The organism is Priestia aryabhattai B8W22 (assembly GCF_000956595.1).
Taxonomy (GTDB): Bacteria; Bacillota; Bacilli; order Bacillales; family Bacillaceae_H; genus Priestia; species Priestia aryabhattai.
The window spans coordinates 1-54203 of the sequence record NZ_JYOO01000032.1; the positions used below are offsets into that span (position 1 = coordinate 1).

General features: G+C 38.1%; 65 protein-coding genes and 1 riboswitch. Of the genes, 16 read left to right on the forward strand and 49 right to left on the reverse strand.

Annotation, left to right across the window (positions count from 1 at the left end):
- The 3 genes from N178_RS20630 to ltaS form a co-directional block, all read right to left on the reverse strand.
- On the reverse strand, positions 1 to 1164 hold a 1164-nt coding region (locus N178_RS20630; RefSeq protein ID WP_152640864.1), incomplete at its 3' end, for a toxic anion resistance protein.
- Positions 1165 to 1188: 24 nt separating this feature from the next.
- On the reverse strand, positions 1189 to 1833 hold the full coding sequence (locus N178_RS20635) for a 5-bromo-4-chloroindolyl phosphate hydrolysis family protein (RefSeq protein WP_045294519.1): 645 nt from the start codon (positions 1831 to 1833) through the stop codon (positions 1189 to 1191).
- A 166-nt stretch (positions 1834 to 1999) separates the two neighbouring features.
- Positions 2000 to 3937, reverse strand: coding sequence for a lipoteichoic acid synthase (gene ltaS, locus N178_RS20640; RefSeq protein ID WP_029714994.1), 1938 nt, complete (start codon positions 3935 to 3937; stop codon positions 2000 to 2002).
- 669 nt (positions 3938 to 4606) lie between these two features.
- Here ltaS and N178_RS20645 point away from each other — a divergent pair.
- Positions 4607 to 5059 carry a hypothetical protein gene (locus N178_RS20645; protein WP_013056728.1) on the forward strand — a complete coding sequence of 151 codons (453 nt, stop codon included), beginning with the start codon at positions 4607 to 4609 and terminating at the stop codon, positions 5057 to 5059.
- Here N178_RS20645 and N178_RS20650 read toward each other — a convergent pair.
- Positions 5056 to 5520 carry a glycosyl-4,4'-diaponeurosporenoate acyltransferase CrtO family protein gene (locus N178_RS20650; protein WP_045294613.1) on the reverse strand — a complete coding sequence of 155 codons (465 nt, stop codon included), beginning with the start codon at positions 5518 to 5520 and terminating at the stop codon, positions 5056 to 5058. The two genes, N178_RS20645 and N178_RS20650, sit on opposite strands and share 4 nt — an antisense overlap.
- Positions 5517 to 6620, reverse strand: a complete 1104-nt coding sequence (locus N178_RS20655; RefSeq protein WP_045294526.1) for a glycosyltransferase family 2 protein — start codon at positions 6618 to 6620, stop codon at positions 5517 to 5519. Before N178_RS20655 ends, N178_RS20650 begins: the two co-directional genes overlap by 4 nt.
- A gap of 136 nt (positions 6621 to 6756) precedes the next feature.
- On the opposite strand from N178_RS20655, the gene N178_RS20660 reads away from it, so the two are divergent.
- On the forward strand, positions 6757 to 8268 hold the full coding sequence (locus N178_RS20660) for a phytoene desaturase family protein (RefSeq protein ID WP_045294532.1): 1512 nt from the start codon (positions 6757 to 6759) through the stop codon (positions 8266 to 8268).
- Positions 8269 to 8299: 31 nt separating this feature from the next.
- Here the strand turns inward: N178_RS20660 and N178_RS20665 are convergent, their stop codons facing one another.
- Positions 8300 to 9052 (reverse strand): SDR family NAD(P)-dependent oxidoreductase, encoded by a 753-nt coding sequence (locus tag N178_RS20665; protein ID WP_045294538.1) that lies wholly within the window; start codon positions 9050 to 9052, stop codon positions 8300 to 8302.
- A 220-nt stretch (positions 9053 to 9272) separates the two neighbouring features.
- Between N178_RS20665 and N178_RS20670 the strand changes: the two genes are divergently transcribed.
- Positions 9273 to 10646 (forward strand): MATE family efflux transporter, encoded by a 1374-nt coding sequence (locus N178_RS20670; RefSeq protein ID WP_045294539.1) that lies wholly within the window; start codon positions 9273 to 9275, stop codon positions 10644 to 10646.
- Between the two features lie 86 nt (positions 10647 to 10732).
- On the opposite strand, the gene N178_RS20675 is transcribed toward N178_RS20670, so the two are convergent.
- Positions 10733 to 11011 carry an AbrB/MazE/SpoVT family DNA-binding domain-containing protein gene (locus N178_RS20675; RefSeq protein ID WP_025752053.1) on the reverse strand — a complete coding sequence of 93 codons (279 nt, stop codon included), beginning with the start codon at positions 11009 to 11011 and terminating at the stop codon, positions 10733 to 10735.
- A gap of 374 nt (positions 11012 to 11385) precedes the next feature.
- The gene (locus N178_RS20680) at positions 11386 to 11766 is read right to left on the reverse strand and encodes a replication termination protein (protein WP_013056721.1); all 381 of its coding nucleotides are present in this window, start codon (positions 11764 to 11766) and stop codon (positions 11386 to 11388) included.
- 229 nt (positions 11767 to 11995) lie between these two features.
- Here N178_RS20680 and N178_RS20685 point away from each other — a divergent pair, with 229 nt between their 5' ends.
- Entirely contained in the window at positions 11996 to 12430 is a 435-nt protein-coding gene (locus N178_RS20685) for an Hsp20/alpha crystallin family protein (RefSeq protein ID WP_045294540.1), read from the forward strand.
- Positions 12431 to 12472: 42 nt separating this feature from the next.
- On the opposite strand, the gene N178_RS20690 is transcribed toward N178_RS20685, so the two are convergent.
- Together N178_RS20690 and N178_RS20695 are read right to left on the reverse strand one after the other, a co-directional pair.
- Positions 12473 to 13234: an anti-sigma factor gene (locus tag N178_RS20690; RefSeq protein ID WP_045294541.1), complete on the reverse strand. Its 762-nt coding sequence runs from the start codon at positions 13232 to 13234 to the stop codon at positions 12473 to 12475.
- Complete coding sequence (locus N178_RS20695) at positions 13231 to 13797, reverse strand: RNA polymerase sigma factor (RefSeq protein WP_045294543.1); 567 nt, start codon at positions 13795 to 13797, stop codon at positions 13231 to 13233. The genes N178_RS20690 and N178_RS20695 overlap by 4 nt, the downstream gene beginning before the upstream one ends.
- A 148-nt stretch (positions 13798 to 13945) precedes the next feature.
- On the opposite strand from N178_RS20695, the gene N178_RS20700 reads away from it, so the two are divergent.
- Positions 13946 to 14344, forward strand: coding sequence for a thiol-disulfide oxidoreductase DCC family protein (locus N178_RS20700; protein WP_045294544.1), 399 nt, complete (start codon positions 13946 to 13948; stop codon positions 14342 to 14344).
- 158 nt (positions 14345 to 14502) lie between these two features.
- On the opposite strand, the gene proC is transcribed toward N178_RS20700, so the two are convergent.
- The 4 genes from proC to N178_RS20720 all read right to left on the reverse strand — a co-directional run bounded on the left by proC (position 14503) and on the right by N178_RS20720 (position 17276).
- Positions 14503 to 15306, reverse strand: coding sequence for a pyrroline-5-carboxylate reductase (proC, locus tag N178_RS20705; RefSeq protein WP_045294547.1), 804 nt, complete (start codon positions 15304 to 15306; stop codon positions 14503 to 14505).
- A gap of 3 nt (positions 15307 to 15309) precedes the next feature.
- On the reverse strand, positions 15310 to 15972 hold the full coding sequence (gene bshB2, locus N178_RS20710; protein WP_045294549.1) for a bacillithiol biosynthesis deacetylase BshB2: 663 nt from the start codon (positions 15970 to 15972) through the stop codon (positions 15310 to 15312).
- A gap of 23 nt (positions 15973 to 15995) precedes the next feature.
- Positions 15996 to 16307, reverse strand: coding sequence for a YojF family protein (locus N178_RS20715; RefSeq protein ID WP_152640865.1), 312 nt, complete (start codon positions 16305 to 16307; stop codon positions 15996 to 15998).
- Positions 16308 to 16388: 81 nt separating this feature from the next.
- Positions 16389 to 17276 carry a 5'-3' exonuclease gene (locus N178_RS20720; RefSeq protein ID WP_045294551.1) on the reverse strand — a complete coding sequence of 296 codons (888 nt, stop codon included), beginning with the start codon at positions 17274 to 17276 and terminating at the stop codon, positions 16389 to 16391.
- A 243-nt stretch (positions 17277 to 17519) separates the two neighbouring features.
- Between N178_RS20720 and N178_RS20725 the strand changes: the two genes are divergently transcribed.
- Entirely contained in the window at positions 17520 to 17831 is a 312-nt protein-coding gene (locus N178_RS20725) for a hypothetical protein (protein WP_016763842.1), read from the forward strand.
- Between the two features lie 43 nt (positions 17832 to 17874).
- Here the strand turns inward: N178_RS20725 and N178_RS20730 are convergent, their stop codons facing one another.
- Positions 17875 to 18675, reverse strand: coding sequence for a GIY-YIG nuclease family protein (locus tag N178_RS20730; RefSeq protein ID WP_045294553.1), 801 nt, complete (start codon positions 18673 to 18675; stop codon positions 17875 to 17877).
- Positions 18675 to 19604: a 2-dehydropantoate 2-reductase gene (gene panE, locus N178_RS20735; protein ID WP_045294555.1), complete on the reverse strand. Its 930-nt coding sequence runs from the start codon at positions 19602 to 19604 to the stop codon at positions 18675 to 18677. The genes N178_RS20730 and panE overlap by 1 nt, the downstream gene beginning before the upstream one ends.
- Positions 19605 to 19855: 251 nt before the next feature.
- On the opposite strand from panE, the gene N178_RS20740 reads away from it, so the two are divergent.
- On the forward strand, positions 19856 to 20776 hold the full coding sequence (locus N178_RS20740; protein ID WP_045294557.1) for a CobW family GTP-binding protein: 921 nt from the start codon (positions 19856 to 19858) through the stop codon (positions 20774 to 20776).
- 32 nt (positions 20777 to 20808) lie between these two features.
- On the opposite strand, the gene N178_RS27220 is transcribed toward N178_RS20740, so the two are convergent.
- Positions 20809 to 20967, reverse strand: coding sequence for a hypothetical protein (locus tag N178_RS27220; RefSeq protein ID WP_013056708.1), 159 nt, complete (start codon positions 20965 to 20967; stop codon positions 20809 to 20811).
- A 297-nt stretch (positions 20968 to 21264) separates the two neighbouring features.
- Here N178_RS27220 and N178_RS20745 point away from each other — a divergent pair, with 297 nt between their 5' ends.
- On the forward strand, positions 21265 to 21591 hold the full coding sequence (locus N178_RS20745; RefSeq protein WP_013082852.1) for a MerR family transcriptional regulator: 327 nt from the start codon (positions 21265 to 21267) through the stop codon (positions 21589 to 21591).
- A gap of 91 nt (positions 21592 to 21682) precedes the next feature.
- Here N178_RS20745 and rarD read toward each other — a convergent pair whose 3' ends face one another.
- From rarD to N178_RS20815, 14 genes are all read right to left on the reverse strand, one after another.
- Complete coding sequence (gene rarD, locus N178_RS20750) at positions 21683 to 22609, reverse strand: EamA family transporter RarD (RefSeq protein ID WP_045294558.1); 927 nt, start codon at positions 22607 to 22609, stop codon at positions 21683 to 21685.
- Between the two features lie 135 nt (positions 22610 to 22744).
- On the reverse strand, positions 22745 to 23314 hold the full coding sequence (locus N178_RS20755) for a cob(I)yrinic acid a,c-diamide adenosyltransferase (RefSeq protein WP_025752044.1): 570 nt from the start codon (positions 23312 to 23314) through the stop codon (positions 22745 to 22747).
- Positions 23311 to 23736, reverse strand: a complete 426-nt coding sequence (locus N178_RS20760) for a bifunctional adenosylcobinamide kinase/adenosylcobinamide-phosphate guanylyltransferase (RefSeq protein WP_045294559.1) — start codon at positions 23734 to 23736, stop codon at positions 23311 to 23313. The genes N178_RS20755 and N178_RS20760 overlap by 4 nt, the downstream gene beginning before the upstream one ends.
- A complete protein-coding gene (locus tag N178_RS20765) occupies positions 23688 to 24302 on the reverse strand; it encodes a histidine phosphatase family protein (protein ID WP_045294561.1) in 615 nt (204 codons plus the stop codon). The genes N178_RS20760 and N178_RS20765 overlap by 49 nt, the downstream gene beginning before the upstream one ends.
- Entirely contained in the window at positions 24260 to 25033 is a 774-nt protein-coding gene (gene cobS / locus N178_RS20770; RefSeq protein ID WP_045294563.1) for an adenosylcobinamide-GDP ribazoletransferase, read from the reverse strand. Before cobS ends, N178_RS20765 begins: the two co-directional genes overlap by 43 nt.
- Entirely contained in the window at positions 25030 to 25590 is a 561-nt protein-coding gene (locus N178_RS20775; protein ID WP_045294564.1) for a bifunctional adenosylcobinamide kinase/adenosylcobinamide-phosphate guanylyltransferase, read from the reverse strand. Before N178_RS20775 ends, cobS begins: the two co-directional genes overlap by 4 nt.
- The gene (gene cobD, locus N178_RS20780; RefSeq protein WP_045294565.1) at positions 25587 to 26666 is read right to left on the reverse strand and encodes a threonine-phosphate decarboxylase CobD; all 1080 of its coding nucleotides are present in this window, start codon (positions 26664 to 26666) and stop codon (positions 25587 to 25589) included. Before cobD ends, N178_RS20775 begins: the two co-directional genes overlap by 4 nt.
- Positions 26641 to 27627, reverse strand: coding sequence for an adenosylcobinamide-phosphate synthase CbiB (gene cbiB, locus N178_RS20785; protein ID WP_045294567.1), 987 nt, complete (start codon positions 27625 to 27627; stop codon positions 26641 to 26643). The genes cobD and cbiB overlap by 26 nt, the downstream gene beginning before the upstream one ends.
- 4 nt (positions 27628 to 27631) lie before the next feature.
- Positions 27632 to 28240: an adenosylcobinamide amidohydrolase gene (locus N178_RS20790; protein WP_045294569.1), complete on the reverse strand. Its 609-nt coding sequence runs from the start codon at positions 28238 to 28240 to the stop codon at positions 27632 to 27634.
- Positions 28241 to 28328: 88 nt separating this feature from the next.
- Entirely contained in the window at positions 28329 to 29288 is a 960-nt protein-coding gene (locus N178_RS20795; RefSeq protein WP_045294571.1) for an ABC transporter substrate-binding protein, read from the reverse strand.
- Positions 29289 to 29548: 260 nt separating this feature from the next.
- Positions 29549 to 29681, reverse strand: a riboswitch (cobalamin riboswitch).
- Positions 29682 to 29771: 90 nt separating this feature from the next.
- Positions 29772 to 30086 (reverse strand): thioredoxin family protein, encoded by a 315-nt coding sequence (locus tag N178_RS20800; RefSeq protein ID WP_045294573.1) that lies wholly within the window; start codon positions 30084 to 30086, stop codon positions 29772 to 29774.
- Between the two features lie 188 nt (positions 30087 to 30274).
- Entirely contained in the window at positions 30275 to 30877 is a 603-nt protein-coding gene (locus N178_RS20805) for a YpjP family protein (RefSeq protein ID WP_025752035.1), read from the reverse strand.
- 381 nt (positions 30878 to 31258) lie between these two features.
- Positions 31259 to 32038 (reverse strand): class I SAM-dependent methyltransferase, encoded by a 780-nt coding sequence (locus tag N178_RS20810; protein WP_045294615.1) that lies wholly within the window; start codon positions 32036 to 32038, stop codon positions 31259 to 31261.
- A gap of 134 nt (positions 32039 to 32172) precedes the next feature.
- Positions 32173 to 32610 (reverse strand): BrxA/BrxB family bacilliredoxin, encoded by a 438-nt coding sequence (locus N178_RS20815; RefSeq protein ID WP_013056693.1) that lies wholly within the window; start codon positions 32608 to 32610, stop codon positions 32173 to 32175.
- Positions 32611 to 32851: 241 nt separating this feature from the next.
- On the opposite strand from N178_RS20815, the gene N178_RS20820 reads away from it, so the two are divergent.
- Positions 32852 to 33718: a polysaccharide deacetylase family protein gene (locus N178_RS20820; RefSeq protein ID WP_193377167.1), complete on the forward strand. Its 867-nt coding sequence runs from the start codon at positions 32852 to 32854 to the stop codon at positions 33716 to 33718.
- A gap of 32 nt (positions 33719 to 33750) precedes the next feature.
- Here N178_RS20820 and N178_RS20825 read toward each other — a convergent pair whose 3' ends face one another.
- The 6 genes from N178_RS20825 to N178_RS20850 form a co-directional block, all read right to left on the reverse strand.
- Positions 33751 to 34875, reverse strand: a complete 1125-nt coding sequence (locus N178_RS20825; protein WP_045294577.1) for a conserved virulence factor C family protein — start codon at positions 34873 to 34875, stop codon at positions 33751 to 33753.
- A gap of 63 nt (positions 34876 to 34938) precedes the next feature.
- Entirely contained in the window at positions 34939 to 36837 is a 1899-nt protein-coding gene (locus tag N178_RS20830; protein ID WP_045294579.1) for an ABC-F family ATP-binding cassette domain-containing protein, read from the reverse strand.
- The gene (locus tag N178_RS20835; RefSeq protein ID WP_045294580.1) at positions 36818 to 37471 is read right to left on the reverse strand and encodes an HD domain-containing protein; all 654 of its coding nucleotides are present in this window, start codon (positions 37469 to 37471) and stop codon (positions 36818 to 36820) included. Before N178_RS20835 ends, N178_RS20830 begins: the two co-directional genes overlap by 20 nt.
- A 124-nt stretch (positions 37472 to 37595) precedes the next feature.
- Positions 37596 to 38072 (reverse strand): glutathione peroxidase, encoded by a 477-nt coding sequence (locus N178_RS20840; RefSeq protein ID WP_045294582.1) that lies wholly within the window; start codon positions 38070 to 38072, stop codon positions 37596 to 37598.
- A gap of 61 nt (positions 38073 to 38133) precedes the next feature.
- Positions 38134 to 38652: a hypothetical protein gene (locus N178_RS20845; RefSeq protein WP_045294584.1), complete on the reverse strand. Its 519-nt coding sequence runs from the start codon at positions 38650 to 38652 to the stop codon at positions 38134 to 38136.
- A 278-nt stretch (positions 38653 to 38930) separates the two neighbouring features.
- A complete protein-coding gene (locus tag N178_RS20850) occupies positions 38931 to 40619 on the reverse strand; it encodes a formate--tetrahydrofolate ligase (protein ID WP_045294587.1) in 1689 nt (562 codons plus the stop codon).
- A 351-nt stretch (positions 40620 to 40970) separates the two neighbouring features.
- Between N178_RS20850 and metA the strand changes: the two genes are divergently transcribed.
- Positions 40971 to 41882 carry a homoserine O-acetyltransferase MetA gene (gene metA / locus N178_RS20855; RefSeq protein WP_045294589.1) on the forward strand — a complete coding sequence of 304 codons (912 nt, stop codon included), beginning with the start codon at positions 40971 to 40973 and terminating at the stop codon, positions 41880 to 41882.
- Between the two features lie 257 nt (positions 41883 to 42139).
- Here metA and N178_RS26165 read toward each other — a convergent pair whose 3' ends face one another.
- Together N178_RS26165 and N178_RS20860 are read right to left on the reverse strand one after the other, a co-directional pair.
- Positions 42140 to 42328 (reverse strand): hypothetical protein, encoded by a 189-nt coding sequence (locus N178_RS26165; protein WP_080890228.1) that lies wholly within the window; start codon positions 42326 to 42328, stop codon positions 42140 to 42142.
- Between the two features lie 84 nt (positions 42329 to 42412).
- Positions 42413 to 42823: a hypothetical protein gene (locus N178_RS20860; RefSeq protein WP_045294591.1), complete on the reverse strand. Its 411-nt coding sequence runs from the start codon at positions 42821 to 42823 to the stop codon at positions 42413 to 42415.
- 159 nt (positions 42824 to 42982) lie between these two features.
- On the opposite strand from N178_RS20860, the gene N178_RS20865 reads away from it, so the two are divergent.
- Complete coding sequence (locus N178_RS20865) at positions 42983 to 43714, forward strand: polysaccharide deacetylase family protein (protein ID WP_045294593.1); 732 nt, start codon at positions 42983 to 42985, stop codon at positions 43712 to 43714.
- 465 nt (positions 43715 to 44179) lie between these two features.
- Positions 44180 to 44344: a hypothetical protein gene (locus tag N178_RS27225; RefSeq protein WP_013056680.1), complete on the forward strand. Its 165-nt coding sequence runs from the start codon at positions 44180 to 44182 to the stop codon at positions 44342 to 44344.
- A 124-nt stretch (positions 44345 to 44468) separates the two neighbouring features.
- Here N178_RS27225 and N178_RS20870 read toward each other — a convergent pair whose 3' ends face one another.
- Positions 44469 to 45164: a peptidoglycan-binding protein gene (locus N178_RS20870; RefSeq protein ID WP_045294595.1), complete on the reverse strand. Its 696-nt coding sequence runs from the start codon at positions 45162 to 45164 to the stop codon at positions 44469 to 44471.
- Between the two features lie 135 nt (positions 45165 to 45299).
- Positions 45300 to 46049 (reverse strand): Cof-type HAD-IIB family hydrolase, encoded by a 750-nt coding sequence (locus N178_RS20875; RefSeq protein WP_045294597.1) that lies wholly within the window; start codon positions 46047 to 46049, stop codon positions 45300 to 45302.
- A gap of 245 nt (positions 46050 to 46294) precedes the next feature.
- Between N178_RS20875 and N178_RS20880 the strand changes: the two genes are divergently transcribed.
- A complete protein-coding gene (locus tag N178_RS20880; RefSeq protein WP_045294599.1) occupies positions 46295 to 47137 on the forward strand; it encodes a sulfurtransferase in 843 nt (280 codons plus the stop codon).
- Between the two features lie 75 nt (positions 47138 to 47212).
- On the opposite strand, the gene N178_RS20885 is transcribed toward N178_RS20880, so the two are convergent.
- From N178_RS20885 to N178_RS20895, 4 genes are all read right to left on the reverse strand, one after another.
- Positions 47213 to 47857: a FusB/FusC family EF-G-binding protein gene (locus N178_RS20885; protein WP_045294601.1), complete on the reverse strand. Its 645-nt coding sequence runs from the start codon at positions 47855 to 47857 to the stop codon at positions 47213 to 47215.
- A 135-nt stretch (positions 47858 to 47992) separates the two neighbouring features.
- Complete coding sequence (locus tag N178_RS20890; protein ID WP_285843091.1) at positions 47993 to 48271, reverse strand: CD3324 family protein; 279 nt, start codon at positions 48269 to 48271, stop codon at positions 47993 to 47995.
- Positions 48272 to 48639: 368 nt separating this feature from the next.
- Positions 48640 to 48768 (reverse strand): YuzL family protein, encoded by a 129-nt coding sequence (locus tag N178_RS26170; protein WP_013056674.1) that lies wholly within the window; start codon positions 48766 to 48768, stop codon positions 48640 to 48642.
- A 65-nt stretch (positions 48769 to 48833) separates the two neighbouring features.
- Positions 48834 to 49514, reverse strand: a complete 681-nt coding sequence (locus N178_RS20895; protein ID WP_029714870.1) for a class I SAM-dependent methyltransferase — start codon at positions 49512 to 49514, stop codon at positions 48834 to 48836.
- Between the two features lie 104 nt (positions 49515 to 49618).
- Between N178_RS20895 and N178_RS20900 the strand changes: the two genes are divergently transcribed.
- On the forward strand, positions 49619 to 49843 hold the full coding sequence (locus N178_RS20900; protein WP_013056672.1) for a DUF3892 domain-containing protein: 225 nt from the start codon (positions 49619 to 49621) through the stop codon (positions 49841 to 49843).
- Between the two features lie 12 nt (positions 49844 to 49855).
- Positions 49856 to 50002 (forward strand): hypothetical protein, encoded by a 147-nt coding sequence (locus N178_RS27230; RefSeq protein WP_013056671.1) that lies wholly within the window; start codon positions 49856 to 49858, stop codon positions 50000 to 50002.
- Between the two features lie 303 nt (positions 50003 to 50305).
- Here the strand turns inward: N178_RS27230 and N178_RS20905 are convergent, their stop codons facing one another.
- The 4 genes from N178_RS20905 to N178_RS20920 all read right to left on the reverse strand — a co-directional run bounded on the left by N178_RS20905 (position 50306) and on the right by N178_RS20920 (position 53432).
- A complete protein-coding gene (locus N178_RS20905) occupies positions 50306 to 51181 on the reverse strand; it encodes a helix-turn-helix domain-containing protein (protein WP_014460489.1) in 876 nt (291 codons plus the stop codon).
- Between the two features lie 160 nt (positions 51182 to 51341).
- Positions 51342 to 51530, reverse strand: coding sequence for a hypothetical protein (locus tag N178_RS20910; protein WP_045294603.1), 189 nt, complete (start codon positions 51528 to 51530; stop codon positions 51342 to 51344).
- Between the two features lie 64 nt (positions 51531 to 51594).
- Positions 51595 to 52686 carry a bifunctional diaminohydroxyphosphoribosylaminopyrimidine deaminase/5-amino-6-(5-phosphoribosylamino)uracil reductase RibD gene (gene ribD / locus N178_RS20915; RefSeq protein WP_045294605.1) on the reverse strand — a complete coding sequence of 364 codons (1092 nt, stop codon included), beginning with the start codon at positions 52684 to 52686 and terminating at the stop codon, positions 51595 to 51597.
- Positions 52683 to 53432 carry a GTP cyclohydrolase II gene (locus tag N178_RS20920; protein ID WP_045294607.1) on the reverse strand — a complete coding sequence of 250 codons (750 nt, stop codon included), beginning with the start codon at positions 53430 to 53432 and terminating at the stop codon, positions 52683 to 52685. The genes ribD and N178_RS20920 overlap by 4 nt, the downstream gene beginning before the upstream one ends.
- A 356-nt stretch (positions 53433 to 53788) precedes the next feature.
- On the opposite strand from N178_RS20920, the gene N178_RS20925 reads away from it, so the two are divergent.
- The gene (locus N178_RS20925; protein ID WP_045294609.1) at positions 53789 to 54112 is read left to right on the forward strand and encodes a winged helix-turn-helix transcriptional regulator; all 324 of its coding nucleotides are present in this window, start codon (positions 53789 to 53791) and stop codon (positions 54110 to 54112) included.
- The last annotated feature ends 91 nt before the right edge of the window (positions 54113 to 54203 follow it).

Here is a 54203-nt window from a genome sequence, read left to right on the forward strand (position 1 = left end):
GTACGTAACGACTTTTTTTATTTTTAAATCTAATAATTTGGTTTTTAAATCTTTTTCCATTTGATACAGCTCTGATTCTGCTTCGGTACGCTTCGTACGTCCTTCTTCTTGTATCTTTAGTACTTCTTCTAACGTGGTAATCAAATCGGACTGCGTTTTTTTCAATGTTTCGATATCAACAATCCCCGCCTCGTTTTCACGAGCTACTTCAATCGTATTCTGCTTGAGCAGCTCTGAATTTTTAGTAAGCAAGTCGTTTGTTGTCTTGGATACTTGCTTTTGGGCTTCCATTGCTTTCTTTTGGCGTAATAAAGTGGTTGCGATTACTACTTGATTTTTCCAAAGTGGAATAGCTGTTAAAATAGAGCTCTGAATTTTTTCAACAAGGGTCTGATTGACTTCTTGAATTAATCGAATCTGCGGTGCACTTTGAATGGCAATTTGACGGCTCAGTTTTAAATCATGCACTCGTTTTTCCAGCCTATTAATAAACTGATTCAAATCATTGACCTCCTGAGCCATCAAGTAGTCATTTTTTTGAGAGGCTGTTTGCTGAAGCTGGGGCAGCGTTTCATTCTGCAGCGCCACTAACTTGTATTCTGCCGCTGCAATGTAGACGTTAAGCGCCTCGTAAAATTGTTTATTTTTATCATATAAGCTGTCTAACATTGTAATGTCTCGATACAGCATTTGTTTTGAGCGCTCTAACTTATCTGCAATTTTATCAATTTCAACATTAATGCTTTGATATTTGGTTAATAAATTTTGAATCGGCCTAGAGACTCCTGAAAATAATCGACCAATGACTCCTTTTTTCTTTGCAGAAAAGTCATCAGGATTCACTTGGCGAATCTTACTCATCAAATCTCCTATAACGTCTCCTACTGGTCCCGTATCTTTCGTTTGAACATGCTGTAGTACAGATTGAGAAAACTGAGATAGTTCTGACTGAGCTGCTACCCCGTACTGTAAGATAGCCTGCTGATTTTTATAATCAATTTGATTTGCGATTTTCTGTGCTTTTTCCTGATATTCCGGTGTCAAATCATCGTATGTGCTTCTTTTTGCAGCGCGAGAATCCGGTTGTAACTGCGGGGTAGGCGAAGCAAAAGGATCATCAAGAAGCGCATCTAACGATTTATTTTGATCATATTCTTTCATCATAAAATCCCATCCTTTGCATTTACATTACTTTGTGCGATTAGTAGCTGTCGGTATATACGGCTGCTCTTCTTCAAATGCTTGCTTTAGCACTTTAAGCTCTACATCTAATGTCAGCTTATCTTGTGAAAGAGCATTTGTTAATAAATGCTCATACTTCCCTGATAACCCGCGCAGCATGTCTTCCGCTTCATGAAGACTTTCTTTTACTTCTATGCTTTTCGTTGGTTTTGATAATAAAAACATATACCTTTCAATGACGGTAACCGTTGATTGTAAGTAATTCGTAAAAAAGGGCTGAACATCTTTATATCGTGCGGGCTCTTTTTCTACCATTTCAATGATGCTTTTGCCTACTTTGTATAGTTTAGAAAGTTCTGTCCACATATGAACAGACCGAATTTTAAAACGATAGCTTCCAATGGTTCTTAATTGCTTTCTTGCCTCTTTTACTTGATGACGAACGTATGCAATTTCTTCTCTATACGGATTTTGATAATGACGTCGAGCACTGCTCATAATAAAAAACAGGCTCATCACGATCACGACTCCTATACTAATGCCAAAGGATTGAATCATCGTGGTACTGAATCCAAAATAGCTGACCGGAACGGCTACTGCTCCTGTTACCCAAATGGCAAGAATCTTTTTTATGATTCGAACGACTTTCATCGCTTTCACTCCTATCTTAAATGTGACCGAACTTTTAAACGTATACATATTATACCATTGTCTTCCCGTCTCTTAAAACGATTACTGTTATAATTTATATACGGATAAATCCCTTAAAAGTTTCACAAAACAAAAAAACAGGCAGCTTTTATGGCTGCCTGTTTTTTTATTGATCTTCGCGCTTGTTGTAATCATACTTCGAGCGTTCAATTGGTTTGAACCCTTCTGGTGTATGAAAGCGGAGTAAGTCTCCGTAAACAAGTTTATCTGATAGTTCTAGCTTTTTCTTAACTAGGTCATCATACTTATCATACTGTTTCGCTTCCTTATCTGAAAGCTGCTTGCCCGTTGCGTTGTCATACACTTTCTGATCAACTTTTGTTACCTTCGGTGTAACAAAGTCACCGTTACGGAAAGGTACAACTTGCTGATGTTCTTTTGATAATAAGTCTGTACCAAAGTCAATATAGTCTTTTGTATCAAGACCTAATAAATGCATCACTGTTGGACGAACATCTACGTCTCCACCATACGTATGATTTACGCCGCCTTTAAGGCCTGGTGAAGTAATAAATAATGGTACGCGCTGCAGTTGAGCTTGTTCAAAATCATTGATGTTTTTACCCATTACTTTGCCCATTGCACGCTTATGGTTTTCAGAAATACCGTAGTGGTCACCGTACATCACAACCATCGTATTGTCTGCTAAACCAGAGGCCTGTAAGTCCTCAAAGAATTGCTTGATTGATTCATCTAAATAACGAGCCGTTTGGAAGTATTGGTCAACTGACTTATCTCCCGTATTGTGAGGTCCAATCGTTTGGTCTTCCTTATCTAGTGGATAAGGGAAGTGGTTTGATAACGTAATGAACTTCGCGCTAAATGGCTGCTTTAAGCCTTTTAGGTACGGCATTGATTCTTTAAAGAATGGTTTATCTTTTAAACCATAGTTCAGCGTATCTTCGTCTGACATATTGTAATAAGCTGAATCAAAGAATTTTTCTACACCCATTGATTTATACATTTCATCACGGTTCCAGAACGATTTTCCATTTCCGTGGAACACAGATGTTGTATAGCCTTGCTGATCTAGAATACCAGATAGCGACTGATAGGTGTTATTTGCTTTTGTTGTAAATACAGAACCTTGAGGTAAGCCGAATAATGAGTTCTCCATCATGAATTCAGCATCTGACGTTTTACCTTGCCCTGTTTGATGGAAGAAGTTATCGAAATACATTGTGTTCTGATCTTTTAATAGTGAATTTAAGAATGGCGTTACTTCTTCACCATTTAACTTATAGCCAATCATAAATGACTGAAGTGACTCTAATGAAATATAGATAACGTTTTTGCCTTTTGCTTGACCGAAATATTCTTTGTTCGGCTCAGCATACGTTGCTTTTGCATAGTTCTCTACCTCAGCCACATCACTGCTATCTGCTAGCGCCCGCTGTGCTGAAGATTTTGAGCTCTGGATAATGTCATAGATTGTATAGTTATACGTTCCTAAATATTTTACTAAATAGTTGCGGTCAAATGTTCTTGTTAATAGTTGAGGACGATCCATTTCCGCTAGTGCGATGTTGGCACTTAAGAATAAAATCCCTGATAAAAATACACCTGTCACAGTACGTCGACTAATTGTTGCTGGTAAGTCAACTTTTTTCCATAATACTAAAACTAAAAGAATAAAGAAATCTGTGAAGTATAAAATATCAGTTGGGCTAATTAAAGCCATAGCACTGCCGCCTAATTGACCAAAGTTGTTTGACTGAGTCAATACAGGAACAGTAATAAAATCATTAAAGAAGCGATAGTATACTACATTTGCGTACAGGATGAATGAAAGTAAAAAATTCATTCCAAGCAGTGCTCGTACTTTTCCGCGCCCTTTAAATAGTAATGCAATGGCAAAAAAGAAAATTGCCGAACCAATTGGGTTTATGAAAAGTAAGAACTTTTGCATAAAATTGTCTAGCCCTAAGTTAAATTCGATACGATAAACGGTATACGTTTTAATCCAAAACAACAAAACTGCAATTAGAAATAACGGCAGCTGTTTCGAAAAAATATTTTTACCGTTTGTCATGAGCTGTTTCATATTCCCACCTCTGTCTCTATTGAAATTTAAGCTCACTTTTATTTTTATAGTAAATGTAAAAAGAAATCTCCCTTACAAAAAATGTAAGAGAGCTAATCTGTTCTTTCACATTTTAACTCTTTAAAAAAAATTGTCAACACCGCTACGTATAATTTTCACCAAACGTGAGAAAATAACTACTTTCTTATTCCCAGCTCTATCGGCTTTCAAACACAAATGTATCCTGCGCTTTTTTCTTCTCACTATTTAATACGGACAGCTTCTCTTTAGGTTTCACTATTTTATATTTATTTTTTATTTTGTCCACTATACATATAAATTTAACACTTGCCTTAGTTTTCCTTCTACTTTACAAGAGAATGCATAAAAGCACTTGTGAATATTTGTTAGATCAACACCTTTTATTTTCTTTTCTTTCTACAGTAAACCACATATTTTGAGTTATTTCTTTCTGTAAATATGAAAAAAATGTGTCAGTTTGCATCGAAAATTTTTATTTTTTTACCTTTTTGTTTATAATATAAATTATAAATATTATTTGAAATTTCAGATCTTTTTAATGACTGATCTAGAAAGTGCATTTTTTATATAAAATCGGAATGAGTACGGGCTATGCATACTTGTATACCAAGAAGTTTAAACGTCTTACATTTTTATAAAGGAGAAAAAATGAAAGAATGTATTGTTTTCATTACAAATATTATTAATGTATTGCACGATGGATTAATTTATATTTTTTATTTACTAGGATTTTCTCTTTCAGATAAAGAACTTCACTTCTGGATTATTGGCATTATTGGACTGCTCACGTTTTTAAGCGTTTATATGATCTTTAAATTATTGTCAAAATGGAAATTTAGTATTACAGCTATTTCCTTTATCTATACTCTTACTGTTATGCTTGTCTTAGTTTTTGCCATTGAAATTCAGCAAGGAATTACCACTCGAGGCAATATGGAATTTGATGATGCCATAGCAGGCTTATGGGGGTTTTTAGTCTTTTTTAGTATTTATATCGCCTTTGCTTCTTTTTTTCTTTTATCCAAGAAATTATTGTCTTCAAATAAGGAGAAAAAAATAAAAACCGAGGCCCCTACTCGGAGCCAAAGGCACGTGAATTAATTTTGTTTGATTTTCAAAACGACCTGTTGAATCCGTATTCGATTATATCGTTGAACCAAAATAAACGGTACGTTTGCAATAATGGCATAAATAACCATCCAAACACCTGTAGAAGGAGAGTTCCATATAAAAAAAAGAATAGAAGGAAGTATGCTGATCCAATGAGTTAACTCGGCTCGATTTGTTTCAATTAAAAAAAGCTGTGCATATTCCTTTGTTCTACTCTCCCATTTCTTTTTATAGAACCCTCGTTTAAATAGCTTTCCTGCATCAGGAAGCCACGTTTTCCATCTGTGCACCCCGAATTTTTTATATATTTCCACTGTTTCCCAGCTGTGAACCTTAAACAGCGCAAGATCCTTTTTTAAGTAAAAGGCAGAAATTTTTGTGCATCTGTAGGCGATGAACATGTGAATCACAAACCATGCCATAATATTAATTAAGAGCTGAGCACCTTTCATTTTATCACTTTCTTCTTTTTTTCTTCTTCTATAGATATGCTGCGTTCTTTCCATTTAACTTGCTTTCTCACCGCTGTTTGAATGAAAGACCATACGAATAGACCTAGAAAAAACAGCACATGAATAGGAAATAAGCACAAAGAAAAAAAAGTAAACGAACCTATTTTTCTTAAGCTATTAAATAAGAGACTTACATAGCAAACATAACTGCTAATTGCCAAGCCTGCATGTTGATTCCATAGAGTAGGTAAAAAAAGAACATAATTAATCATGCTAGTAAGCCATAAACTTACTAGAAATAAATAAATGGCTTCCGTTTTCCCCGCACCTGAAGCAAAACTTTTACTCCACCCTCTTATAAGGCTTTTCATACCATTTGGATACATGCGCATGGAAAGAGCTCCTTGTCCACTCATACACGTAATAAATTCACCTTGTTTGTTCATTTTCTCAACCAGCGCCATATTTTCAACCACTTCTTTTTTTATCCCTTCGTGGCCGCCGCTTTGAAAGTAGGAGACTGCGCTGCAAAGCAAGCACTGCCCGAAACCGACGGAAGGACTTTTCCAATTTTTAAAGGGGTGAAAAGCGCCAATCGATGCAAACGTAACATAGTGAAATAAAGCAGAAAGCATTTCATAAGGCCTCTTAACAAGATGATAAGGATGAACCGACAGCACACCCCCTTGCTGTTGATAGTAGAAAAATACTTTTTCAATTCCGTCTTTCTCTACTGTAATATCAGCATCTAAAAATAAAAGCACCGAGCCTTTTGCTTCTCTTGCTCCATTCCAGCATGCCCATGACTTTCCTAGCCATCCAGCTGGAAGTCCCCCCGGGTGCACTACTTTTACGCCGAATGCTTTGGCTACCCGCTCAGTATTATCTGTTGAGTTGTCATCTACAACAATCACTTCAAAGTCAGCGTTCTGTAACTGGAGTGACTGCAATAAAAAGGTAAGGTTTCTTTCTTCATTTCTAGCTGGAATAATAATGGACAAACATGACATATCGTTTCTTACTATTTTTACACGTTTAAATGTAGGGATAGTGATGACAAGTGTACCTGTCAAGGCAAGAGCAACCAGTAAAAAAGACATCCCTTTCTCCTTTCCTTCACGTATGAAAGTTAGCGAACTGGACAAAATAAAAAGTTGTAAACCTATTTTTATTTTGCGTGAAGTCATTTTATACACATTGTTGACAACTCGCTTTTGTTTTATAAGGAGGAAAAAGATGAAAAAGAAAGTAATTGTTGTAGGCGCAGGTTTAGGTGGTCTGTCAGCTGCTATCCGTCTTTCAGCTGATGGATATGATGTAACAGTCGTTGAAAAAAGCGAGCGAATTGGCGGTAAGTTAAATATTCGCAGCGGCAAAGGATTTTCTTTCGATACGGGGCCTTCTATTTTAACAATGCCGTGGGTGCTAGAGCAGCTGTTTGAAAGTGCAGGGCGCAATATCCACGACTACTTAACAATAGAACGAATTGAGCCTCAGTGGAGAACTTTTTTCCAAGATGGAACACAAATTGATTTGACCAGTGACCTTCCCCGCATGCTTCAGCAGCTGCAAGAGCTTGCTCCAGAAGACATTGAAGGTTTTTTTGACTATTTATCTTATGCAAATAAAATGTACGAATCGAACTTAAAAAGTTTTTATAAAAAAAGTTTATCTGGACTGCATGATTTACGAACGATGCACACGGTAAAAGAACTGCTCCAAATGGATCCAATGAGATCTATGGATGCTACTACACGCAAATATTTTTCAAATCAACATCTGCGTCAATTGTTTAATTTTTTAATTATGTACATCGGTTCTTCTCCTTATCATGCACCAGCTGTGTTAACACAGCTTGCTCACGTTCAGCTAGGATTAGGTATTTATTACGTAAAAGGCGGAATGTACAAAATTGCTGAAGCGATGGATAAGCTCCTTCAAGAACTTGGCGTCACTGTGCATCTAAATACGCCAGTAAAAGAAATCACAACAAGCGGAGCAAAGGCAACTGGAATTACACTGGAAAACGGTGAGAATCTATCAGCAGATATTGTCGTATCTAATCTAGAAGCAATTCCAACTTACCGCTATTTATTAAAAAATCATGAGCAAGCAGCTAAGCAAACTCAGCAGCTTGCAAAATTTGAACCTACTGTTTCTGGCCTTGTTCTTTTATTAGGAGTTAACAAACAGTATAAGCAGCTTCAACATCATAATTTCTTCTTCTCAAAGGATCAGAAAGAAGAGTTTTATACAATCTTTAACAAAGGTCAAGTAGCCATGGATCCGACAATTTACATTGGCGTATCGTCTAAATCAGACCCTACGCAAGCTCCTGAAGGAAAAGAAAACCTGTTCGTTCTGACTCATGTACCTCCTTTAAAAGAAGGAGACGACTGGACTGTATTAAAAGACCGCTATCGTGATATCGTATTGAAAAAACTTGAAGCAATGGGTTTGGAAGGATTACGTTCAAGCATTGAGTTTGAATATACGTTTACTCCTAACGATATCCAGGAGCTTTACGGTGCTAACGGCGGATCCATTTATGGCGTAGCGACTGACCGCAAGAAAAATGGAGGTTTTAAAATTCCAGCAAGAAGTCAGCTTCTTTCTAACCTTTATTTTGTAGGCGGCTCTACACACCCTGGAGGCGGCGTGCCAATGGTGACATTATCAGGTCAGCTTACAGCGGACGCAATTAATGAAGATTTTCAGATTCCTCGTATGCAAAAAGATATTGGATAATAAAAAAGTGCAGGAAATTCCTGCACTTTTTTTAAAAGTTCATTTTTGACTGTCCACCGTCTACGTTTAACGTCGCACCCACTATCCATGAAGCTCTGGAAGATGCTAAAAAAACAACGGCGTTTGCCACTTCTTCCGGCTCTCCAAAGCGCCCTGCTGGTATTTCATTTTCAACAAACTGCTTGATCTTATCCGGATTTTCCTCCATTCTCTTTTTCCAATTACCCGTCTCGTGCAAAATACTTCCCGGCGCAACTCCGTTTACACGAATTCCTTTAGAAATCATTTCATCTGCAAATGACTTTGTAAAGCTGATAAGTGCTGCTTTTGCGTTATTGTACGTGACTTTCCCTCCACTTTCCCTTCCAAAAATAGAGGTAACGTTAATGATTGACCCATCTTTTGTCATATGCGCCGCTGCTAGTTTACTCAAATGTACGGCTGAAAAGTAGTTTAGCTCCATCGCTTCTTTGAAAAGGGATAGATCTGTTTCCATTGCCTTACTTCCATTACTTCCTCCAGCGTTATTAATTAAAATATCAATGCTTCCGAAGTCTTTAATGAACTTCTCAATTAATGCAACTCTGTCTGATTCGTTTGTTAGGTCTGCTGTATATGTACGTACGTTTTCTAATTCTGACTGTGCATGCTGTAATGCTTCCTCTCCTCTTGCAGCGATTCCAACGTTTGCTCCTTCTTGAATAAACAAAGCAGCAATAGCTTTCCCAATTCCTTTTGATCCACCGGTAATGAGTACATTTTTACTTTGTAACTGTAAATCCACACGTATCCCTCCACGTTAAATGATAATTACTATACTTTCTATCATAGCCCACTGCGTCTCAAAATTAAAATCATATACTACTTTACCTTTTACTTCCTTTCAAAGGGCTGTGCTTTATGGATACATTCTTTGAATTTATTGTCAGAACTCTTAGCAAAAACAAGCCTTTGCGTGATATAATGCTTTTTGGTGTAAATGTTTTCAAATTGGGGGTTTTTTAATGCAACAAACGTTTTCAACGTCACAGAAAGTTAAGCAGTTCGTTTTTATTTTATTTCCGATATTGGTCACCCAGTTTGGAATGTTTTCAATGACTTTCTTTGATACGATGATGTCAGGAAGAGTGAGTGCAGATGACTTGGCAGGGGTAGCAATTGGTTCGAGCTTATGGGTGCCTGTTTTTACAGGGCTAAGCGGAATTTTAATGTCTATTACGCCAATTGTTGCACAGCTTGTCGGAGCTAATCAAAAGAAAAAAGTGCCGTTTTCTGTCATTCAAGGGCTTTACGTCTCCATTTTAATGGCTGCCGTTATCATTTTAATCGGCATTTTTGTTGTTAGCCCTATTTTAAAAGGAATGAATTTAGAAGCAAACGTGATGCGCATTGCCAAACAGTATTTAATTGCTTTATCTTTTGGTATTATTCCGCTTTTTATTTATACGGTTTTACGAAACTTTATTGATGCTTTAGGGCAAACTCGTACGTCTATGCTTATCACCATTTTAGGTCTTCCGATTAATGTGGCTTTAAACTATGTATTAATCTTCGGTAAGCTGGGCTTCCCTCACTTGGGTGGAGTAGGCTCTGGTTATGCAACGGCCATCACATATTGGTGCATACTTGTCATATCAATTTTAATTATTCATAAAAAAGAGCCTTTTTCTAACTTCGGTTTATTTAAAAAATTTCACCGTATCTCTTTTTCTGCTTGGAAAGAAATATTAAAAATTGGTTTACCTATCGGTTTTTCCGTATTTTTCGAAACAAGTATTTTTTCAGCCGTCACGCTGTTTATGAGCTCGTACAACACCATTACGATCGCTTCTCACCAAGCAGCTATTAATTTTGCCTCATTTCTCTATATGATTCCGCTGAGTATTTCTATGGCTTTAACAATTGTTGTAGGATTTGAAGCGGGTGCTAAACGGAATCAAGATGCACGAAGCTATAGCAGAATTGGTATAACAATTGCTGTTGGCATGGCCTTTGTGTGCGCAGGTCTTTTATTTACTCTTAGAGAATCAGTAGCATCTTTATATACAAAAGATGCAGAGGTGCTCGCATTAACTTCTCACTTTTTGATTTATGCAATTTTCTTTCAGCTTTCTGATGCTCTTCAAGCTCCTATTCAAGGCGCTCTGCGAGGATATAAGGATGTAAATGTTACCTTTTTAATGTCCTTGGTATCTTATTGGGTAATTGGTCTACCTTTAGGCGTTGTTTTAGCAAAATACACCGATTTGCAGGCGTTTGGCTATTGGGTTGGACTAATTGCGGGGCTCGCTGCAGGGGCAACAGGACTTGCGTATCGTTTGATAAAAATACAAAAGAAGCAGCTGCTAGAGGAGGATAAATCTTCTCGGACAGCTTAATCAAAAAAAGAACGTTCTCAAAAGAACGTTCTTTTTTGGTTTAAAGATGGATTGATATTCTTCCTTATACTAAGACTTAAAACTTCTTATTTATTTAAGGTACGCTCTAACTCTTGTAAAAGCTGTTCTGCACCTTTTTTACTTAACACAACGTTCCCATTCCCAAAGGTTAAGTTTTCACGCGTAATTTCCCCAGTTACTAAGCAAGCACCATATGGACTATACTTTTGTAAAATAATAATATCTTCATCAACATATATTTCTACTGGATCACCTGTGTTGATATTTAAAATACGGCGCAATTCAATAGGAATTACTACGCGACCCAATTCATCTACTTTTCTTACAATTCCTGTAGACTTCATAAAATCCATTCCTTTCATAGTAAACAAATAATATCTTCTCGATACAAATCTAGTCAAATTCGTCAGAGTTGCTAAAACCAAAATGCTTCAATAATGGTCTGATAACGGTTTATAAGTTCTTAAAATATGGCAAATAACGTATTAAATAGATTTATATACACTTTGTATCATATCAATTCGTACACTATTTATGAATAGTGCATAATCTTTAAAATCGAATTCATCCATATATGTTAAAAGTGTGTATTTTATCCATAATATAACTATATATCCATCTTTTACACTACTTTGTACCCATTTTATAACTTTTATTCCGACATAAGACGACAAAATCAGCTATAGAAAAAACGTGTCTTTTCTAACTAAAGACACGTTCATTTGGACCCGAAGTTGTCACGAATAGCTTTTTGAATCATAGCTTCACACCGCTCCAGCTCTACTTTTAATTGTTTTTTATATAATTTAGCTTTCTCTTCTCCCTCATTTGTAAATGTATAATAAACCACTTCTTGAAGCTTCATTCCTTCTTTTTTACGCTTCACCTGTTTGAGGACACCATCTTCAATCAAGTCATGGAGAGCTTTGTATACCTCAGAATGATTAGGTTTGAACCCAAAAGGGCGAAATTCATCTCTCAACACATCTAACAAACGAAGGCCATACAGACGCTCTTGCTCCGTCATCGTAATCATATATAATTTTAAGAAAGCACGTTGTTTTAATAGAAAACCACTGGATGTACGCTTTTCTCTCATCTCAACTTCCCCCTTCACATACTTGCTTTCATTCAGAATAATAGAAAGCTCTATACGTAATTATACTTTTTTTATTCTACATAATCCTTCTTTTTCACTCAAAATCTCTTTTTTTCCTCACATTTTTTCACTTATTTACGCATTTTTCTCATTCTTTGTAAGCAGGCATTGAATTTTCTTTTTTTCATATATATAGAAGGAATTTACGTGAATATAAGGAGGGGTTCCTTTGAGTAAAAAATATGAAGAGATTGATTGGGGTTCGATTCAGCATAAGGTAGAAGATATGCTTGGAAATCACTTTTGGAGCGATTTAAATCACATCTTGCCAAAGCGATTTCCAAACGTCGACTTATATGAAACCGATAAAGAAGGCATTATCGTCGTTGAAGTTCCTGGACTACAATCCACTAACGACATTCAAATTAAGTTGGACGCAAATATATTAACAGTTGAAGGGAACGTTCCTTATGCTTATGAAGCATCTAAACAAAAGTTAAAGCTGAACGAACGCCATACAGGCGTATTTTCTCGCACGCTCAAACTTCCTTTTCACTACACAGACGAACCAGTTCGCGCTAAGTACAAAAATGGTTTATTGGAAATTCGACTGAATAAGATAGAAAATGATCAAACCATTGCTATACAGTTTGAAGATGATTAACTGCACGTAACCAAAACCCTTCTGTTAGCAGAAGGGTTTTTGTTAGAGCGCTGAACTTAACACAATGTTTCCTTTTGGCGTCTTATTATTCGCGTTCGGTTCTAAAGTAATGGCCATAACATCCCACTTTTCAGTCTGTTCTTTTTGGCTCATCGTATAGACCACTGTCCCGTTTCCATTTTTATCTGTTACAAAAGCACCTGCCGGATGAGGCTTATCACCTTTTATGAGCCACACCTGATAGACTTCATTCCCCTTTACGTTTTTCAAGTTATTCGCTTGAATGACCACATTTAAATTTCCACCTTTTTTCGTAAGAGATGCTGTTGCTTCGCCAGAAACGTTCGGCTCTGCCTGCAGCTTCATTGTTTTTTCAGATGTAAGAGGTTCGTTTTGAGGAGCAACCGAAACATTTGGTTCTTGTTTGCCTTTGTCTTCATCTTTCAACAGTAGGTAGCTGTTTCCTGCAAGGGATAAAAGAAGTGCCGCAGCTAATCCAATAATGATGGATTTTTTATTTGATTTCTTAGACGCAGCATATTGTTTTTCATTTTTTAAAGCTATTGGTTCTCTCTTTGTCTCACCTTGATCTTCTTCGAATACATTCGCAAGTATTCGCTGTTTCATTTCTGGAGGAGGAGATTGTTCTGGTGTCAAATACGTTAGATCTCCAAGAACTTCCTCCAGTTCTTTTAGTTCATCTTGACAGCTTTGACAGTTTTTTAAGTGCATTTCAAACTCTTTTTTCTCATGGGAAGTCAACTGATCATTATAGTAATCAATTAGTTTATTGCACATACTCATGAATCAGCTCTCCCTTCTGCATCGGTACCTAAATATGTTTTTAATTTCCGCAACGCTAATCGCACCCTACCCTTTACTGTTCCTAATGGGATTTGCTGCTCTTCTGCTACTTTTTGCTGCGTTAATCCCTTAAAATAAACGGATTGAATAATCTTTTTTTGGTCTTCAGACAATTTTGATACAGCGTGCCGTACTCTCTGCTGTTCTTCTTTCCACTGAAGCTGCTCGTCAATCTGAGGATGATCATCTTCAATAAAATCAAAAATTTCTTCTGAGAAAATAGGATCGATTTTTCTTTTTCTCACAATATCAATCGCGGTGTTTCTTGTAATCGTAAACAGCCATGATGAAAACTTCCCTTTTTCATCGCTGTAAACTCCCTTTCCTCTCCACAGCTTAATAAATACTTCTTGAACAGCTTCTTCAGCAATATCAGAGCTATTTGTTAACCGGTATACAAACGAATAAAGAATTCGCTCATACTTGTCATACAGCAGTTCAAGGGCTTTTTTGTCTCGTTCTTTTATTCTATTGTATAAGACAACGTCGTTTTGCTCTTTCATACCCTTCTCCTTTAACTCTTATGAGTCCTTATTATATAATCGAATTACCTTTGAATTTGGATCACTTTCACATCTTTTAAACGTACCTTTATTTTTCAAAAATGACAAGCAATTATACTTTTTTATGGAATAGGAGCGAAATTGTTCAATGAAACATTTGATTCTTTTTGATGGCATATGTAATTTATGTAATGGCAGTGTTCAATTTATTATTAAACATGATGAACAAGCTTTGTTTTCTTTCGCTTCTCTTCAATCAGATTTCGGAAAGCAGCAGCTAGCCTCTCATGGCTTACTTCCTGAGCAATTAGACAGCATTGTATATATCCATGGAAAACAAAGATATATAAAATCAACGGCTGCTTTAAAAATTGCCAAGCGCTTAGATGGACCCGTTAAATTGTTATATGCACTTATTATCATTCCTGCGCCTATTCGAGATATAGTATACAACTGGATCGCTCGCAACCGATATAAGTGGTTTGGCAAACAGCAGCACTGCATGCTCCCAACTTCTGATACGAAAAAACGGTTTGTCGATGACTAAAAAGCTTGGCACATAGCGAAAAAAAAGTTCCAAAAAGGAATATTTTTATGTTAAGAAAGTTTATTCATTAAAAAATCCGAACTGATTCAACATTCTAATGAAAGAATGCTGAACTATAGTTCGGATTTTTTAGCTAAGATATGGTTGTACGAGCTTTTTTAGCTTCCACCCATTGCTTTTTTATTCGTTGCTTCAATTGCCTGCTTCATTATTAAGGAAAAGTCTTGTTCTTTCATCACTTTTAACCCTTCGGCAGTAGCGCCGCCTGGAGTTGTTACTTGCTCTCTTAAAGACGCAGGATCTTTAGTTTCATGCAGCATTTGTACAGAGCCATACATCATTTGAATAACTAAATCTTTGGCTGTTTTTTCGTCCACACCGTAAGCAGTAGTTGCATGAATTAACGATTCTGCAAAATAATATAAAAACGCAGGTGCACTGCCCGTTACAGCCGTTAGCTCATGTACTTCTTTCTCTGAACACTCATGCGCTTCACCAATTCCTTTTAAAATCATTTGAAGCACTTGTTTATGCTCTTTCGTGGCAGAAGTTCCAAGTGTATACAGAGACATCGATTGTCCAATCATAGCAGCTGTATTTGGCATAATCCAAGCGACAGGCGTATCCTGCGGAAGATGATTTTCTAAGTAACTCGGACCAATTCCTGCCGCTAGCGTTACGACAAATTGTTGATTTAAATGAGTCGAAAGTTCCTTGAGCACGGAAGGATGGGCCTCGGGAGGCATCGCTAAAATAATAACATCCGAATTGTCAACTTCTTGGCGCCAATTTTGCGTCGTTTGTACACCGTACGTTTTTTCAACACGCTGTAACCGCTCAATATCTCTGTTGTTTGACATCACCACTGCCTCAATACTGTCAGCGCTGCTCGTAACCAAACCAGCCGCTACAGCTTCAGCCATTCGTCCTGCTCCAATAAATAAAATTCGCTGTTTTTTCATCTGTTACTCCCAGTTATATGTCCAGAATTCTTCTCTAGTTAATAAACGTTCCATTTGCGGATAGTCAGATAAGCGGTCGAAGTCAATTGCGTTCATCATTCCTTCTGTTTGAGAACGATGGGCTTTTAACGCTTCAATTTTTTTATCTTTCATCGCTGTTACATCAAAAATAATATCTGGTTCTCCAATATGTTCAATACGATCTTTTGAAAACGCATGACACCAAACAACCGGACGCTTTTCTTTTGGCATACGTTTTACCGCTTGAATCGTAGCTGCTCCCGTAGCATTATGATCAGGGTGTACCGCAAAGCCAGGATAATGCGTTAAAATGTGAGTCGGCTTTACATCGTTAATGATTTCTTCAATTTTATCTGCAAAAACATCGATATCAAGAAATTCCAGCGTTTTATCACGAAGCCCTAGCATACGCAAGTCTTGAATATCTAAAACGTTCGCTAAATCTAAAAGTTCTTTTTTTCGGATTTGAGGTAAAGTTTCACGGTTAGCAAACAGCGGTCTACCCATATTTCGTCCCATTTCACCTAGCGTAACACAGCCATATGTAACGGGCGTTCCTTTTTGTCTAGCTTGCGTGATCATTCCTGCTGCTCCATATGCTTCATCGTCAGGATGCGGAAATACAATTAATAATCTTTCTTCCATGTTCTATTCTCCTCTCTTTACTGTTATGAAAACGGATGTTCACTTAATTGAAGGGCAACTGCTAAACGACCTTCAAAGTCATGCCCAGCTAGAAGAAGTCGGCCTTCTTCATCAATTTCCCAATCTGTTAATCCCTCTGCATAAATCCATCCTAAATCAATTTGAAGACCTACACGATAAGGACCTTCTCCAGTTATCTTCCCGTTTGAAATAGTGACTTTACCATTGCGAATAAAAGCCCCAACTGTCATTACTTTTTCATTCACGTGTGAAGCATATGCACCGTTTGTCGTTTCAAGGTGTACATATACGTCTTTATTTAAAAATGTTTGTATTTTTTTTGGACTGTTTCTTTATGAATTGGTTGCACGCTTGTTACTCCTTTCTCATGTTCATAAATTGTATTGTACTAAAAATCATGAGCGAATCCTAATGTTTAGTTCTAGACTTTGAATTTCTTTATTCCATTGTTCATAATCATACATAAATGTTAATTCTCCCCAAGTCAACATACTGATTTCCTGAATGTCTATAATAATCTCAGCGAGTTCACGACTAAGCATACCTAGTTCTTTTCCTTCGGCCAGCTTTTTTTTATAACGATTAAAAGCTGGATCTAATTGTTCAATTTGTGCATAAATTTCATGGATAGAGCCATATTGTTGAATAAGAGGCAGTGCGGCTTTTTCTCCTACACCTGGAACGCCCGGAATATTGTCAGATTTGTCACCAAGCAATGCTTTTACGTCCACCCATTGACGAGGATGAATATTGTATTCTTCTTGAAAGTGCTTAAAACCATAAACAAGATCGCCAACCTGCTTTTTGGCAATAATTTGCGAAATATGTTGATCTAGGAGCTGAAGCAAGTCTCGGTCATTGCTGTAAATATATCCTGGGCTTTGCTTTTCTTTGCTCCACTTATTTGCAAGTGCACCAATTAAATCATCTGCTTCGTAAGAAGACAATGACATTTGATAAATGCCTACTGTGTCAAAAAATTGCTTTAACGTTTCGTACTGCTGAATCAGCGGCTCAGGCAGCTCTGCTCTTGTTTGCTTATATAGGGCATATGTATCTTTACGTTTTGTATCCTCGCGCTTAACATCCCAAGCGACGAAAATATGGCTTGGCTCATATTGGTGAATCAATGCATGCATTTTTTGAATCGTTACTCTCAGGGCATTCGTAAATTGGCCCTTGCTGTTTCTTGTCAACGCTGCTTCATCTCTACCATAAGAAGTAGCAAAATAACAGCGGCTTAATAAATTAAATCCATCAATTACTAATAGTGTTTCGTTCACATAGTCACGTCCTTTGAAAACTTTGCTCCTTTAGCTTTTAGAGCAAACATACTATAGCACTTGTTCTTTGGACGCGTCAATGAAGTGCACAAAGCTCAAACTCCGCCCATTTTTTTCTCTCAATGTAAATGTAGTATAAAGATGTTAAATTGTTGTTATGATTTATTCGTTTGACTTTTAGAACTTTTGACTATCCTATAAAATGAGGATGAAAGATCAATCCTACAAATGAAGGTGAAAAAAGTGAATAAAAACACGATGATTAAAACATTAAAAGTTATATCTGTTGTGTCGCTGCTCGCTTTGTTATTTATCATTGCTTATGATCGTTCCATGTCTACATCCATGATTATTTTGTTCAGTTCGCTCATTTTCTTTGTATTTGTACTTAGCGACTTTTTTTTCGATCGCAAGCCGTGGGGATTAAAAGGCCTTCAATTATATATATCACTGATGTTATTCATCATTGCCATTTTTGAAATGCATCAAGTTGTCAGTTCACTTTGCGTTATTTCTATTATGGCCTTACCAAAAGTTATTGACGAATTAGCTTAAGTGTAAATGATAAAATCCATGATCATTGTGATCATGGATTTTATTACGCTTTGAGCAATTTTTCAGAAATGCGAAGAGCTTCTTCTATGCCAAATTTACGCACTAAGCTGATGGCTTCCTTTATTTCTCGCTTTTTTAAATCATGAGTTGGATTTAAATTTAACAACACTTGAATAACAACTAAATCTCGCATCGTAAACATCATATTCTTTTTCATATCTCGCTGAAATGTATACTGCTCTTTTAAAAGCCGGTCACTTATTGCTAACACTTTCAACTCCGGAAGATGCAGCTGCGCTCCTGCTTCTTGACAAGACCACAATTTTTTCACTCGATCTTCAGCATTCATATTTGCGACTCGTGCATATGTAATATCGCTGTTTTCTTGGCAGATCTCTATCTCTTTTAACGTTGGCTTTAGCACCGTTTTCCGCTTGGAGACTTTTTTCTTATCAACTCCTGTATCCCTAAGGACTCTGCCGTGAACGGTGTAAATGTCGTATTCATTTTTTCTTTTCACATCTTGTTTATTGTATTTTGGGAAATAACCATTTACAAGCATCGTTCTCAGCATATCTAATTCTTTTTTTAATCCATGAACTTCAATATATCCAACAGCATGAATTTCTTTGTGGAATTTTTTTGTGTTGCTAACACCTTTTCCTGCAACGTGAGCTCTTACTCTTTCTGATAGAGAGCCCGTCGTGGTTCCGATATACAAAAGCCTGCCGGGTTTATCAAAGAAAAAATAAATGCCGGGAGCTGAAGGCAATTGTCCCATTTCTGCTGTACTTAGCAGCTTCTGCAGTACCTGCATGACTGCTAAATCGATTTTTGCTGTCATTATTTCTGATAACCTTTTAACATTTCTTCATATACTTTTAGATGCGTATACACAGTTTGAAGAAGCGGTACGTGTATAGACGATTTTTCAGCTAATGTCAGCAAATATCCTTGAAGGTGGTCTCCTTCAATTTGAGAACTTTTTTCCATGTCACGCTGCATCGATGACTTCATGTCATACGTCATTTTATCCATCGTATTCATATGCTGTTCAATGATTCCTTCTGCTAATGGTGCATCGTAGGCCATCATAATATTTTCAACTTCTTTAAAAAGCTCTTGTACAAATTCACGCCCGCCTTTTGCCGCTAGCACTGGACCAACAGGTGCGCGCATAAGAGTGGTCATACCTGACATAACCGTAATAAATAAATACTTATGCCACATATCCTGTTCAATATATGAACTTTTTACAAACGAAGCTTTTGTACCACTGAACGCTTGCTCAATCAGTTGTAATCGTTCTGTTTCCTTCTGTTTAAATTCACCAAATACAAGTCTGTGCACAGGACTCGTCTGGACGACATCTCCATCTTGGTTTAAAGTCGTTTCAATAAAGCACAGCCCTCCAATGACTTTCTCTTCCCCAAAAGCTTCCTGCAATGGAGCGACGTGAGCCATACCATTTAACAAAGGTATTACAACTGTCTGATTCCCTACAAAAGGACGGACATCCTCAATTGCTTGTTTAAGATGATAAGCCTTCGTCGTGAACAAAATAACATCATAAGGTCCTTTTACCTCAGATTTTGTAATAGCTTGTACAGGTGAAGTGAAGTCACCGTGTGCGCTTTTAATCACAAGTCCGTTTTGTTCCAGCTCTTTTTTTCTGCGTTCTCTGACAAGGAAAGTCACATCTTCCCCTTTTTCCACAAGTCTGCCTCCAAAGTAACCGCCAACGCCGCCTGCGCCTAAAACTAATATTCGCATAACCTTTGCTCCCCTTTTCTTTTTCTTTTATTGTAGCACAGCTAGTTTGAAATTTTATAATATTCTTATTTCATTGTATTTTGAGTTTTCTACAAAAGATAGCCATAGCGCTTTTAAAGTTGTTATAATGAATACAAAAAAGCATAAAAATTTACGTTTAGACTTTTATCCCCTCTTGGATATACTATTTACCAATCCATAATCGGAAAAATTTCGATTTAGACAATGTTATTTACATAGGAGAGACTGAAATGAAAACAGAAATCTACATTTTATCTGGATTTTTAGGCAGCGGAAAAACAACGTTACTTAAACAGCTGCTTCAGCAAGAAAAAGATCGCAATCGCAACATTGCTGTTGTGATGAATGAGCTTGGCCAAGTTTCGATTGACTCAAATGAAGTAGAAAAAGACACGCCGTTAAAAGAATTGCTAAACGGCTGCGTGTGCTGTACTATTCAAGGTCAATTTGAAACGCAGCTTCATTCACTTCTACAGGAGAACACATTGGATGCTATCTATATAGAAACAACCGGAGTTGCACATCCCATTGAAGTATTAGATGCCTGTATGTCTCCTCTTTTTGCGCATCAAGTCACGATTAAAAGTATTATCACCACACTTGATGCAACAAGGTGGAAAGAACGTGGGTCCTTAAGCATTCAACTTCAAAAACTTCTTCAAGAACAAGTAAAACATGGGGATGTAATTTTATTAAACAAAACGGACATGCTGTCTGAGTCAGAAAAGTCTTCCCTGCTTTTTGAGGTTCAATCCATTAACGCTCGTGCAATAACATTATTGACGACATTTTCCCGCGTGAAGCTTGACGTGATTCAAAAAGCTCAGCTGTCTCAAAAACAGCCGCATCATAAGGCTCATGTTGAAGATCACCTTCATTTAAAAACATTTGTATATGAGTTTACAAAAAAAGTGGATCTTGAATTATTTGAAAATTGGCTGCGCCAAATGCCAGATACCATTTATCGCATTAAAGGCTATATGCGCTTTACTCATTCGAATGATACGTATTCGTTTCAATATTCATACGGCATGCCTCTATATATGAAAGAAATGATGAAGCTGCCCACCACTCTTGTCTTTATAGGGGAAAACCTCGACCACGCTAAGATGAAACAAGAATTATTTAATCTTGAACAGCAATCTCATTAAAAATCCCGCTCTAGGCGGGATTTTTTTATTACTTATAAACAGGCATTTTGTACTCTGCGCAAAATTTCATATGCACGATTTCCGGCTAACTCTGTCAATTCTTCAAATTTTTCATCTCTTTTCAAATCAAGTTCAATAATTTCTTTTGCCAGCTCAATAATCTCTTCTTTTTTCAATTGTTGCACAGCCATGTAAAACGCCCTTCCCTTTTAGAATTTATGTATATTCTCACATTTATTTTCTATTCATCATTTTGAAAGCAAGTGATTAACCACAAGGCTTTATCCTGTATGGTCAACCACTTGGGATCGAGTTAATCATTAGTTTATAGGACTCTTTTCCCTATTTCATTATTTATGTCACTTTTTCTCACATAGTAATTCAAAAATATAACATATATATGTTAGAATGTATTACATGTTATAATTTTTTGTATTTTTTTCCTTTATAATAATAACATACTACTACGTACTCAGGGGTGAGAGAGATTGTCTACGAATGAAGCGTCATATCGAGATAAAAAAGTCATGTCTATTGGGATTGTAAAAGAATTAACCGGTTTATCAGAAAGGCAAATTCGCTACTACGAGAAAAGAAGCCTGCTCTTTCCGGACCGAACCAATACGGGTATCCGGAAATATTCGTTTTCAGACGTCGAACGATTAATGGATATTGCCGATCGCATAGAAGAAGGAGTTCAAACGAGTGAAATACGCACAGAACTGGCTAAAAAAGATGAAGCGAGAAAAATGAAAGAAGTAAAAAACCAAATGCTTCAAGGTCAGTTGAACGCTCATTTCAAGCGGAAGCTATAAAGTATACATACGGTGACTTTCCCGTCTCCGTTTTTATTTCTTTACGGTAGACAAAAAAGCGCATATCTAAAGATATCCGCTTTTTTGTCCGTTAAGCTGAGCGCCCTTTAAAGAATTTCGGCTGATGAGAACTCATGAACTTAGTTTTAGATAAAATGAACATAACAGATCCGCCCCAAATGAACAAAAAGGCAATCATCTCCACGCTAGAAAACGGTTCATGATACACGAATACCCCTAATAAAAGCGTCATGGTAGGAGCAATGTACTGTAAAAAACCGACCATCGATAGCGGAATAAGCGGGGCCCCTTTAGCGAAATACAATAGTGGCATAGCTGTAGCAACACCGCCTCCAATTAAAAGAGCACTCAGATTAAGCGACTGAAGGGAAAAACTTGAAGATCCTTTCACTAAAAGAAAAATAAAATAAATAACTGCAATAGGTGCAACCATCATCGTTTCAATCGTTAATCCTACTTTTGCTTCTAATTGAATAGTCTTTTTTACAAGACCGTACAAACCAAAGCTAAACGCTAAGCTTAATGATACCCATGGGATATGCCCGTATGTAACTGTCATAACGATAACACCTATAGCAGCCAATCCAACAGAAGCACTCTGCCAAAAATTAAGCTTCTCTTTTAAAACGACTATACCAAGCAAAATACTAACGAGCGGATTGATGTAGTAACCTAAACTTGTTTCAATAATATGATTATGGTTAACCGCCCAAATGTAAACGAACCAGTTGATGCTGATCAGCACTGAAGCCACAAATAAAATGACCGCTTGTTTCGTATTACGAAATAATAAAACAAGGGTCTTCTTTAAAGAACTCATTTGCTTTGTCACAAGCAAAAGTAAAAGCATAAAAACAAATGACCATATGACACGGTGAGCGAGTATTTCATTCGCATTCACCTCGCCAAGAAGCTTCCAGTAAAGCGGAAAAAGCCCCCACATAACGTAAGCGCTGGCCGTATAAACAATACCTGCTCGTTTAGAATCTTGATTCATTTCTCAACCTCTTTTCTTCATCTCTCTGTCTCTTATCATTATAGATGCATTTACCTCTTTTTTATAGCTTTATTTTGCCTATCGAAATAGTTCATTAAAAAAACGATCGCTTTTAGCTCGACCGTTTTTTATACCTTATTTTTTAGGCTGTTTAAATACTTTGGCACTGCGAATATACTCTACATCTTGTACGTTTTCTCGCGCGTTAGCGATTCGAGCCGCAGCAAAGAAGTAATCGGATAAACGATTTAAATACTGAAGCACCGCCGCATTAATTTTATGCTCACGCTGCACGCCAACAACAAGCCGTTCTGCGCGGCGTGTAATCGTCCGGCAAATATGAAGCGTTGTCGCTGCAGGTGTGCCCCCTGGTAAAATAAAACGCTCAATGGCCGGCGCTTCTGACATATAGACATCAATGCGCTTTTCAAGTACTGATATCATATCGTTTGTTACTTTGTACGGATGATCATCTTTTGCAAATGCTAAATCACTTCCACAGTCAAAAAGCTCATGTTGAATCGTAATTAGCTCTTCTTTTACATCTTTTAATGTGGTTTCATCCAGCTGATAAATCGCTTGACCTACAAAGCCATTTAGCTCATCAATCGTACCGTATGCTTCCACTCGAATATCATCTTTATTTACTCGTCCTCCAATTAAGCTTGTCTGCCCTTTGTCACCTGTTTTTGTGTAAATGTTCATTGTATGTCCTCCTTCAATCGATTAGCAATTCCGTACCAAATGTGATCTACTTTCCGGGCATGTGTCGCTAAATGCTGATACGCATACCCGCATTCATCTCTCCACTGCCGCTCTGTTGGATCTAAAGGAACAATCCCTTTGCCGACTTCAGTTCCAATCACTATTAACTGTTCCCATACACCGCTGTCTCTCCACTTCTGTATTAACTTTTTAACAACAAGGTGCGGAGCCTCCAGCTCGCTATGTACTAATTCCTTAACATAGTCCTCAAATCCTTCTAGCACAATGTAACTTTCTTCGAATTCAAACGCTGGTAAAACAGGGTCTTCATACAAACAATGCCATTTTACCGACTCACCCGCATAATGCTGCTTCACCCATTTTCTTTTGCCGGTAAATGCACCGCCGAATACGAAATGCATGCTCTTCTCTCCCTTGCCCGTTTGTATGTAGATGTTACTGAAAAGCCTTCTCCATAAGAAAAAGAAACATCCCAAAGCGACGCTGTTTGCTTAAAATGGGATGCAAGTAAACGCAGTGGTCCGCCGTGTGAAACAATAGCAATGTGATGCAATTGCTGACTGGCCGCCAAATCGACCGCTTCTTCCCACGCTTCCCAAACTCGGTTTGAAAAGCCTGAGAAGCTTTCACCATTCGGAGGCGTATGTTCTGTCCAATGATCAATCCAATTTCTATACGCCCGTATGTTTTTTAAATCTTCATACGTCTTCTCTTCCCAATCTCCAAAATGCAGCTCACGCCAATTCTCACTTTTAACCACCTGAGATTTAGGAAAAACAATTGAACTTGTTTCTAGCGCCCTTTTTAAATCACTGGAAATAACGAGCTGAGGTTCTAGAAAAAGCTCTTTTAATTCATTTTTTCCGTCTATACTTAAAGGCGGATCACTCCACCCTATATATTTTTTCTGTTGATTTTCAAGCGTCATGCCGTGACGAATACATGTGATAACCAAAGAATTATCCATAGAAACGTTTCTCCTCCTTCAATGGTTGCCCCTATAACATCTCCCGTTACGCCACCAAACTGCGAACGATAAAATCTTATCCAGAGCCATAAAAAACCGGCAAAGAAAAGGATAATGAATTTATTGTCTATAAAAACAGCGAAAATAGCAACTAAGAATAGGCTCATGATGATAAATCCATAAATAGACCGTTTGGTGACTCCTTTTTGAAAATAAGCAGCAAGACCCGTATCTTTAGCAGGCTTATCTCTCATCAATAAAAAGGCTGCTCCGATTCTTGGAAGTGTAAAGACAATTAAGCATGCCCAAATTGATAAAGAAGAAAGAGACGCTAATTCATAGATCGCACTAAAACGCAGCAGCAGCAGAACCATAAGAGAAAGAATAGCAAAAGACCCAACGTGCGGGTCACTTAAAATCTGCAGTTTTTTTTCCTTTGACTGATGAGAAAAATACGCATCGCTTACGTCCATCCAGCCGTCTAAATGAAGGCCACCCGTTAAGACAAGCGGTAAAAGCAAAACTAAAATACTATCAACAATCGTAGTGATAGGTGAAGATTGAAGCAGCTGTAAAAAGCTATAGAACATCAAGCCTAGTAACATACCAATCCACGGCAGCACAAAAAGTGAGCGTGCCGTTCTTTTTTCAGTCCATTGAACGGTTTTAGCCAGTGGTAAGATCGTAAAAAACTGGAGAGAAATTCGCAGTATGGCTATCCATTCTTTCATATATCTACACATTCCTTTCCTTTTTTAAAACGATAAATTCCTGCTTCTACACAAATAGCCACATCTGCTTTTTCTACAATATACTGATGTAATTTTCCTAACATCTTCATATAGCTATATGTAGGCTCCTGTAACACGCCCGCTTCAAACAGTTCATTAGAGACTAGCACAACCGTCTGAGACTGCGCAAACAGCTTATCGAGCGCTTCTCTCATATGAAGAAAAACCTCTTGTTTGCCTTCTTTTGTTTGCCACCTTTTTTCTGTTAAAAAAAGCTCATTGGCAAGCCAGTTCGTGACACAATCCAAAAGTATAGCATCATCACTTTGAAGATTTGGAAAAATTTGTTGTAAATCTATTGACTGTTCTATCGTTACCCAAGGCGTGTTCGCTGCTTGGCGTTCTTTTTGATGAAGCTGGATGCGTTTTTGCATTTCACTATCTGTTTGCCGGCTTGTGGCAATATAAACAGCGCGCTTTGTACAAAAAGTTTGAACCATGTTCTCCGCTGCACGTGATTTTCCGCTTCGAACGCCTCCGCTAATAAAGATGATCATATTTCATCGAGTCCTTGTTTGATTACTTTAAGCAGATAGTCATTTTCTTCTTTCGTTTTCACAGCCAAACGGATATAGCGCCCATTTAAAAATGGGAAGTTTTCAGTATGCCGAGCTACCACGCCACGGCTTGCTAAATAGACAAGCCAATCGCGCGTATTAATAGGAGGCGGAACGCTGCAAAGATAATAGTTTGTTTGAGAAGGAGAAACCAAAAGCCCCCATGCCTTTAGTTGACTCAAGATTCGTTTTCGTTCTTGTTTAATATAATGTACGGTGTTTTTTACAAAGTCTTTTTCATCTACACAAATCATCCCTACTTGCTGCGACAATCCATTTACACTCCAAGGAGGCTGTTTTTTAGACATCTTGCTAATGATTTTTTCATTTGCCAAGATATAGCCAAGACGAAGCCCGGCAATATTAAACATCTTTGTCATAGAACGCACAACAATGATATGCTCATAATCCAGAATAAGAGAATCAAATGAAGGCTGATGTTCGACAAAATCAATGAATGCCTCATCAATCATTAAGTATGTACCATGATGAGCAGCAGCTTTTACTACTTTCATCCATTCCTCATGACTATACATAACGCCTGTTGGATTATTTGGGTGGCAAATCCAAAGTACTTTTATGTCCGGAAGAATGCTCATAATCAACTCTATATCCCAGTTCCATCCATTTTCTTCAGCTAAAGGAACGTATCTCACTTCACATCCATAAGCTTTACTTGCCTGTTCATATTCAACGAAAGTCGGCTGTACAATCCCTGCTTTCTCTTCTGAAAATAACGAAGCAATAAGGAAAAACGCTTCAGCAGCGCCATTTGTAGGCAGCACTTGAGCAGCTGAAACACGATGGTGAGCTGCAAGTTTATTTTTCAGCTCTGTTACTTGAGGATCAGGATAACTAAACGCTGCATCCTTGAATTCGTTCCACTTTTCGTGAAGCACAAGGGGAGCCCCTAAAGGATTTGTGTTCACGCTAAAATCTTTTATATGCGACAAATTCTCGGCCCCTAGTGCTTTTAAAAAGACATTGGGATTAGCTCCATGTGTAGGTAATAGCACTAATAACTCCTCCTAACAAAAGATATAATAACCACGTAGCATAGACCGTCCTTTTCATAATGAAAACAGCTTGTTCAATATGACCGGCTTGCAGGGGAATCAGTGGTTCGCCCATCTTTGCACGATTAGATTCTATGCCTTTATATGTATTAAGCCCGCCGAGTTGAATACCTAAAAGAGCAGCCACTGCGCTTTCCCCGTATCCGCTATTTGGACTTGGATGCTTCTTAGCATCACGCTTAATCAAACTCGTTACATGCCAAAAAGAATACTGGCTTTTTGCTACATTAACAGCCGTCATCACTACTGCAGTTAACCGACTTGGAATATAGTTTAATACGTCATCGGTTTTTGCACTAAAGTAACCGAACAGAAAGTAGCGGTCATTTTTGTACCCCACCATTGAATCACATGTGTTAATAGCTCGGTAAAAAAAGGCTAGGGCTCCTCCTCCTATAAATGCATAAAAAAGCGGAGCTGTGATACCATCACTTGTATTTTCAGCCACGGTCTCTACCGTCGCTCTGGCAATTTCTCCTTCTGACAAACGATCTGTATCTCGTCCCACAATCATGCTTACTTCATATCTAGCTTTCTCCATATCTCCTAGCTGAAGCGGCTTTTGCACCTTATAGGCAGCTTCACTTAAAGAACGAGTGGATATAGTAGTCGCAATCATTACGCCCTCTACTAAAACACCTGCTATAAAATGAACTCCGTACAAAGCATGGAGGAATAAGAAAGGAACAACTCCTGCAAGCACAGCCATACTGATCACAAGAAGCAATCCTTTGAAACGTTTTCCTGTATCTTTATTTAATCTGGAATCCATCCAATAAATCCACTTGCCAAACCAGCGAACGGGATGAGGCCAATTTTCGGGGTCGCCTATGATTCGGTCAATTAGTAAAGCAATGGTCATGGCCGTCACGTGTGCAATCATTGCTTGTGCAATACTCATTTCTTCACCTCTTTTCCTTAAGTGCCTGCTCTAAGCTTATTTTTACCAGCTTGGCTACCGCTTGACCTAAAGCGGTCATAGAGCCTGCATATTCATATAATGGTCCTTGTTGAGACGCTGCAACTGAGATACTGTCCGTAGATGTTCCTGTAGCAACCGTCTTTGTATAGGGATCTATGACACCCAGCTGTGACAGCGTTTTTGTTTTAGCTTCTGTAGCGGCAATAAAAAGCTGTAAAAACGCAGCATCCGTAAGCGTTCCTTCAACGAAAAAAAACATATTAATTGTACCAGGAGTGGAATAGAACGGAACAGCTTCATCCGCTGTAATATCCACTGCGTTTCCTACTCCAGCCGTTATCACTGAAGCTACTCTTACTCCGTATCCTTCATAACAGTAAACCGCTCTTTCTTTTAACCAGACCGCTGTCATCAACCCTACGATTTGATCATGACGCACATTTTCTTTCATCAAATATTGCTCATACTCCAAAGAAGGAGTATCTGAATAATAGTCTTTGTGAACAAATCGATTGTAAAAGGTGTCCGTTTCCGTAATGCCTGTTCCTAAAACCCCTGAGCTGTATGTTTTATAAGAAGTCTCGGTTTTCATGATTAAAAGCTCAGACCGTTCTTCAATTTTAAGATGTGAAAAGGGACCAATCCCCTTTTCAATTCGAACTGGAATATGGTCCCTCTTTTTATTTATTGTACACCTCAGGGTATACTGCTTTCGCTAAGTCCTCTAAGCCATCTACAATACGAGGTCCTAAGCGGTTGATTTTGTTTTGATCAACCTTCTCGATGTTACCCTCTTTTACAGCAGTCATGCTGCTCCAAGCGGGACGCTTCATAATCTCATTTTTGTCTGCATCATACGTTGCGATAATAACATCAGGGTTTAACTTAACAACTTGCTCTTCAGAAAACTTAACCCAACCCTTTTCACTAGCCGCTACGTTGTCAGCACCGATCATAGTAATCATTTCGTTCATGAACGTACCTTTTCCTGTTGTATAAATCTCAGGAGCTCCTGATACTTCTATCCATACTTTTTTACGATCTTCTTTTGAAATCGTTTTTGCTTTTTTCTCAATTGAAGCTACTTTTTCTTTCATGTCTTTAATTGTTTGATTAGCTTCTTTTGTTTTACCCGTTAATTTACCGATTTGCGTAATAGAATCATAAACCGTATCAAACGTTGTTGAATCTTTTACAACAAATACCGGAATACCCGCACTTTCAATTTGTTTAAATACTTCATCCGAAACGCCCATACTTGAAGCGTGTGCCAGCACTAAATCAGGATTTAAAGCAATAACTTTTTCTGCATTAACGTTCATATCTCCTACCTGCGCTTTTTTCTTTACGCTTTTAGGATAATCGTCGTTGCTTGTGACACCGACTAATTCTTTTTCAAGGCCAAGGGCATATACAATCTCCGTATTACTTGGCATTAATGAAACAATTTTCTTAGGCTGTTTTTTCAACGTAATTTCTTTATCACGCGCGTCTTTTACCTTCACTGGAAACGCAGCTTGTGACGTTTGTGCTGTATCTTGCTTCGTTTTTTTATCACTGTTGCCTTGGCTGCCTGCACCGCATGCAGCAAGTACGATGACTAACAGTGCAATAATGGAATACGAAAGCCATTTTTTCATCTAAATACTCCCCCTATATATTGTTCATTGTGAATACGAAACCTCCACGTTAAAGAAAAAGCAAATGATCATGCAAAAAGCAGCGCTATCCCGTTTTTTCCGCTTTGACTATGTATGCTGCTCTCTGGCAGCTTCAAAATAAAAAAAACTTTACTTTCAATTGAAAGCAAAGCAGGTAACGTCAAGGTAGGCAGGAAAAGAACCCGTTCACTATACTTGATATGTATGTTCATTACCCTGCTTCACCCTTCCTCGAAGGTTTCACAGCTAACAATAAGGCAGGTCTCCTGACTTACGCACAAAGCGCTTACAGTGGCGGGACCGTGCTGGTTTTTCACCAGACTTCCCTTTTCACTCAATCTTTAAATTGAGACCTTATTGCTTTACGATTATTCACTTGTCCTAGTATACCCCACTCATCGAAAAATGGAAATAGCCATTCTCACAAAAAAAGCTGCGAGAATGCTCTCGCAGCTTAGGGAATTAAAGAGTTGCTAAAAATTCACGGACCGCTTCAGGCGTTTTAGCATTTGCGCTGTGCAGGTGCGCAATTTTTTCACCATTTTTATATACAAGAAGAGAAGGAATGCCCATTACATTGTTTTCAGCAGAAAGTTCTTCAAACTCATCCTTGTCAATTTTAAACCATGCTTTATCTGTATTTTCGTCAACGATTTCATCAATGAACATATCCAAACGTTTGCAATCAGGACACCACGTTGTCGTAAAGATCCCAACGCTTAGTGTTTCGTTCTTAATTTGTTCGCGAAATTGTTTTTCTTCCATAAATTGTTTCATTGTGTTACCTCCAGCATCTATTCGTTCCTTCTCACTATTCTATGGTAAGAAGTCTGACTTCATTATAAACGATTTTTTTATCGTTGTGCTAATGTTTGAGCTTATTTAGACTATAACGGTTTTAGACGAAAAAAAATGCTAGCTTAAAAAAGCTAACATTTCGAAATTATAGAATGTTGTGTCTATTATCAGCTGAACCACTTAGGCGGCATGTTTCGGTTCCAATAAATTTTCCCTAAATCATAATGCTTTTGAAAATTATCTGCAGCCGCATGATAGTGAAAATTAAACCAGTATCCATCTTTTGGAGGATTTTCACGCCGTACATGAAACCGTATTAAGTCCTGACCGGTTTCCCGGTCATATACATGGAAAATCTTTTCACCGTAGCCAGCGGCAGGGTGCTCGCTTATCTCGAGATTCTGAATTGACTGTTCACGTTCAGTGCCAATGTCGGTCAGCACTTCTTCAATTTTAGGTAACACTGCTTGACGAAATTCATCTTCAATGACAGGCCCAATTTTTGTTCCGAATTTTTCCACTGACTGTTTTTCAGCTGATTCCATTGCATACGTAACAAATGATGAAACGTCTTCATATTTTGGTTCTTCATATGGCAAATGAATATCTTCTATAACAGCTGTGACAGGAGTTGTTTCTCTTACATACCCTGCTTTATGTTGCTTGTCCGCTTTTGCATCATCAACGTATAAATATTCTGGTGGAGTGACAAGCCCAAATGTAAATACTGTAATAAATACAACTAGCATTCTTTTTATCCATCTAGGCATTCGTATCTTTCCTTTCTCATCTTTTCCCATATGGTCTTTTCATATCGTAAAATTCATTATCATAACTCACTAGGTATTGTAACATACTTATTAATTTTTTACCTATATTTGCTTATTCATTTATGCTGTCTACGGGCATTCGACGACTTTTTAGTTAGCACCTTCCTTCTTCTGTTTGAGGTTGTCACACCGAGCGGAAACCTATACAAGATATTCCTTTTTTGCTGGATGCTTAAACACAAAAGTATTTTTATGTTCAAAAATATATCATACTTTTATGAACTTTAGATGAAATTCACAAAAAAAAACTTCCAAAACTTTTTAATTCCTAAAAGGTTTTAGAAGTCTTTTCAATGAGTGTGATTCATTTTACTTTTTTGTTTATTTTTGTATATCAATTGTCCCGTAATGAAATTTTGATGTTTTTCGTTTTTGCACGGTAAATCCATGCTCTTCAAAACGACTGCTTTTCCAATGATCTTTTAGCACGACCTTTTGTTTGGCTACTCTTTTTGCTTCTTGTATAGCCATGGACGTCAGCGTGGTATACAGTGCTATTGCTTTAATACCGTTAATTCCATTCGATTCCTCAATTTGCTCTTGAAACATGGGGTCAAAGTATACAACATCAAAAGAATTATCTTCACAACACGCCAAAAACGATTCAAAATTTTGATGAACCACGTTTATACGCTTCATTGCATCATTCAACTCTTGTACGTCACTTTCCCAATTTAAAAGTCCTTGTTTGACTAAATAAGCTACATAGCGGTTGCCTTCTAGTCCGACAACTTTTCCGCTTTTCCCTACCGCTGCGCTCGCCATCATACTATCCGATGCAAGACCAAGTGTACAGTCAAGCACGCTCATTCCGTTTTCCAAACTAGCGGCTTCAATAAACGGATCACGTTCTCCGCGCAGCCATCTCTTCACTCTAAACATAGCGGAATTTGGATGAAAAAAAATAGGTTCTTCTTCATTTTGGACGTGCAATTCTACTCTATTCTTACCCACGACCAGCACGTCTGCCGCTTCAAAATTTTGAAGGTCTGCAACAGATTTCTTCTCTCTTACTACAAAAGGTATACTTAAATCAGCGGCTACTTGTTTAGCTTTTACAATCATCTGTTCATTTGTTCGACCAGCAGTCGTAACAATCACTTTCATAACTCCCCCTACACTGTTTGGCTATTTACATAAAGAAAAAGGATGCCCATAGACATCCTTTTTCTTATAAAGTATATGTGATTTTTCTCTAAAAATCTATATACTAGATGTGACAAAAGCAGGACACTTTACGAACAGTGCTGCTTAAAGCCATTTAAAATGTTTTCAAAAATAACTTCTAAAGGCTGACCTTCAATTTCATGTCGAGGAATAAAATGAACGACTTCTTTTCCTTTTAAAAGCGCCATAGACGGTGATGAAGGCTCAATGTCCCCAAAATATTCACGCATTTTAGCTGTTGCTTCCTTATCTTGACCGGCAAAAACAGTTACCACTTGATCTGGTTTTTGCTCAGACTGTAAGTACGCTTGCGTTGCTGCAGGACGTGCTAAACCAGCAGCGCATCCACAAACTGAGTTAACGACAACAAAAGTTGTTCCTTCTACGTTTTCCATAAAATCAACTACGGCTTCCTCTGTTGTTAATTCTTCATAACCAGCTTGAGTTAATTCTTGACGCATTGGTTTAACTAACTGACGCATATATTCTTCATATGCCATTGACATATTAACATTCCTCCTAACAATCATTCACGCTAAAAGCATACTATAAAAGCCAGGAAAAATCTAGCTACTCACTCTTCAAATCCTTATCGTTGTCCCGTTCTCCTTTTCCATTTGATAAAAAAAGATTAAAACCGAGTCATATTATCTAATTTTTTTCCATAAAAATGTCGATTTTTACTATTAATATTCCATTTTTTGTACTATAGTAGTAAATAGTAGTTTAGTAGAAAGGATTTTCAAATTGAACCAGCGATTTAAACCGAACAAACGATTTTATGCATTTTTGTCTTTAGTGTTAGTGATCGTCGCTTCTTTGTTTTTTATTACAGAAGCCAAAGGAAGTGAACCTGCTGCATCTCAGCAAGTCTTAGCATCTACTGCATTGCCGCTGAAAGAAGCTGCATCTTCAGCACAACCTGAGAAGCTGCTTAATACACTTCACCATAATATGTATGTAGCGAATACGTTAAACGATCAAAATCAAGCTCTTACACAGCCTGTTTACCTTACGTTTGACGATGGTCCAACACCTGATACCCTTCATATTTTAGATGCTTTGCGTCAATATAACGTAAAAGCAACTTTCTTTATGTTAAAGTATCAAATTGACGCTCACCCTGAAATTGCTAAAAAAGTAGCACAGGAAGGACATGCCATCGGCTGTCACGGCGTCTCTCATGATATTCATGTCATGTATAGTGAAGACGGCGCCGCGTTAAAAGAAATGCAGGAGTGTCAAGCAACAGTTAAGAAAGTAACCGGTGTTGACAGTAAGTTAATCCGCGTTCCTTACGGCAGCGTTCCTTATTTAAAAGAGCCCCACCGTACAGAGCTGCTAAGCCACTTTAAATTATGGGACTGGAATGTAGACAGTGAAGACTGGGCACTTCGTTCTGCACCTAGAATTATTCAGGGCCTTGAACCTCATATTCAAGGGGTCAACTCCAATGGAAGAACACCAGTCATTTTATTTCATGATAAATCCTTTACGGCACAATCCCTTCCTGCTATTTTAACTTACTTAAAGCAGTCGGGCTATCAGCCTATTAAAATTGATAACACCATGCAACCTATGCAGTTTCCAACTCCCGCTGCAAAACAGTCGTAAAAAAAAGATCATTCAAGTGAATGATCTTTTTTTTATGCTTTTCTGCTTTCTGTCATTTGTTTCCAAACAGAACCTTTTGCTTCTTCTCCGCCTTCGATACGTTCGATCGCTAGCTTGATTTGTAAGTCTACCTCAAATTCTTTATCGTTCTCTGCTGCTTTTAATGCAGGAAGAGCCGTCTCGTCCCCTACTTCGTATAAATACATAGCTGCACGCCAGCGCACAAGCTTGTTTTTATCACCAAGAGCTTCACACATTGCCGGAATACCTTCTTCAAAGCCTAAATCTGACATGCAGTCTCCAGCAGTACGGCGCACAGTGACTGATTTATCTTTTAATGCTTTGTATAAATAAGGTAGTACCGTTTTTGATTCAATCATTCCTAAATAGACGGTAGCTAAGCGGCGAATAGATGCTTTTTCATCATCAAGCGCTTTATTTAAAACGTCTAAGTCAGCTTCTGTTGGATCCATTTGTTCTAAATGGGCATAGCGTACTGACCAATCTTTGTCTTCTAGCATCTCTTCTGTAACTTTATAGGTTTTACGCGGCTGTACCGTTTTTCCGCCTTCTTTTTCTTCTTGTGCATTGGCTACAAGGCGAGTTAATCTTTCTTGCGGATATGCCGCTGCTAACTCTTCTACAACTTCGTCTCCGATAGCCGCTAGTTCTCCGTAACGAACGCCTTGTTCTCTCCATTTCCGTTCTAATACCACATTATCTGAAAAACGTTGAAGTTCTGCTACCGCTTTTGCGAATCGTTCGGGCAGACCAAAGCGCTTTTCTTCATTTCCGTCCGTTAGCTTGACTTGCATCGGTACATTTTTGAACATTTGAACTGACACATTTACCTCACCAAAATGCTCATTCATTTTGTGCTGTTCACTGTTGCTTTGCAAATCTTCACCAAACGCTGCACGAACTTGCGGCAAAATTTGCTTCCAGTCATATTTGGCATTTCGCTCTACTGCTAAGAAGTCCGCTACGTGGTAGACTCCTTTTACCCCTTCTACTTTCAAGATGTCTTGAACAACTTCAGGGGCTGCTTCAGCATTTTTTTCCGTATAGTTATTGCTTTTTCCGCCTGATAACACTTCGTCTAAATTAATTTTCATTGTATTCGGACTTGGCGTTGGCTCAATTGATTTAATGTTCATGTCGTATCGTACTCCTCTCATTAAAATTGTAGCATGTGGCTTATACTCAGTCTAACGACTTGTTTACGCGTTTTCAATTTCTTCAATCAGCTCTGAAAGCTCTGCCCAGCGATCAAGCAGTGCACTTAATTCTTCATTTGCTTTTTCTTGTTCTAACGATAGATTATGCGCTTTTGTATAATCGCTGCCCACCTGTTCAATTTCGCTTGTTAAGCGTTCAATTTCTTCTTCTTTTGCTGCAATATTATCTTCGATTTCTTCCCATTCTTTTTGTTCTTTATACGTTAAGCGACGCTTTTTCGTTTTCTCTGGCTGTTTTGGCTTTTCTTCTTTCACTTTAGCCTGCTGAACCATTGCCTGCTTCTTCTTCATCGCTTCTTCCAATTGATCCGTATAAGCGCCAAAATAAGTCGAAATATTCCCTTCTCCTTCAAAGACAAGTAAGTAATCTGCTACTTTATCTAAGAAATAGCGATCATGTGATACGGTGATAACGACACCTGGAAATTCTTCGAGATAGTCTTCAAGCACCGTTAGCGTTTGAGTATCCAAATCATTAGTCGGCTCATCTAGAAGCAATACATTCGGCGATGTCATCAATAATTTTAACAAGTATAAACGACGGCGCTCTCCTCCGGACAACTTTTGAATCGGTGTTCCGTGCGTATGTGAAGGAAATAGAAATCTCTCAAGCATTTGCGACGCAGAGATCATTTTTCCATCCGTCGTATGCACAACTTCTGCGGATTCTTTAATATACTCAAGCATGCGTTGATTCAAGTCCATATCATCGCTTTCTTGAGTATAGTAAGCAATTTTAACCGTTTGTCCTCTGTCAATTTCACCGCTGTCTGGCTCAATACGTCCTGCAATCATATTCAAAAGGGTAGACTTTCCGCTTCCATTTTTTCCGACAATTCCAATTCGATCTTGTTTTTTCACGATGTGCGTAAAGTCTGAAAGAATAATTTTATTTTCATACGTCTTAGACACATCTTTTAATTCAAACACTTTTTTCCCAAGGCGACTGCCTGCTAAACTTAAATCCAGTGATTCTTTTTCAGAGGAATCGATTTTCCCCTCTAATTCATCAAATCGCTGAATACGCGCTTTTTGCTTAGTCGTACGCGCTTTTGCTCCTCTGCGAATCCAAGCCAATTCATTGCGATATAAGTTGCTTAATTTTGCTTGAGTTGCTTTTTCCTGCTCTTCTCGAATCGCTTTTCCTTCTAGAAAAGCAGCATAGTTTCCTTTATAGCTATATAAATTTCCACCGTCTAATTCAAAAATTCGATTTGTGACAGCATCCAAGAAATAACGATCATGAGTAACAAGCAGAACGGCTCCTTGATATTTGGATAAATATTCTTCGAGCCATTTAACGGTCTCATAATCTAAGTGGTTAGTCGGCTCATCTAAGATCAATAAATCAGGTGTTTGAATTAGGCTTTGCGCAATGGACACGCGCTTTTTCTGTCCACCTGAAAGCTCACCGATTTTTGCACTCATATTTGAAATTCCCAGCTTCGTTAAAATCGACTGTGCGTTAGAATTGGCTTCCCACGCGTTCATCGCATCCATTTTCTGCTGTAAATCATACAATGTTTGCTGGTTTTTTTCGTTTGCAGAGTCTTGCTCTAACGCATACAGAGCTAGCTCATAGTTTTTTAATAAGTTAAGAAGAGGCGTATCTCCGCTGAAAACTTGCTCCAAAACAGTTAAGTTTTCATCAAAATCCGGATGCTGCGGTAAATATGTCACGCTGTAGTCTTTAGCATGAACAATATCTCCTTCGTCTCCAAGCTCTAAACCTGCGATAATTTTAAGAAGCGTTGATTTCCCTGTTCCGTTTACACCGATTAAGCCGATTCGCTCATTTTCCGTAATTGTAAATGTTAGTTGATGAAACAGCTCTTTTTCTCCATACGTTTTTGTTAAGTTTTCAACAGTCAGCATTTTCATAATGATAATTCCACTCTTTCTTAAATTGAACTAAAAATTCTTTCATATATGTATGTCGCTCTTGTGCTAGAGACCGTGCTGTTTGAGTATTCATTAACGCAGTCAGCTTTAATAACTTTTCATAAAAATGTGCAATAGCCGTTGATTTCCCGTGTCTATATTCTTCTGCCGTCATCTCGCTTCGTACCGCAATGTTTTCATCATACAAAGCCGTGCCTTTAGAACCTGCATACATAAACGTACGTGCGATTCCAATTGCACCGATCGCATCTAAACGATCTGCATCTTGAACGATTTTGCCTTCAAGCGTAGCCATAGCCGGACGGTTTCCGCCTTTAAATGACATCGTTTGTAAAATGTGAACGATATGCTTGCAGCTCTCTTCTTCTACCTGCTGACTCTTCAGCCACTCCCACACTTCTTCGTACGCCTTTTCAACATCTTCCACTAGCTTATCATCTACCACATCGTGTAAAAGCGCGGCTAGTTCGATAACTTCCCGATTGCCGCCTTCTTTTTTATATAAAAGCACTGCATTTCGACGCACGCGATCGATATGCTGCCAATCATGACCCGTCGTGTCATGCGCAAGCTTTGCTTGAACCCACTTTTCCGTTTCCGCTATTTTATTCATTTGCTCACCTCAATTATATCCACCATTATTTTAGCACAAAGTAAGGCGCTCGTCTCACTGACAGCTGAGCACCCTTTGAAAACCCTTGCTGAAAAATAAAAAACAGATGGAAATCCACCTGCTTTTACAGCAATTCTTTTATATCTTTTTGAATATCTTTTGGTGCAGTTTGAGGTGCGTATCGCTTCACGACTTCACCTTGACGATTCACTAAAAACTTTGTGAAATTCCACTTTATCCCTTTGGAACCTAGCAGGCCCGGTGCTTGTTCTGTTAAGTATGTAAATAACGGGTGTGCGTGCTCCCCTTTTACATCTACTTTTGCAAACATCGGAAACGAAACACCATAGTTTAACTTACAAAATTGTTCAATATCGTTTGAACTTCCTGGCTCTTGACCACCGAACTGATTGCAAGGAAAACCTAGAACCGTTAGGCCGTTTTCTTTTTCTTCTTCATACAGCGCCTGCAAATCTTTATATTGAGGGGTGAAGCCGCATTTGCTAGCTGTATTCACAATCAACAGCACGTCACCTTGATAGTTAGATAGCGATACGTCTTCGTCTTTAATTGTTTTTGCCGAGTATTCATACACGCTCATCAAAACGCCTCCTTTTCCCTATTGTAATTCACTTTATTTCGGAAGTACAACTGAAACGCTCTTATGATTTGTCGTAAAGAACCTTTAGCTGATCAGTCGTTTGCAGCATGTAATCAATCATCTCAATTAAATCTGCTACTTGATCTTCGTAAATAAATCGGTTAAAGGTTACCTCAATATTGTTTTCATATTCGCTTCCTCCGACTTCATGAGTAATACGCTGCTTCACAACTCTTGTTGTTCCCCAGATCCGCTCACACATTTCCTGTATGTTTTGAAACTCAGCTTCTTCAAACGGTTTTTGTTTTTTTAGCTGAAAGTGAATATAAACTGTACACCCTGGTTTTTCTACACGGGAAGGCGTTAATTCGGCATGAATGTTGTCTAAGTCGGTTGATAAAGTTAGCGACGCGGTACAGCAAAAATGCTGTTGAAAAGAAATGCGGTACGTTCGAGTAAACTGAGCTAAGTCTACAAAATCTTCGCGATTCGTAACAGATACTTGCCCAGACAAGTCAAGATCATAGATCTCTCCTTCTACAACAACTTTTAAATTATCAAATACAATTGGATCAAACATTTCAACTACTTCCTTTTTTATAAAATACGAACAGTCAGCTCTTCTTCTTTCTTGCCAAATTAATTCATAACATACCTGTTATTTTGTTTTATATTGTAAGAAAGAGATTGAGACACAACTAAGTCCATCTAATCTACAGCTAGAAGCCTCTACACCCATGAAGCCTACTTTTACCATAACTACGAAAAAATCCGAACGAGGTTGATTCTCCATCAAGAATCTTGCTTCACCGTTCGGATTTTCCTTCAACTAAAATACTCTTACCCTAGCCTCTTCTCTTAAAAAACCCCTAGTGCATTTCCATTCTCGTCAATATCCATATTGAGCGCAGCAGGTTTTTTTGGAAGTCCAGGCATTGTCATAATTGAACCTGTTAGCGCAACGAGAAAGCCAGCTCCGAGCGAAGGACGGAATTCCCTCACCGTAATCTTAAAATCAGCTGGTCGCCCAAGCTTCGTCTGATCATCACTTAACGAATACTGTGTTTTGGCCATACAAATTGGCAGGTGATCCCATCCGTTTGCTTCAAATTGCTGTATTTGCTTTAACGCTTTTGGAGCAAAATCTACGCCTTGTGCTCCGTATACGGTTTTAGCAATAGTTTCTACTTTTTCTGGAATCGAAGCTGACACATCGTAAAGAGGAGAAAACTGACTTTCTGTCTTGTTCATGACTTCAAGAATTTTTTCAGCAAGCATGACGCCGCCTTCTCCACCTTTTTCCCATACTTCTGTTAAAGCAACTGGAACATTCATTGAAGCACACCAATTCATAAGCGCTTCTACTTCACCTTTTGAGTCCGTCACAAAACGGTTCACGGCTACCACATAAGGAACGCCGAATGCCTGAATCGTTTCAATATGTTTTTCAAGATTTTCAATTCCCGCTTCTAAAGCCTCAATGTTTTCTTCATTTAAACGCTCTTTAGGAACGCCTCCATGCATTTTCAGAGCGCGAATTGTCGCAACGATTACTACCGTTTCTGGTTTAATATCTGCCATACGAGCTTTAATATTTAGGAATTTTTCTGCGCCTAAATCTGCCCCAAATCCCGCTTCTGTTACTACATAGTCGCCTAGTTTTGCAGCCATTTTTGTTGCAATGACGCTATTGCAGCCGTGGGCAATATTAGCAAAAGGACCTCCGTGAATGAGGGCTGGAGTATGTTCCAACGTCTGTACAAGGTTTGGTTTAATCGCATCTTTTAAAAGAAGAGTAAGCGCTCCTTGTGCACCTAAGTCTGCAACCGTTACAGGCTCATTGTCTATGTTATAAGCTACCACAATAGACGCTAAGCGACGCTTTAAATCTTGTAAATCTGATGCTAAGCAGAAAATAGCCATAATTTCTGATGCAACCGTAATATCAAATCCATCTTCTCGAGGAACACCTTGCATCGGACCACCTAATCCAATGACGACCTGACGCAACGCGCGGTCGTTTAAATCTACCACTCGTTTCCACGTGATTTTACGTGTATCAATACGCAATTCATTGCCTTGATGTATATGGTTATCTAAAATAGCTGCCAGCGCGTTGTTAGCTGTTGTGATGGCATGCAGGTCTCCAGTAAAGTGTAAGTTAATATCCTCCATTGGAAGCACTTGAGCATAACCGCCGCCAGCGGCGCCTCCTTTAATTCCCATTACCGGACCAAGAGATGGTTCACGCATGGCGACAATCGCTTTTTTACCTAATCTATGTAATGCCTGAGCTAAGCCAACCGTCACTGTCGACTTCCCTTCTCCGGCTGGAGTTGGATTAATAGCTGTAACTAAAATCACTTTTCCATCTTGTTTTGTGTGTAAACGTTCCATAACGGACAAAGAAAGCTTGGCTTTATAATGTCCGTACGGCTCTAGCTCGGCCTCTAAAATATCTAGCTGCTCGGCAATCTCTTTAATCGGTTTAATCGTTGCCTTTTGTGCAATTTGCAAATCACTTTTTATTTGCTTCTTAGTTGTCATATAAAAACCCCTTTTCTGCTGAGAATTCTTTTTAAACACTTCATCAAAAAAGGATAAAATCCATTTTCTGGGGGAGATATGAAGTTTAATAAATACGGGAACGACTGCGCTATAAATTTTACTGAGTTTCAGTTAAGCTAAAAAAGCATAGCAACGCTCCAGTTTAACCTTATTGTACCATTTCATTTTAGCCATTACGCATATTAATGCTCTTTTTTTTCAAAATTCAATTGCTTAATATTCTGTATATTCCTATAATAGTATATTGTACATAAATGTTGAACCTCATCTTCACGTGAGAAAGAACATTTATACGCGTCATTACTTCGAAATCGAATAGGAGGAATTTTATTGCCTATTAATATTCCACGTGATCTTCCGGCAAAAGAAATTTTAGAAAAAGAGAGAATTTTCATTATGGACGACGTGCGCGCGGTTAACCAAGAAATTCGCCCGCTTAATATTGTTATCCTAAACTTAATGCCGGAAAAAGAAAAAGCTGAAACGCAATTATTACGTTTACTCGGGAACTCACCGCTGCAAGTGCATATTACACTTCTTTACACGGCAAGCCATAAAGCAAAAACAACGAGTAAAAATCACCTAGATCAGTTTTATAAAACGTTTGAACAAATTAAAGAACGAAAATATGACGGAATGATTATTACAGGAGCACCTGTAGAACATATACCATTTGAAGAAGTAAACTACTGGAAAGAACTTCAAGAAATTATGAATTGGTGTAAAACAAATGTGACTTCTACCCTTCATATCTGTTGGGGAGCTCAAGCCGGACTTTATCATCACTTCGGCATTGACAAGCGACCTCTTTCTGATAAATGCACGGGTGTATTTACACATGTTGTATCGAGTGAAGAACCAATTAAGCTGCTGCGAGGATTTGATGATGTCTTTTATTCTCCTCATTCCCGTCACACTGATGTAGACATGAATGAAGTACAAAATCATCCTGGCCTTGAGCTTCTTTCCTATTCTGAAGAAGCCGGTGTGTATATGGCGATGTCTAAAGACGAAAAGTTTGTTTTCGTTACAGGGCACCCAGAGTACGACGTTCAAACACTGCAAGAAGAATTTCTTCGAGATACAGAAAAAGGACTAGAGCCAAAGCTTCCGGAACACTATTTCCCAAACAATGATCCCGACAAAAAACCTTTAAAAACTTGGCGCTCTCATGCCAACCTATTGTTTATGAATTGGTTGAACTATTATGTTTACCAAGAGACTCCTTATCTGTGGGAATGAAAGAATCGAGCGGCCGTATTTCAAACATAAAAAACGACAAGTCCTTATATGGATTTGTCGTTTTTTATGTCCTGCTGTTCTCTTTTTAACGTGGATAATTATATGTATATTCTTCTCGCAAACCGCTATAAAGAAGTATTTTCCTCCTCCAGATTCAACATTTCTTTTTTGTAAATAGCTATGTTTTTCTTTTAAATTTTCATTTAGAACATAGTTTTATCAAATAAATAAAACACAATCTTCTAACAGATTGTGTTTTACAGTTCTTTAATATATACAATGACCGAATCTGGAAATTCGTTTCGAATTCCGCAATTCCCACAATAAAATCCGCTATATTCGTCTGTCGCAACGTACTGTCTTAAAAGAAACAATGTTAACCTGTTTGGGATACCGCATTCTGTGCAAAACGCCAGGTATTTGCTGCGCTGTCTGTTTGCTGACATACGTTTCATCCTTTCGATTAACCATAGAAAGCGTTTTCTTATTTATATGGAGCTTTCTTATTAGTTTATGACAGCAATTACGGACTATCTCCAATTATTGTCGCGACGAGAAGGGCGGAATAAACGCAGAATTAAATTAATTACAAGTACAATAGCCAAAATGTTAATTAATAATCCAAAAATTCCACCCAGTGCACCCATATGACCAAGCAAACCGCCAAATAACATCCCTGCCAGCCCGCCATACAGCAGTCCACGGGCGAATCCTCCTCGTTTTGAACGGGTAAAGCCTCGATTTACAGTTCCATTTCTGCGGTTTGAAAAATTAGATCTCGGCTCATTTTGTCTAACGCTTGGCTGTCTATTAAACGACCGCTTCCCCGAACGATACGACCTTGCACTTACGTTATAGTCATCGTGATAGGAAATATATTCAGCTAAGGGAGATAAACTTAGCGAAAAAATCAATGCTACAGCAATCATTATTTTTTTCATCTGCTTTTTCCTTTCTTCACCTAATAGTAACTGTTTATTATAGTGCGCTGTTTCATGCATATCATACGTTTTGACACAAAAGGGAAACTCAGTTCATACAAAATTTTTAATCGGGTATCATAACGTTATACTTTGCCCTAGAAAGGAGCGTGCATGTACATGATACGAAGAATTAGTATACTGCTTTTCACACTGTGCTTCTTATTTAATGGAGCCCTTCCTGCACTATGTAAAGCGGAACAAGAAAAAAATGTAGCTGTGCGTGACCGTCTGCTTTATCAAGGTAATAACCACCTAAAGCAAACCGCCCTAACATTTGATGATGGACCGGATCCGCGCTTTACTCCACATGTATTGGACCAATTGAAAAAGCATGGTATTAAAGCAACCTTTTTTCTTATTGGGGCAAAAGCTCACGAACATCCTGAGCTAGTGAAGAGAATGGTAGCTGAAGGTCATGCTGTTGGAATTCATACCTATTGGCACCCCAATTTATTAAAAGAATCGACTGAAAAGTTTCACTGGGAAATTGCCAAAACCCAGGCTATTATTAAAAATATTACCGGTTTTGAAACACAGCTGTTTCGTCCTCCATATGGAAATTTAACGCAAGAAATGATCAGCGAGCTGCCAAATGAAAATGTCTATGCGATTAACTGGTCTTCTGATTCATTAGACTGGAAACAAATACCAGAAACAGAAATCACCAAGAATGTATTTAAGAACATGCACGCCGGAACAATTGTGTTGATGCACGACGGCGGCCATTGGACCATGGATCTTTCCAACACCGCAAAGTCGCTGGATACTATCATTCCTAGACTTAAGCAAGAAGGATATCATTTTGTGACCGTCCCAGAACTTTTGCACATTCCTTACCCAAAAAATTAAGCTCCAACGAGTTTCTGATTTAGAAACTCGTTGGAGCTTTACAATTTTCTTTAATAGAAAGTAAATATGCCTCCCCCTACAAAAAGAGCGTGTCAAAAGATCTAATTCAAATCCATCTTAAAACTCAAAAATATACCTTATTTCTTCAAAACGTTGCCATACTAAAGATACAAAAAGAAGCATTCTTTTCTTGTTCCATCACTCTACAATAGAGGGAATTTACGGATAACCTCTAAAATAGGTTTTAAGTTGCATGATTAGGAGTAAATATTACTATAACTACTCTCATATTTTTAGACAAGCTGCATATGTATAAAATGAGAGAGTCGAACGTATTCCACATATCCCTAAATTTCTTCTTCTCACAAAAAAATTGACGAACTTTTTTTGTCAACAGGTGCGTATAGATATGATAGAATTCCTATATAATGACCTGGATTCATTTCTAAACAAGGAGTTTTGACTATGATTAATGAACAAGAGACGTTGTTATTTATTAAAGAACTTGGCCGCTTGTTGAAAGACTATCAAAACTGTTCAAACGCCTCTGTAAAAAGTGAAATATATAAAGATATCGTGTTGTTGAGCAATGTTATCCAGTTAGATCACGTGAACGTTTCTTACGCTTAGAAAATCTTTTTTATTTCTTTATAAATTTCAGTTTTTCTACTATAACTACAGAAAAGGAAGAAAAGAGAAGATTTCCATCCATCTCTTTTCTTCCTTTTCTCATTTTCGTGTTTTTTATAGTTATTTAGAACATAGTTTTATTAAAATTACTATAGATTTTTTCGAGTGTCTTCGGTCCAACTATTCCATCTACCTGCAGATAAAGTGCTTGTTGAAAAGCTTTGACCGCTTTGAGAGTCGAAGACCCGAATATACCGTCTGCTCCGCTAAAAAGAGAATAGCCTAAGTGAATAAGCATACGTTGAATTAACTGTACTTGATTTCCTCGATCTCCGTATTTAATTAGCACTCTTGAAGCCTTTTCCGTTTGTTTCTCAGATGATTTTCCACTTCGAAGCTCCGACAAAGATAAACCGAATGTATATTGAAAATGAGGATAATCTTTTAAGCTTTTCCAATCTCCTCCCCATTCCAACCCGATCCTTTTTCCTATCTCTCCCGCTTTGTTCCATCTTCGATCAATGGTCCAGTCAACTTCTCCGTTGTTATCAAGCAGCGCAATATCAAAAGCTAGTCCATAATTATGATAAGAATAGCCGCCTTTGGCATTAGTCACGATACTTCCTGGTGTTGTTCGGCCTTGTGAATATAGTTTATGCTGCTGCTCTATCGATCTAAATCCTTCAGTGATCACAACAAATATGCTTTCTTTATATGCTTGCCTAATGAGCTCGTACGATTTTTCTTGCACCATTTCATGTACATTCTGCAACTTATTTTCTGCTTTTTTTAACAGCTTGTCTAATGATAAATCGCTCATACTCCCCACTCCTTAACTAGATGGCTTCTCCTTATATATACGTATAAGACGAACTCTAAGGGAGGCATCCAGTATCAGTTTATGCGGGAAGTAGTTAAGTGGTGCAACAGTGCCGCCTGCTGTGTAGAGCTGCTGTTATTTCAGTACCCAGTGGCTAATAGCCTTCGCTACTCCATTATTGACATTTGTATCTGTCACCCAGTCCGCTGCTTCTTTTACAGCTTCCTGAGCATTTCCCATGGCTATTCCACAACCTGCCGCTTCAATCATAGCCATATCATTTAAGCTGTCTCCCATTGCAATGACTTCATCCATTGAAATGCCCAAACGGTCACATACAGTCATGATCCCTTTTGCTTTGTTAATACCAAGTGCATTAATTTCTAAATTCGTTAAACTAGAGTTGCTGATTTCAAAATCTGAAATGCCTGCTATTTGTTTCAGCACTTCTTCTCGTAAAGCATCATCTGGAATATCGTAGCCAAACTTCAGCCATTCCTGTGAAGCAATATCTTCTGGAAATTCATCTCTCCATACTTTATCCGTAGTCACAGCCCAAAAGGTAAGCTTATGCTCTTGCGTTAAATTCCACATTTTCTCAATGTGTGAAGCATCAATTAACTTTCGTTCTACAAGCTGTCCAGATTCATCCCAAATTTCACTTCCGTTTACTGTAATAAGGTAAGAAGACAGCTGAAGAGATTGCGCGTATTCACGGCATGTTAAAAGAGATCGCCCCGTGCTTAATACCACATGAACACCTTGTTCTTGAGCTTTAGCAATGGCCGCGCGATTTTCTTCAGGAATTTCTTGCTGATTGTTCAGCAGGGTTCCATCCATATCTAGTGCAATCAGTTTAAATTCTTTCTTTTCATTTGTTTGCATCTTTCTCTCTCCTTCTCATCAGTAGTAAGTATGACATTACCCTGAGCATTTGGCTTATACTATGTAACTCTTACTATAACTGTAGCACAGGAGCATTTCACTCTGCATCAGATAAGCGCTAAAATGGTCAATTATTTTATGGGGAATAATTGAAGGAAAGCAGCATACCTTTGCCGTAATTTATATTTAACGCTTTTCATTTTTATTTATTTCAACTAGAATTTTGGTAAAAGGATGTGAATGTTATGAACACTATTATTTCACCGGCTGACTTACATACTGCATTACAACAACCTCAACACTCCATTGTGTTGCTCGACTGCCGATTTACCCTTGGAAAGCCTGAGGCAGGCGCAGATGCTTATCAGAATGAGCACCTCCCGGATGCTCATTATTTGGATTTAGAAAAAGATTTGTCCTCTGTGGCTGCTTCTCACGGAGGCAGACACCCGCTGCCCGATGTTCAAAAGCTAGCTCAGAAGCTCGGCCGCTTAGGAATTAATGCTGATTCAAAAGTCGTCGTTTATGATGAACAAAACGGAATGATGGCTTCAAGAACATGGTGGCTACTGCGATATATAGGAATTGAATACGTCCAAATTTTAAATGGAGGTTTTAATAACTGGAAACAATCGGGATATGAAACAACGAAGAGCGTTCCAGCAGCTTCTCCTCAAACTTTTGTACCTTTCATTCAACAAGATTGGGGACTTGTAGGAGTTGAATACGTAAAAGAGAATCTTCATAATCTTAATGTTGTTCTTGTCGACTCTCGTGAAAAAAAGAGATATCTCGGCTTAGAAGAACCCATTGATTTTGTAGCAGGACATATTCCAGGCGCCATTCATTCTTTTTGGCAAGATGTGTTAACTTCAGAAGGTTTATGGAAAACAGATAAAGAGTGGAAGGAGATGTTTTCAGCTATTGATTCTCACGCTGAAATCATTGTATACTGCGGATCAGGTGTATCTGCCTGCCCTAACGTTTTAGCTTTAAAATCAGCCGGTTTTCCAAATGTAAAATTATATGCCGGCAGCTGGAGCGATTGGATTAGCTATCGTGACAATCCCATTGAGAAAAACAGATAGACAAAGAAGGCTCAGTCTCACCAAAAGTATAGGGACTGAACCTTCTTTTTTTGTACTTTTCTTATTAGTCGCATGCTATTTACTGAGCCTCAACATAAAGTCATGAAGCCGATCTAAGGTAAGTAAATTTTGATTACATGCTTCGCTATCTTGACAAATATAATTTCCTCGTTGGGTAAATGTTCCTTGAACAGTTCCTTTGATTTCAGCAGTGAACATACCGACTTCTTCGTAGCTGTGACAAAGTGTGCATATTCCCTTCTGGTTGATAGGCTTAAACGTTCCTTGAATACCTTTTAGCTTCTGAGTATAGAGATCCTGCGCTACGATAAACTTTCTGTTTGAGCCTTTATCGATCCAGCTAATATAGGAAATGCTCGTTAGATCAATGCTATCAGCAGAAGGAACCTTTAACTTTTTCACTTTCGGAAACAATTTTTTTACGCCAGCTTCTGTAAAAGATTTAAATGGAATCACGTAAGGCTTTATCGTTTCTAAAAACACTTCTGCTTGTTCCTTAGTTCTAACTTCAGCAACTGGTAGCAGCAATTCTTCCTGTTCCTCGCTAAGAACATCAAACGCATGTAAGACTTTTTCTTTTGCAAGAGCTTTTAAGGCCAGCAGCACATCGGAATTATTCACTGTTCCATACCCATTGATAAGGATTTGCGTTTGGCTTTTGATAAAGTTATATTGATCATTTCTTATAAACGCTTCCACGTTCTTCACTCCTTCTTCATTTAATCAGCTACTTTTTACTTTACCGTATGGACTCCTCTTACGAAATGTAAAAAATAAATCAGAATTAAACTCTACCTAAAAAAGCGCGGGCATTCAGCCGCCAGCGCTTGATTTTTACCGTTGCTTTTTGTATACAATTTTTTTGATGGTTTCGGTTGATAAGAAGTATTCACGGGCTAGTTCTTCAATTGAAGTTCCTTTTTTAAACAACTTCTTAATACGTTCGTTTCGTTCATCGATCAACTTTCTTCCACCAGAGCAAGTTCCCCATTTTCTTTTTGCCTTCTGCGGCTTTGGAATATAAATGGTTTCTCCTTGAATGTATTTTTGAATTTCACTAATCAGCTCTTCAGGTAAAATATTTGTTGCTTTTACATACGTCATTTCTGCCAGCTCCTTATGTGATTTTGCTTATACAATAAGGGGCAAAGCCATATATATATTAGAAATGAGATATGCTCGGTTAGGCGATGTATCTTACTAAACCGTCCACCCCATGCAAAGTATCGCCTTTCTAATATCAGGCTTTGCATGAGACGCTGCAGTATCTGGTAAATATCTTTTATTTACCATTTATTACACCTCCGCTTTACATCGAATGTAAACCAAACTTGTAGAAAATTACAATTATTGGCTCATATTTTATTATAAACTATCTATAATCTTGCACACAACACCTTCTTACTTATAAAGATGACACCATAAATAAAACGAACTTGCAGTGAGCTCGTTGTTTTCCCTGCAAGTTCGTTTTGTTTTTGTTATGAACGCTTCTGTTTTTTGTTAGCTGAACTGCTTTGAACACCTTGTTCAGAAGTGGTCGTCCCTTGTCCTTCTACATTTGGTGAACCTAGCTCTGATTTTGAGCGGTCTTTTTTAATTTTACTCATGTCACTCACCTCCAGTTTGTAGTGTACCCTTTGTACAGCTACATATAAGGAGACGCGTGCTGTTTTTATTGTTTCTTGAGCATAAATAACCATAGAAACGTTAAGGCTTGTTTTAATTCCTGTGGAAGCTGTCCAATCAGCTTATCTGTAACATTTCGCTTATATACACCTTCGCCATCAATTACTTCCCATCCATTTTCTTTTGCAAGCTGTTCAAACTCCCACGGCATCATCGTATTGCAAATAACGTCTTCCCCATATAGTCTTTGATAACTATTGGTACGTGGCTGAGCAGTTGGCCCAAGAATACCTACACATGCATATCCTCCTCTTTTTACAACTCGGTGCAATTCCTTCAGAGCTAATCGCGGGTGCTCCGTCCATTCTAAAGCGTTGATTACCATAACCCCTTCTACTGATTCAGAAGACAGCGGGAGCTTCATAATATCAGCTTGAGCAAACGACAAATTTTCACTTTTATGCAGCTCGGATGCTTTTTGAACCATTTCTTCTGATAAATCAAGACCGATTGCTTTATATCCAGAAGCTGCTAGAAGAGAAGTTCCAAACCCATCACCACAGCCGACGTCTGCTAGCAAAGCGCCTTTTTTAAGATGTTTTTGAATAAATGGAATCACTGTTTTCCGGCTTCCGTTTTTCCACATTTCTTCACTTCGGCTATTCCAAAATGATACTTTTTGATTCCACTCGTCTTGAGCTTGATCATGCCAATTAAATGTTGTCATTTTTTATCCCCTTTGCACTCTTTTCTTTACCTTATCACTTTTTATAATGAATAAAAACGACTATTTCAGCAACCATATAGATGTAAAGGAAGGTGTTTATGTGTATGAAAGAACGTTTCGTTGCAGTACGTAAAAATGCAGACGGTGACCTCTTAGAATTCCAAACGGCTTCAGGAGACGTTTTAACCTATGAAGAAGCGTTAAAGAAAGTAGAAGCCGGGGACGTTGAGCATGTGAGTACCTTTGTAGGGAAAGACGGCGGTACGTATATTCGCAGCATTCCTGATCATGACAAAACAAATAATCTCGATGCATTGCCATCGTTTTAAAGGAGAATGAAGATGACTAAAAAGAATAACAAAGGAAGCGCTAATCAAAGTAATCCAAAAACCCAGCACCACCTTGTAGAAATGGGTGAAGAAATTTCAAGCGGGGATAATTCAAAGGGAAACAAACGCAACAAAGATCAGTCAAGTAAAACACAATAAAAAAAAGCCGTGCGAAAAAGCACGGCTTTTTTATTAATGTTGGCTAGGAAGACCTAATGTTGAAAAATCTCCTGTTGCGACGCTTGTTCCAACTGAAGCAACACCTGCTACTAATGTAAACGCTAATGCCATACCGACTAATACTTTTTTCATAATTATTTCCTCCTCTTTCTTTGATTTGACTCTAGTGTATCACAGGATAAAAGTAGATGAATTCCTTTCTATCAGCATTTATCACCTTAAAACCATGGATTTCCTCCATTTTGATAGAAATTTCTCAAAAATTATAATGATAGGAATATTTTAAACAAATAGAGCTTCAAGTTCTTTTTCTACTAGCTTGACGAATCGCTCGTTTCGTTGCAAGGTGAAAATGGTCATAGACTTTTCCATATATTCTTTACCTTGTTCAATTTTACCTAATTTGATTAAGCTCTCTCCTGCTTGGTAATGAAGTTCTCCAAATAGATACATTGATTCATTACTAATGCACAAATCGATTCCTCGGTTGCTATATATTAATGATTCATCATAGTTACTCATATCTCCAAGCGTTTTGGCAAGTGCATTTAAAATTCTAATTTTTATATTTTCGTCTTTTGTTTGGGGCAGCTCATTTAAGCTTTTGAGTGCTGTTTGATATGTATCTAGAGCCTGTTCATACTCTTTCTCTTCATAAAGAATAATCCCAATGCTATTTAAAATTTCAATTTCTCTTTCTTTATAAAACGTTGCCGATTGCTTAGTAAGCTCGATCGCTTGGTACATTTTAGACAGCGCATCTTCTTTATTATGATGAATGTAATACACGCAAATACCTTCGTGCCACATTAAAAATTGCTTGTTCAGCGGATTTTGAAACAGGGGACTTTCTTTTTCTTTTACAATGATATTATGAATAGCATCATAATCTCTCTGACGAATATATTGACGAATTAACGATTGGACCGCATCTACGTAATCAAGTCGAGGTGATTCTACACTATCAAAAAAGTAGTTAACATCTACGCCAAGGCGCTTAGAAATTTTATAGAGGGTAATGCTTGATGGATATTCTTCACCATTTTCAATTTTGCTGATTTGCGCTTGTGTACAAATGTCTCTTGATAATTCTTGTTGTGTCAACCCTGCCATTTTGCGAAGGTCTCTCATAACACTCCCAATTCTATACTCTCTCATCTCTTTTCTCACCCTTACTTTCACATAATATATTCTCTCTATAAACATATAGTGCTTTTATTTAGATAGTCAACTGTAAACACGTTAAAAATTTATACAATGTTTCGAAATTGACCATTCCCTATAATAGCAAATTAATCTATAAGAGTAAAATAGTGTATTATTCCTCTTCTCTAAAAAATCCTGCAAAAAAATGAGATTGAGACATAGCTACATCAATCCAATCTAAAGACGAACAATAGGTTAAATGATCTGAACTACTTGTTACACCGCTAAAAGCACCTGTATACATGAAACCTACGTTCACCACACCAATAAAAAAATCCGAGCGAAGCTGATTCTTAATCAAGAATCAGCTTCGCTCGGATTTTCCTTTAACTAAACTACTTTTTTATCCGCCACATTTACATTTTTCATTTATAAACAGGATATCCAACAAACTTAAAATCTTTACCGATTGAAGTAACAGAAAGACGCTCCACGTCCACTGCGTCCCACATTTTTTCTACGCCTTTTCCTTCTAGGAAAGTAGGAGCTTCTTTTCCTCCTGAAAGCTTTGGTGCCATATATAGTACCAATTTGTCAATTAAGCGATTTTCCAAGAATGCGGCATTCACTTCCCCGCCTCCTTCAATTAAAAGAGACGAAACGAATTTCTCACCTAGTACAGAAAGCATATCTTCAAGATTTACTTTGTCCTCACCGCTTGTGACAAATACTTCGACGCCTTGCTTTTCGAGCTGTTCTTTTTTTTCTTTTGAATAGCTTTGACTTGTAAATACCCACGTTGGGGCTAAAGAATCCGTTGCTAACTTGGAATCAAGGGGCATACGCAGCTTCGAATCCATCACAATACGAATTGGGCTTCGGCCACCTTCGATGCGAGTTGTCAGCTCGGGGTTATCCTTAATGACCGTGTTCACCCCTACTAAGATACCCGCCGTTTCATGACGCAGCTGATGTACATCCAAACGAGCTTCCTCAGACGTAATCCACTTGCTGTGAGAAGAGGCAGTTGCTATTTTACCGTCTAACGTAATCGCTGACTTTAATGAAACAAACGGCTTCTTCGTTACAATATACTTATTGAAGACTTCATTCATTTGACGTGACTCTTCTTCACATACACCTGTTATGACCTCAATGCCTGCGTTTTCTAAAATTTTAACTCCATTACCTGCTACTAAAGGATTGGGGTCTAAAGTTGCTATGACCACTTTTTTTACACCGGCTTCAACTAGCGCTTCAGCACAAGGACCTGTACGTCCGTGGTGTGAACAAGGCTCTAGCGTTACGTAAGCAGTCGCCCCTTTTGCTTGTTCACCAGCCATTCGCAGCGCGTGAATTTCAGCGTGCGGTTCGCCAGCTTTTAAATGCGTACCAATTCCAACGATTCGATTATCGTTTACAATGACCGATCCTACAAGCGGATTTGGCTCTGTTTGTCCTTTTGTTGCTTTTGCGTTTTGTAAAGCTATATTCATATAAAATTCGTGATTGATCAAAGAAGAACCTCCTCTTTTAAGTGTCCTGAACGTTTAACTTTAGTATCTAAATACTTTTCATTAAACTGAGATACATCTCCCCAAAGTGGAACGCGCCCTGATAAAAGTGCGCCGTTTTTCTCAAGCGCGATTAGCTTTTTCGGATTATTCGTAATCAGCGTAACCGGTTTTTGACGCAGCACTTTTAACACGCTGATGGCATCACTGTAGCTGCGAGTATCATCTTCAAATCCTAACCCTTCATTCGCCTCTACCGTATCAAATCCGTTTTCTTGAAGCACGTATGCCATTGCTTTGCTGAATAAGCCAATGCCGCGTCCCTCGTGATTTGCTAAATAAAATAGCGCTCCGCTTCCATTTTCGACGATCATTTTCATAGATTGTTTTAATTGAAAACCGCAGTCGCAGCGTTTGCTTCCGAATATATCTCCCGTATGACAGATGCTGTGCATACGAATGAGCGCGTCATGCGACTCTTCAAAATCTCCGTACACAAGAACACTCGATTGCTGCATATCTGCCAAATTAGCTCCTTGCATTTTTTCAATGAGCTGTTCTGTACTTAAGGCTCCTTCTTTTACATTATCAGAACGCAGCCATGAATACCAACTAAATACTTGTGTCTCGCCCTCTAGATTCACAGGAAGCGTGATAGGTCCTACTATATAAATAAAATGATCATCATTTTTTACGACGTTAATTTTATCTTTTAAAATTGAAACAACTTTTTCGTTAATCACAGTCATTTCCTCCTCTTATGTGTCTTTCACTTATCTACTATTTTCACATTGTGCTCAATCTCTCACATGAACAAATATTTTTTCTAGCACTTCACTACATTTATCTTTTTTAATTGATGTATCAGCTTACTAAAAGTAAGTAACTTTACTTGCTTAAAGTATTATATGACGATATATTTATCTTGTAAAGCTTTTATGCTCTTTTGGTTACTTTTAGTAATTAACTTCTATAATTATATAAATTATATAATTAAAATATAAATACGTAAAGTAATTTATATTCTTTAAGTAATTAAATTACACAACACTAGATAAAATAGTGACTTTGCTTTATACTATAGGAAGAGAATGGAGGTAATAACATGGACGGTTTAGCACTCTGCCCGCGTTTTGAAAAGGCTGTTACTATACTAACGAAACGTTGGACGAGTTTGATCATTTTTCAGCTGCTTTCCGGCTCACAACGGTTTTCTCAAATGCAAGAAGCACTTCCAGTAAGCGGAAGGCTCTTATCCGAGCGCTTAAAAGAATTAGAGCATGAAGGAATCGTCATTCGTACGGTTATTCCGGAAACTCCTGTTCGAATCGAGTATTCGTTATCCGAAAAAGGATTAGCTCTGGCGCCGGTGATTCAGGAAATTCAAATATGGTCCAGTGAGTGGATTACAAAAGAAGAAGTGGAATAAAAGAAATCTCTAAAGAAATCAGGAGGGCTTGTACACGGATAAGCTCACGACCGTTCTCTTTAGAGCTCCATAAATAAAAAAAGACGTGCTT

What these genes read in the sequence shown, in the direction of transcription:
- N178_RS20895 (WP_029714870.1), bottom strand. Translation starts at nt 49,514, where the DNA reads ATGACAACATTTAATTGGCATGATCAAGCTCAAGACGAGTGGAATCAA.
- N178_RS20655 (WP_045294526.1), bottom strand. Translation starts at nt 6,620, where the DNA reads ATGTCTTTTTTACTGGTTGCTCTTGCCTTGACAGGTACACTTGTCATC.
- N178_RS20700 (WP_045294544.1), top strand. Translation starts at nt 13,946, where the DNA reads ATGAAACATTTGATTCTTTTTGATGGCATATGTAATTTATGTAATGGC.
- N178_RS20925 (WP_045294609.1), top strand. Translation starts at nt 53,789, where the DNA reads ATGGACGGTTTAGCACTCTGCCCGCGTTTTGAAAAGGCTGTTACTATA.
- N178_RS27230 (WP_013056671.1), top strand. Translation starts at nt 49,856, where the DNA reads ATGACTAAAAAGAATAACAAAGGAAGCGCTAATCAAAGTAATCCAAAA.
- N178_RS20740 (WP_045294557.1), top strand. Translation starts at nt 19,856, where the DNA reads ATGAAAACAGAAATCTACATTTTATCTGGATTTTTAGGCAGCGGAAAA.
- N178_RS20650 (WP_045294613.1), bottom strand. Translation starts at nt 5,520, where the DNA reads ATGAAAGGTGCTCAGCTCTTAATTAATATTATGGCATGGTTTGTGATT.
- N178_RS20870 (WP_045294595.1), bottom strand. Translation starts at nt 45,164, where the DNA reads ATGAGCGATTTATCATTAGACAAGCTGTTAAAAAAAGCAGAAAATAAG.
- N178_RS20805 (WP_025752035.1), bottom strand. Translation starts at nt 30,877, where the DNA reads ATGCCTAGATGGATAAAAAGAATGCTAGTTGTATTTATTACAGTATTT.
- N178_RS20845 (WP_045294584.1), bottom strand. Translation starts at nt 38,652, where the DNA reads ATGTTTGATCCAATTGTATTTGATAATTTAAAAGTTGTTGTAGAAGGA.
- N178_RS20760 (WP_045294559.1), bottom strand. Translation starts at nt 23,736, where the DNA reads ATGCATTTCGTATTCGGCGGTGCATTTACCGGCAAAAGAAAATGGGTG.
- N178_RS20860 (WP_045294591.1), bottom strand. Translation starts at nt 42,823, where the DNA reads ATGAAAAAAATAATGATTGCTGTAGCATTGATTTTTTCGCTAAGTTTA.
- N178_RS20830 (WP_045294579.1), bottom strand. Translation starts at nt 36,837, where the DNA reads ATGAAAATGCTGACTGTTGAAAACTTAACAAAAACGTATGGAGAAAAA.
- N178_RS20695 (WP_045294543.1), bottom strand. Translation starts at nt 13,797, where the DNA reads ATGAAAGAGCAAAACGACGTTGTCTTATACAATAGAATAAAAGAACGA.
- N178_RS20905 (WP_014460489.1), bottom strand. Translation starts at nt 51,181, where the DNA reads ATGAGAGAGTATAGAATTGGGAGTGTTATGAGAGACCTTCGCAAAATG.
- N178_RS20730 (WP_045294553.1), bottom strand. Translation starts at nt 18,675, where the DNA reads ATGACAGCAAAAATCGATTTAGCAGTCATGCAGGTACTGCAGAAGCTG.
- ltaS (WP_029714994.1), bottom strand. Translation starts at nt 3,937, where the DNA reads ATGAAACAGCTCATGACAAACGGTAAAAATATTTTTTCGAAACAGCTG.
- N178_RS20670 (WP_045294539.1), top strand. Translation starts at nt 9,273, where the DNA reads ATGCAACAAACGTTTTCAACGTCACAGAAAGTTAAGCAGTTCGTTTTT.
- N178_RS20635 (WP_045294519.1), bottom strand. Translation starts at nt 1,833, where the DNA reads ATGAAAGTCGTTCGAATCATAAAAAAGATTCTTGCCATTTGGGTAACA.
- N178_RS20755 (WP_025752044.1), bottom strand. Translation starts at nt 23,314, where the DNA reads ATGAACATTTACACAAAAACAGGTGACAAAGGGCAGACAAGCTTAATT.
- N178_RS20865 (WP_045294593.1), top strand. Translation starts at nt 42,983, where the DNA reads ATGATACGAAGAATTAGTATACTGCTTTTCACACTGTGCTTCTTATTT.
- N178_RS27220 (WP_013056708.1), bottom strand. Translation starts at nt 20,967, where the DNA reads ATGGCTGTGCAACAATTGAAAAAAGAAGAGATTATTGAGCTGGCAAAA.
- N178_RS20680 (WP_013056721.1), bottom strand. Translation starts at nt 11,766, where the DNA reads ATGAGAGAAAAGCGTACATCCAGTGGTTTTCTATTAAAACAACGTGCT.
- N178_RS20675 (WP_025752053.1), bottom strand. Translation starts at nt 11,011, where the DNA reads ATGAAGTCTACAGGAATTGTAAGAAAAGTAGATGAATTGGGTCGCGTA.
- N178_RS20800 (WP_045294573.1), bottom strand. Translation starts at nt 30,086, where the DNA reads ATGAAACAATTTATGGAAGAAAAACAATTTCGCGAACAAATTAAGAAC.
- N178_RS27225 (WP_013056680.1), top strand. Translation starts at nt 44,180, where the DNA reads ATGATTAATGAACAAGAGACGTTGTTATTTATTAAAGAACTTGGCCGC.
- N178_RS20790 (WP_045294569.1), bottom strand. Translation starts at nt 28,240, where the DNA reads ATGAAAACCGAGACTTCTTATAAAACATACAGCTCAGGGGTTTTAGGA.
- N178_RS20775 (WP_045294564.1), bottom strand. Translation starts at nt 25,590, where the DNA reads ATGATCATCTTTATTAGCGGAGGCGTTCGAAGCGGAAAATCACGTGCA.
- N178_RS20880 (WP_045294599.1), top strand. Translation starts at nt 46,295, where the DNA reads ATGAACACTATTATTTCACCGGCTGACTTACATACTGCATTACAACAA.
- N178_RS20825 (WP_045294577.1), bottom strand. Translation starts at nt 34,875, where the DNA reads ATGAACATTAAATCAATTGAGCCAACGCCAAGTCCGAATACAATGAAA.
- N178_RS26165 (WP_080890228.1), bottom strand. Translation starts at nt 42,328, where the DNA reads ATGTCAGCAAACAGACAGCGCAGCAAATACCTGGCGTTTTGCACAGAA.
- N178_RS20840 (WP_045294582.1), bottom strand. Translation starts at nt 38,072, where the DNA reads ATGAGCGTGTATGAATACTCGGCAAAAACAATTAAAGACGAAGACGTA.
- N178_RS20795 (WP_045294571.1), bottom strand. Translation starts at nt 29,288, where the DNA reads ATGAAAAAATGGCTTTCGTATTCCATTATTGCACTGTTAGTCATCGTA.
- rarD (WP_045294558.1), bottom strand. Translation starts at nt 22,609, where the DNA reads ATGAATCAAGATTCTAAACGAGCAGGTATTGTTTATACGGCCAGCGCT.
- N178_RS20660 (WP_045294532.1), top strand. Translation starts at nt 6,757, where the DNA reads ATGAAAAAGAAAGTAATTGTTGTAGGCGCAGGTTTAGGTGGTCTGTCA.
- N178_RS26170 (WP_013056674.1), bottom strand. Translation starts at nt 48,768, where the DNA reads ATGAGTAAAATTAAAAAAGACCGCTCAAAATCAGAGCTAGGTTCACCA.
- N178_RS20920 (WP_045294607.1), bottom strand. Translation starts at nt 53,432, where the DNA reads ATGACTGTGATTAACGAAAAAGTTGTTTCAATTTTAAAAGATAAAATT.
- N178_RS20835 (WP_045294580.1), bottom strand. Translation starts at nt 37,471, where the DNA reads ATGAATAAAATAGCGGAAACGGAAAAGTGGGTTCAAGCAAAGCTTGCG.
- N178_RS20850 (WP_045294587.1), bottom strand. Translation starts at nt 40,619, where the DNA reads ATGACAACTAAGAAGCAAATAAAAAGTGATTTGCAAATTGCACAAAAG.
- N178_RS20645 (WP_013056728.1), top strand. Translation starts at nt 4,607, where the DNA reads ATGAAAGAATGTATTGTTTTCATTACAAATATTATTAATGTATTGCAC.
- N178_RS20900 (WP_013056672.1), top strand. Translation starts at nt 49,619, where the DNA reads ATGAAAGAACGTTTCGTTGCAGTACGTAAAAATGCAGACGGTGACCTC.
- N178_RS20815 (WP_013056693.1), bottom strand. Translation starts at nt 32,610, where the DNA reads ATGTCAATGGCATATGAAGAATATATGCGTCAGTTAGTTAAACCAATG.
- proC (WP_045294547.1), bottom strand. Translation starts at nt 15,306, where the DNA reads ATGAAAAAACAGCGAATTTTATTTATTGGAGCAGGACGAATGGCTGAA.
- cobS (WP_045294563.1), bottom strand. Translation starts at nt 25,033, where the DNA reads ATGAAAGAATGGATAGCCATACTGCGAATTTCTCTCCAGTTTTTTACG.
- bshB2 (WP_045294549.1), bottom strand. Translation starts at nt 15,972, where the DNA reads ATGGAAGAAAGATTATTAATTGTATTTCCGCATCCTGACGATGAAGCA.
- N178_RS20875 (WP_045294597.1), bottom strand. Translation starts at nt 46,049, where the DNA reads ATGCAAACAAATGAAAAGAAAGAATTTAAACTGATTGCACTAGATATG.
- N178_RS20765 (WP_045294561.1), bottom strand. Translation starts at nt 24,302, where the DNA reads ATGGATAATTCTTTGGTTATCACATGTATTCGTCACGGCATGACGCTT.
- N178_RS20690 (WP_045294541.1), bottom strand. Translation starts at nt 13,234, where the DNA reads ATGAGTATGTGCAATAAACTAATTGATTACTATAATGATCAGTTGACT.
- panE (WP_045294555.1), bottom strand. Translation starts at nt 19,604, where the DNA reads ATGCGAATATTAGTTTTAGGCGCAGGCGGCGTTGGCGGTTACTTTGGA.
- cbiB (WP_045294567.1), bottom strand. Translation starts at nt 27,627, where the DNA reads ATGAGTATTGCACAAGCAATGATTGCACACGTGACGGCCATGACCATT.